54 protein-coding genes, 1 tRNA gene and 1 riboswitch (2 of these 56 only partly in view) are annotated in these 55,777 nt (G+C 65.1%); of the genes, 34 read left to right on the top strand and 21 right to left on the bottom strand.

What is annotated here, in order from left to right:
• A protein-coding gene (locus tag FIU28_RS00475; RefSeq protein WP_143571160.1) for a LysR substrate-binding domain-containing protein crosses the window boundary here: on the bottom strand, positions 1-585 show its 5' portion. The gene continues 306 nt to the left of window position 1, outside the view; the window shows 585 of its 891 coding nt (coding positions 1-585); its start codon is at positions 583-585; its stop codon lies off the left edge, out of view.
• A 106-nt stretch (positions 586-691) separates the two neighbouring features.
• On the opposite strand from FIU28_RS00475, the gene FIU28_RS00470 reads away from it, so the two are divergent.
• Both FIU28_RS00470 and FIU28_RS00465 read left to right on the top strand, forming a co-directional pair.
• Positions 692-982 carry a DUF1127 domain-containing protein gene (locus FIU28_RS00470; RefSeq protein WP_143571159.1) on the top strand — a complete coding sequence of 97 codons (291 nt, stop codon included), beginning with the start codon at positions 692-694 and terminating at the stop codon, positions 980-982.
• Between the two features lie 38 nt (positions 983-1,020).
• Complete coding sequence (locus tag FIU28_RS00465) at positions 1,021-1,308, top strand: DUF1330 domain-containing protein (protein ID WP_143571158.1); 288 nt, start codon at positions 1,021-1,023, stop codon at positions 1,306-1,308.
• Between the two features lie 6 nt (positions 1,309-1,314).
• Here FIU28_RS00465 and FIU28_RS00460 read toward each other — a convergent pair whose 3' ends face one another.
• A complete protein-coding gene (locus tag FIU28_RS00460) occupies positions 1,315-2,679 on the bottom strand; it encodes an MmgE/PrpD family protein (protein ID WP_143571157.1) in 1,365 nt (454 codons plus the stop codon).
• Between the two features lie 111 nt (positions 2,680-2,790).
• On the opposite strand from FIU28_RS00460, the gene FIU28_RS00455 reads away from it, so the two are divergent.
• Complete coding sequence (locus FIU28_RS00455) at positions 2,791-3,912, top strand: FUSC family protein (protein WP_143571156.1); 1,122 nt, start codon at positions 2,791-2,793, stop codon at positions 3,910-3,912.
• A gap of 96 nt (positions 3,913-4,008) precedes the next feature.
• Here the strand turns inward: FIU28_RS00455 and FIU28_RS00450 are convergent, their stop codons facing one another.
• Entirely contained in the window at positions 4,009-4,506 is a 498-nt protein-coding gene (locus tag FIU28_RS00450) for a hypothetical protein (RefSeq protein ID WP_143571155.1), read from the bottom strand.
• A 146-nt stretch (positions 4,507-4,652) separates the two neighbouring features.
• Here FIU28_RS00450 and FIU28_RS00445 point away from each other — a divergent pair, with 146 nt between their 5' ends.
• A complete protein-coding gene (locus FIU28_RS00445; RefSeq protein WP_143571154.1) occupies positions 4,653-5,495 on the top strand; it encodes a universal stress protein in 843 nt (280 codons plus the stop codon).
• Positions 5,496-5,573: 78 nt separating this feature from the next.
• Positions 5,574-5,948, top strand: coding sequence for a nuclear transport factor 2 family protein (locus tag FIU28_RS00440; RefSeq protein WP_143571153.1), 375 nt, complete (start codon positions 5,574-5,576; stop codon positions 5,946-5,948).
• On the opposite strand, the gene FIU28_RS00435 is transcribed toward FIU28_RS00440, so the two are convergent.
• Complete coding sequence (locus FIU28_RS00435) at positions 5,949-7,004, bottom strand: polysaccharide deacetylase family protein (RefSeq protein ID WP_143575964.1); 1,056 nt, start codon at positions 7,002-7,004, stop codon at positions 5,949-5,951. It abuts the gene before it with no gap.
• 165 nt (positions 7,005-7,169) lie between these two features.
• Here FIU28_RS00435 and FIU28_RS00430 point away from each other — a divergent pair, with 165 nt between their 5' ends.
• The 5 genes from FIU28_RS00430 (at position 7,170) to FIU28_RS00410 (ending at position 12,015) form a co-directional block, all read left to right on the top strand.
• Positions 7,170-8,567, top strand: coding sequence for an OmpA family protein (locus tag FIU28_RS00430; protein ID WP_143571152.1), 1,398 nt, complete (start codon positions 7,170-7,172; stop codon positions 8,565-8,567).
• A complete protein-coding gene (locus FIU28_RS00425; RefSeq protein WP_143571151.1) occupies positions 8,567-8,869 on the top strand; it encodes a hypothetical protein in 303 nt (100 codons plus the stop codon). The genes FIU28_RS00430 and FIU28_RS00425 overlap by 1 nt, the downstream gene beginning before the upstream one ends.
• A gap of 2 nt (positions 8,870-8,871) precedes the next feature.
• Positions 8,872-9,387 carry a DinB family protein gene (locus FIU28_RS00420; protein WP_143571150.1) on the top strand — a complete coding sequence of 172 codons (516 nt, stop codon included), beginning with the start codon at positions 8,872-8,874 and terminating at the stop codon, positions 9,385-9,387.
• Between the two features lie 249 nt (positions 9,388-9,636).
• The gene (locus FIU28_RS00415; RefSeq protein ID WP_143571149.1) at positions 9,637-10,686 is read left to right on the top strand and encodes a lysylphosphatidylglycerol synthase domain-containing protein; all 1,050 of its coding nucleotides are present in this window, start codon (positions 9,637-9,639) and stop codon (positions 10,684-10,686) included.
• A gap of 33 nt (positions 10,687-10,719) precedes the next feature.
• Positions 10,720-12,015, top strand: a complete 1,296-nt coding sequence (locus FIU28_RS00410) for an ATP-binding protein (protein ID WP_143571148.1) — start codon at positions 10,720-10,722, stop codon at positions 12,013-12,015.
• Between the two features lie 209 nt (positions 12,016-12,224).
• Here the strand turns inward: FIU28_RS00410 and FIU28_RS00405 are convergent, their stop codons facing one another.
• Positions 12,225-12,737: a GcrA family cell cycle regulator gene (locus FIU28_RS00405; RefSeq protein ID WP_143571147.1), complete on the bottom strand. Its 513-nt coding sequence runs from the start codon at positions 12,735-12,737 to the stop codon at positions 12,225-12,227.
• Between the two features lie 447 nt (positions 12,738-13,184).
• On the opposite strand from FIU28_RS00405, the gene FIU28_RS00400 reads away from it, so the two are divergent.
• The 4 genes from FIU28_RS00400 (at position 13,185) to FIU28_RS00385 (ending at position 18,434) form a co-directional block, all read left to right on the top strand.
• Positions 13,185-14,390 carry an aspartate aminotransferase family protein gene (locus tag FIU28_RS00400; protein WP_143571146.1) on the top strand — a complete coding sequence of 402 codons (1,206 nt, stop codon included), beginning with the start codon at positions 13,185-13,187 and terminating at the stop codon, positions 14,388-14,390.
• The gene (argF, locus tag FIU28_RS00395) at positions 14,390-15,316 is read left to right on the top strand and encodes an ornithine carbamoyltransferase (RefSeq protein ID WP_143571145.1); all 927 of its coding nucleotides are present in this window, start codon (positions 14,390-14,392) and stop codon (positions 15,314-15,316) included. The genes FIU28_RS00400 and argF overlap by 1 nt, the downstream gene beginning before the upstream one ends.
• Positions 15,317-15,607: 291 nt before the next feature.
• On the top strand, positions 15,608-16,609 hold the full coding sequence (locus FIU28_RS00390) for an Hsp33 family molecular chaperone (protein ID WP_143571144.1): 1,002 nt from the start codon (positions 15,608-15,610) through the stop codon (positions 16,607-16,609).
• Between the two features lie 199 nt (positions 16,610-16,808).
• Positions 16,809-18,434, top strand: a complete 1,626-nt coding sequence (locus FIU28_RS00385) for a GMC family oxidoreductase (RefSeq protein ID WP_143571143.1) — start codon at positions 16,809-16,811, stop codon at positions 18,432-18,434.
• A 165-nt stretch (positions 18,435-18,599) separates the two neighbouring features.
• Here the strand turns inward: FIU28_RS00385 and FIU28_RS00380 are convergent, their stop codons facing one another.
• Positions 18,600-20,714: a molybdopterin-dependent oxidoreductase gene (locus FIU28_RS00380; protein ID WP_143571142.1), complete on the bottom strand. Its 2,115-nt coding sequence runs from the start codon at positions 20,712-20,714 to the stop codon at positions 18,600-18,602.
• A gap of 97 nt (positions 20,715-20,811) precedes the next feature.
• A complete protein-coding gene (locus FIU28_RS00375; RefSeq protein ID WP_168202825.1) occupies positions 20,812-21,012 on the bottom strand; it encodes a hypothetical protein in 201 nt (66 codons plus the stop codon).
• Between the two features lie 142 nt (positions 21,013-21,154).
• Between FIU28_RS00375 and FIU28_RS00370 the strand changes: the two genes are divergently transcribed.
• From FIU28_RS00370 to FIU28_RS00355, 4 genes are all read left to right on the top strand, one after another.
• Positions 21,155-22,432: an MFS transporter gene (locus FIU28_RS00370; RefSeq protein ID WP_143571140.1), complete on the top strand. Its 1,278-nt coding sequence runs from the start codon at positions 21,155-21,157 to the stop codon at positions 22,430-22,432.
• Positions 22,433-22,548: 116 nt separating this feature from the next.
• Entirely contained in the window at positions 22,549-22,749 is a 201-nt protein-coding gene (locus FIU28_RS00365) for a hypothetical protein (RefSeq protein WP_143571139.1), read from the top strand.
• A 129-nt stretch (positions 22,750-22,878) separates the two neighbouring features.
• The gene (locus tag FIU28_RS00360) at positions 22,879-23,337 is read left to right on the top strand and encodes a DUF4126 domain-containing protein (RefSeq protein WP_143571138.1); all 459 of its coding nucleotides are present in this window, start codon (positions 22,879-22,881) and stop codon (positions 23,335-23,337) included.
• Positions 23,334-24,713 (top strand): FAD-containing oxidoreductase, encoded by a 1,380-nt coding sequence (locus FIU28_RS00355; protein WP_143571137.1) that lies wholly within the window; start codon positions 23,334-23,336, stop codon positions 24,711-24,713. Before FIU28_RS00360 ends, FIU28_RS00355 begins: the two co-directional genes overlap by 4 nt.
• Here FIU28_RS00355 and FIU28_RS26235 read toward each other — a convergent pair.
• A complete protein-coding gene (locus tag FIU28_RS26235) occupies positions 24,710-24,877 on the bottom strand; it encodes a hypothetical protein (RefSeq protein WP_168202824.1) in 168 nt (55 codons plus the stop codon). The genes FIU28_RS00355 and FIU28_RS26235 overlap by 4 nt on opposite strands.
• A 334-nt stretch (positions 24,878-25,211) precedes the next feature.
• On the opposite strand from FIU28_RS26235, the gene FIU28_RS00350 reads away from it, so the two are divergent.
• The gene (locus FIU28_RS00350; protein ID WP_246660827.1) at positions 25,212-27,263 is read left to right on the top strand and encodes a putative bifunctional diguanylate cyclase/phosphodiesterase; all 2,052 of its coding nucleotides are present in this window, start codon (positions 25,212-25,214) and stop codon (positions 27,261-27,263) included.
• A 62-nt stretch (positions 27,264-27,325) separates the two neighbouring features.
• The gene (locus tag FIU28_RS00345) at positions 27,326-27,631 is read left to right on the top strand and encodes a hypothetical protein (protein ID WP_143571136.1); all 306 of its coding nucleotides are present in this window, start codon (positions 27,326-27,328) and stop codon (positions 27,629-27,631) included.
• A 201-nt stretch (positions 27,632-27,832) separates the two neighbouring features.
• On the opposite strand, the gene apaG is transcribed toward FIU28_RS00345, so the two are convergent.
• Positions 27,833-28,225, bottom strand: a complete 393-nt coding sequence (apaG, locus tag FIU28_RS00340) for a Co2+/Mg2+ efflux protein ApaG (protein ID WP_143571135.1) — start codon at positions 28,223-28,225, stop codon at positions 27,833-27,835.
• A 227-nt stretch (positions 28,226-28,452) separates the two neighbouring features.
• Here apaG and FIU28_RS00335 point away from each other — a divergent pair, with 227 nt between their 5' ends.
• Genes FIU28_RS00335 through FIU28_RS00325 form a run of 3 tightly spaced genes read left to right on the top strand, consistent with a single transcriptional unit; the run spans position 28,453 to position 31,387 of the window.
• Positions 28,453-29,688 (top strand): OpgC domain-containing protein, encoded by a 1,236-nt coding sequence (locus FIU28_RS00335; RefSeq protein ID WP_143571134.1) that lies wholly within the window; start codon positions 28,453-28,455, stop codon positions 29,686-29,688.
• Positions 29,689-29,705: 17 nt separating this feature from the next.
• Complete coding sequence (locus FIU28_RS00330) at positions 29,706-30,449, top strand: SGNH/GDSL hydrolase family protein (RefSeq protein WP_441351260.1); 744 nt, start codon at positions 29,706-29,708, stop codon at positions 30,447-30,449.
• A complete protein-coding gene (locus tag FIU28_RS00325) occupies positions 30,449-31,387 on the top strand; it encodes an SGNH/GDSL hydrolase family protein (RefSeq protein ID WP_143571132.1) in 939 nt (312 codons plus the stop codon). The genes FIU28_RS00330 and FIU28_RS00325 overlap by 1 nt, the downstream gene beginning before the upstream one ends.
• Before the next feature lie 70 nt (positions 31,388-31,457).
• On the opposite strand, the gene FIU28_RS00320 is transcribed toward FIU28_RS00325, so the two are convergent.
• A complete protein-coding gene (locus FIU28_RS00320; RefSeq protein WP_143571131.1) occupies positions 31,458-32,648 on the bottom strand; it encodes an O-succinylhomoserine sulfhydrylase in 1,191 nt (396 codons plus the stop codon).
• Between the two features lie 84 nt (positions 32,649-32,732).
• A riboswitch (SAM riboswitch) is annotated at positions 32,733-32,812 on the bottom strand.
• 105 nt (positions 32,813-32,917) lie between these two features.
• Between FIU28_RS00320 and FIU28_RS00315 the strand changes: the two genes are divergently transcribed.
• Together FIU28_RS00315 and FIU28_RS00310 are read left to right on the top strand one after the other, a co-directional pair.
• Positions 32,918-34,024: a 2'-deoxycytidine 5'-triphosphate deaminase gene (locus FIU28_RS00315; RefSeq protein WP_143575962.1), complete on the top strand. Its 1,107-nt coding sequence runs from the start codon at positions 32,918-32,920 to the stop codon at positions 34,022-34,024.
• 178 nt (positions 34,025-34,202) lie between these two features.
• Positions 34,203-34,445 (top strand): DUF2171 domain-containing protein, encoded by a 243-nt coding sequence (locus FIU28_RS00310; protein ID WP_143571130.1) that lies wholly within the window; start codon positions 34,203-34,205, stop codon positions 34,443-34,445.
• 68 nt (positions 34,446-34,513) lie between these two features.
• Here the strand turns inward: FIU28_RS00310 and FIU28_RS00305 are convergent, their stop codons facing one another.
• Positions 34,514-35,368: an SDR family oxidoreductase gene (locus FIU28_RS00305; protein ID WP_143571129.1), complete on the bottom strand. Its 855-nt coding sequence runs from the start codon at positions 35,366-35,368 to the stop codon at positions 34,514-34,516.
• A gap of 124 nt (positions 35,369-35,492) precedes the next feature.
• On the bottom strand, positions 35,493-36,830 hold the full coding sequence (locus FIU28_RS00300; RefSeq protein ID WP_143571128.1) for a PQQ-dependent sugar dehydrogenase: 1,338 nt from the start codon (positions 36,828-36,830) through the stop codon (positions 35,493-35,495).
• 208 nt (positions 36,831-37,038) lie between these two features.
• On the opposite strand from FIU28_RS00300, the gene FIU28_RS00295 reads away from it, so the two are divergent.
• On the top strand, positions 37,039-38,481 hold the full coding sequence (locus FIU28_RS00295; protein WP_143571127.1) for an MATE family efflux transporter: 1,443 nt from the start codon (positions 37,039-37,041) through the stop codon (positions 38,479-38,481).
• 2 nt (positions 38,482-38,483) lie between these two features.
• Here FIU28_RS00295 and FIU28_RS00290 read toward each other — a convergent pair whose 3' ends face one another.
• Complete coding sequence (locus tag FIU28_RS00290; RefSeq protein ID WP_368039325.1) at positions 38,484-38,981, bottom strand: methylated-DNA--[protein]-cysteine S-methyltransferase; 498 nt, start codon at positions 38,979-38,981, stop codon at positions 38,484-38,486.
• Between the two features lie 294 nt (positions 38,982-39,275).
• On the opposite strand from FIU28_RS00290, the gene FIU28_RS00285 reads away from it, so the two are divergent.
• Positions 39,276-39,349, top strand: a tRNA-Gly gene (locus FIU28_RS00285).
• 14 nt (positions 39,350-39,363) lie between these two features.
• On the opposite strand, the gene FIU28_RS00280 is transcribed toward FIU28_RS00285, so the two are convergent.
• Positions 39,364-40,965 (bottom strand): FAD-binding dehydrogenase, encoded by a 1,602-nt coding sequence (locus FIU28_RS00280; RefSeq protein WP_143571125.1) that lies wholly within the window; start codon positions 40,963-40,965, stop codon positions 39,364-39,366.
• A gap of 250 nt (positions 40,966-41,215) precedes the next feature.
• On the opposite strand from FIU28_RS00280, the gene FIU28_RS00275 reads away from it, so the two are divergent.
• Positions 41,216-41,674, top strand: a complete 459-nt coding sequence (locus tag FIU28_RS00275) for a hypothetical protein (RefSeq protein WP_143571124.1) — start codon at positions 41,216-41,218, stop codon at positions 41,672-41,674.
• A 113-nt stretch (positions 41,675-41,787) separates the two neighbouring features.
• Positions 41,788-42,381, top strand: a complete 594-nt coding sequence (locus FIU28_RS00270) for an SCO family protein (protein ID WP_143571123.1) — start codon at positions 41,788-41,790, stop codon at positions 42,379-42,381.
• Here the strand turns inward: FIU28_RS00270 and FIU28_RS00265 are convergent.
• Positions 42,372-44,180, bottom strand: a complete 1,809-nt coding sequence (locus FIU28_RS00265; protein ID WP_246660826.1) for a glycosyltransferase family 2 protein — start codon at positions 44,178-44,180, stop codon at positions 42,372-42,374. The genes FIU28_RS00270 and FIU28_RS00265 overlap by 10 nt on opposite strands.
• A gap of 250 nt (positions 44,181-44,430) precedes the next feature.
• Between FIU28_RS00265 and FIU28_RS00260 the strand changes: the two genes are divergently transcribed.
• Positions 44,431-45,336: a transporter substrate-binding domain-containing protein gene (locus FIU28_RS00260; RefSeq protein ID WP_143571121.1), complete on the top strand. Its 906-nt coding sequence runs from the start codon at positions 44,431-44,433 to the stop codon at positions 45,334-45,336.
• Between the two features lie 65 nt (positions 45,337-45,401).
• Positions 45,402-47,045: a lysine--tRNA ligase gene (locus tag FIU28_RS00255; protein WP_143571120.1), complete on the top strand. Its 1,644-nt coding sequence runs from the start codon at positions 45,402-45,404 to the stop codon at positions 47,043-47,045.
• Positions 47,046-47,210: 165 nt separating this feature from the next.
• On the opposite strand, the gene FIU28_RS00250 is transcribed toward FIU28_RS00255, so the two are convergent.
• Positions 47,211-47,840 carry a S24 family peptidase gene (locus FIU28_RS00250; protein ID WP_143571119.1) on the bottom strand — a complete coding sequence of 210 codons (630 nt, stop codon included), beginning with the start codon at positions 47,838-47,840 and terminating at the stop codon, positions 47,211-47,213.
• 236 nt (positions 47,841-48,076) lie between these two features.
• On the opposite strand from FIU28_RS00250, the gene FIU28_RS00245 reads away from it, so the two are divergent.
• Both FIU28_RS00245 and FIU28_RS00240 read left to right on the top strand, forming a co-directional pair.
• Complete coding sequence (locus tag FIU28_RS00245; RefSeq protein WP_143571118.1) at positions 48,077-48,421, top strand: DUF952 domain-containing protein; 345 nt, start codon at positions 48,077-48,079, stop codon at positions 48,419-48,421.
• A complete protein-coding gene (locus tag FIU28_RS00240) occupies positions 48,418-49,512 on the top strand; it encodes a quinone-dependent dihydroorotate dehydrogenase (protein ID WP_143571117.1) in 1,095 nt (364 codons plus the stop codon). Before FIU28_RS00245 ends, FIU28_RS00240 begins: the two co-directional genes overlap by 4 nt.
• A gap of 98 nt (positions 49,513-49,610) precedes the next feature.
• Here the strand turns inward: FIU28_RS00240 and FIU28_RS00235 are convergent, their stop codons facing one another.
• From FIU28_RS00235 to FIU28_RS00220, 4 genes are all read right to left on the bottom strand, one after another.
• Positions 49,611-50,924, bottom strand: coding sequence for an MATE family efflux transporter (locus FIU28_RS00235; RefSeq protein WP_143571116.1), 1,314 nt, complete (start codon positions 50,922-50,924; stop codon positions 49,611-49,613).
• Between the two features lie 9 nt (positions 50,925-50,933).
• On the bottom strand, positions 50,934-51,239 hold the full coding sequence (locus tag FIU28_RS00230; protein ID WP_143571115.1) for a DUF6460 domain-containing protein: 306 nt from the start codon (positions 51,237-51,239) through the stop codon (positions 50,934-50,936).
• 87 nt (positions 51,240-51,326) lie between these two features.
• Entirely contained in the window at positions 51,327-53,144 is a 1,818-nt protein-coding gene (locus tag FIU28_RS00225) for an ATP-dependent DNA ligase (RefSeq protein WP_143571114.1), read from the bottom strand.
• Positions 53,141-54,181: a ligase-associated DNA damage response exonuclease gene (locus FIU28_RS00220; protein ID WP_143571113.1), complete on the bottom strand. Its 1,041-nt coding sequence runs from the start codon at positions 54,179-54,181 to the stop codon at positions 53,141-53,143. The genes FIU28_RS00225 and FIU28_RS00220 overlap by 4 nt, the downstream gene beginning before the upstream one ends.
• Positions 54,182-54,276: 95 nt before the next feature.
• Here FIU28_RS00220 and FIU28_RS00215 point away from each other — a divergent pair, with 95 nt between their 5' ends.
• Positions 54,277-55,203 carry a methyltransferase domain-containing protein gene (locus FIU28_RS00215; RefSeq protein ID WP_143571112.1) on the top strand — a complete coding sequence of 309 codons (927 nt, stop codon included), beginning with the start codon at positions 54,277-54,279 and terminating at the stop codon, positions 55,201-55,203.
• Positions 55,204-55,419: 216 nt separating this feature from the next.
• Here FIU28_RS00215 and FIU28_RS00210 read toward each other — a convergent pair whose 3' ends face one another.
• Positions 55,420-55,777, bottom strand: the 3' portion of a protein-coding gene (locus FIU28_RS00210) for an outer membrane protein (RefSeq protein WP_143571111.1). The gene runs 1,001 nt beyond the window's last position; only the last 358 of its 1,359 coding nucleotides appear in the window; its start codon lies off the right edge, out of view; it ends in the stop codon at positions 55,420-55,422.

Below are 55,777 nucleotides of genomic sequence, written 5' to 3'. Positions count from 1 at the left end.
CTTGCGATGCGGGCAGCCGTTCTCGAACACCAGCACCGCGCGCGGCGCGCTGCCCTTGCGACCGATCGGTGGGTGGCTGGCGGACGACACGATCACCGGGACCTCATCGAAAGCATGCACGCGATCGAACGGTGCGGCGGCGATCGGTTCGGCGACGAAGGCCGCGTCGAGGTCGCCGGCGAGAATTCCCTGCGCCAGCGTCTGCGGATTGCCGATGCGCAATTCGAGCTGCACGTCGGGATGGCGTCGGTGAAATTCGTGGAGCGGGCCGGGCAGCCGCACCGCAGCGGTGCTTTCCATGGCGCCGAGGCGCAGCACGCCGCGCGGCCGCGGATCCTGCACCGCGTCGCGCGCCTCGTCGGCCAAAGCCAGCAGTCGGTCGGCATAGCCGAGCAACGTCTGGCCCGCCGGCGTCAAATGCAGCCGCTTGCCTTCGCGGACGAATAGCTGTGTGCCGAGATCGTCCTCGAGCTGGCGCACGCGCGTCGTCACGTTGGACTGCACGCGGTGCAGGCGCTCGGCGGCGCGCGTGATCCCGCCCTCGCGCACCACGGCGCGGAAGATGCGCAGTTCAGCCAGGTCCATGCATCTCTCCGGAAGATCGTAATGATCTCGATTATTCATTTTATAGGATGAATCAGCGCGGGTAAACCACAAGCAGCGGGCATGGGCCGGACAGCAGGGGCGGAAGATGGCGGACGAATTCCTTCCCCGCATTGGTGATGAACGCCGCCTCACGGCGTCGCAATGGACGGCGCTTCGGCAGGCCATCACGCGCAGCGTTCATATCGAGCGCGGCCGGATGATCCGTTCCGCCGTCGCGGCTGGCCTTGCGGCGGTTGGGGCAGGCTGGCGTCGCTTGTGCGAGCGGCAGCAGGCCCGCGCCGCGCTGCAAGCCATGCGCGACGTCGAATTGCGCGATATCGGCGTCACCCGCGCCGGCATCGAGGCCGCGATCCGCTGCCGCGACACCACGGCGTAACCCGCGCCGCATGATCTCATCACAACTGGAGAACTACCATGTCGAAAGCCTACTGGATCGTCCGCGTCTCGGTGCGCGATGAAGCGCGTTATCCCGACTATCTCGCCGCGGCGAAGCCGGCATTCGAAAAATTTGGAGCGAAGTTCATCGTTCGCGGCGGCGCCTTCGAGGCGATAGAAGGCAACGCGCGCGATCGCAACGTCGTGGTCGAATTCGCCGACCGCGCCACCGCGACGGCGTGCTATCGCAGTCCCGAATATGACGCCGCCAAGGCGATCCGGCAGAAATACGCCGAGGCCGACTTCATAATCATCGACGGCGCCTAGCCGCCGTCAGCGCCCCAGCGCCGTGGCTGTACTGACGCGGTCATAACGCTCCAGCGACAGGATGGCGTCGGCAAATCTCTCGGCGCCGCCGTTCAGCACCGGCCGCGCCAACTGCAGGAACTTCTGCGCCATCGCCTGTGCGTCGGGAAACGACGACGGCTCGCCGGACGGGTCCGCATAGATCCGCTCGTGCACGCCGTCCTCGGTGGTGATCGAGACGCGGCCTCCGAACGGATGGCGCTGGCCCTCCAGCCGTTCGTCCTGGACGACATCGAAGCGGTCGGCCAGCGCGTCGATAGCGGCATCGCCGAGCCGCTTGTAGTCGTCCCAGCCGAAACTGCCCTGGTCGAGCGCCAGCGCGCCGGTAAAGAACATCGAGAACTGGCCGCCGACGATCGAGGTCGGGTGACGCTTGGTGGCGGCGTCGCCGGTCAGCGTGATGCCGTTGCGGTGCAGCCCGATCTCGACGCGTGTGACCTGATCCGGCGTCAGATTGTGCTCGCGGCGCATCGCGATAATGGCGTCGATCGCGGCATGGGTATAGCGGCAGCTCGGATACGGCTTCACGCCGATCTTCATGGTCTCATAGACCGTGCCGAGTCCGGCGGTGGCCTTTTCCGGATGGGCGTCGTCGCTGTAGCCGACCAGCAGGCCGTGTTTGCCCTCGACCGATTCGGTGGCGCCAAGAAAATCGTTTTTGGCCAGCGTCGCGGCGATCACGCCGTTCATCGCGGCGGCACCCACCTGGTAACGCTTGTTCCAGGCGCCGTTGACGAGAAACTGCAGCGAGCCGGCGGCCTGGCTGCCGGACACGCCGAACGCCGAGATCAACTGCTCCTTCGACAGGCCGAGCAATTTGCCGGCCGCGGCGGCGGCGCCATAGGTCCCCGCGGTTGCGGTCGGATGGAATCCCCGCGCGTAATGCGAGGTCGGGTCGAGCGCATTGCCGAGCCGGCAGCACACTTCATAGCCGGCGACGATCGCGGTCAGCACCTGTTCGCCGGAGGCGCCGACCATCTCGCCGACAGCGAAGGCGGCGGGCACCACCGGGGCGCTCGGATGCAGCGAGGAATCGGCATGGGTATCGTCGAAATCCAGCGAATGGCCGAGCGCGCCGTTGAGCAGGGCCGCGACCGCTGGTGTCCACTTCTTGCTGTCGCCGAATACGGTGGCTTCGCCGGCGCCGTCGAGCGACAGCGCCTGCAGCATGTTCAGCAGAGCCGGCGTCGATTCAGCTTCCTGACGCGCGCGGATCGTGCTGCCGAGGTAATCTAGCGTCAGAACCTTGGCGCGCTCCCGCACGTCCTGCGGGATGTCGTCAAACTTCAAATCCGCTACATAGGCAGCAAGCGTCGCGGTCTCGTTGGCCATTGTGTTTCCTCACTCTTGTTGAAAACAGCGTAAGCGGGCTGAATCGGCGTTTCAAGCGCGTCCCGCGCACGCAGCCATGCGCCGCGACGCTGCCTGCAACAGATGGATCACATGATTGCATTGCTGAAACGGATCTGGGCCTTCCTTGTCACGCACAAGGTCGAATTGGGGCTCGGCGTCCGCGTCACCGTGGCGGCGATGAGCGCGCTGGCGATTGCGACGGCCTTCGGGCTCAAGCTGCCGCTATGGGCGGTGCTGACCGCGATCATCGTCACCCAGATGAGCGTCGGCCGCTCGCTGAAGGCGACGCGGGATTACCTGGTCGGCACGATCGGCGGCGCCATCTATGGCGGCGCGGTGGCGATCCTGATCCCGCACACGGGCGAGGGCGCGCTGCTCGGCGTGCTGGTGCTGGCGGTGCTTCCCCTGTCCTTCATTGCCGCGATCAATCCCAGCCTGAATGTCGCAACCGTCACCGCCATTATCGTGCTGCTGCTGCCGACCATGAACCACGTCACGCCGCTGGAATCGGCCATCGATCGCGTGCTCGAGGTTGCGGTGGGTGCCATCACCGGACTGCTGGTGTCGTTTCTGGTGTTGCCCTCGCGCGCGCACTCCCACATTCGCGCCGGTGCGGTGAAGGCGCTCGAACTGATCGCCTCGGCGCTCGGCGAACTCTTGGCGGCAGCCACCCGCGGCCGTGACAATGACGAGTTGCACCGGCTGCAGCACGGCATCGGCGCGGCCCTGACCGGGCTCGACGTCACCGGCGCGGAGGCCGAGCGCGAGCGCGCCGCGCATCTGTCCTCGGGGCCGGATACCGGACCGTTGCTGCGCACCATCCTGCGGCTGCGGCACGATCTGGTGATGATCGGCCGCGCCACCGTGGTGCCGCTGCCGGCCGAATTGCAGAAGCGGCTGGCCGGGCCGCTGGCGCGGGTCAGCGCCGCGATCGTCTCTTATCTGCGGGCCATCGCCGAAGCCTTGCGCAGCGGCACCGGCGCGCCGGCGATCTGGCCGGTGCAGGTGGCGCTGCAGGCCTATAGCGCCGAAGTCGCCGCCTTGCGCAGCGAAGGATTGACGCGCGGGATGCCCAGCGATGTCACCGAACGTTTTTTCGCGATCGGCTTTTCGCTCGAGCAGATGCGACAGAATCTGCGGGATCTGGAGCGCTGCGTCGCCGAGTGGGCCGACAAGGTGCCGGAATTGCCGACAAAGGCAGAGCTCCCGTAGCCCGGATGCCAATCCGGGGCCGGTCGATCCCCCATCGCTGCCCCCGGATTGCGTCGCCGCTGGCTACGCCAGCGCCGGCTTCATCCGGGCTACGGGTCAGCGTGTTTTCAACGCCTCCATCGCGTGCAGATGCAGCTTTTCCGGATCGCGTTCGCCGCGCGACGCCGCGTCGAGGATGCTGGTGGACAGCAATTTCAGCGCGTCGGAGGGAATGCGCAGCGGCAGCACGTCGAGGCAGCGCTCCAGCGCCGCCGTCATCGCCGCCACCGTTTCCGGCGTAAAGGCATGACCGCCCTCATCCTGCCAGGGTTGCTGCGCCAGCTCGGGAGTTGGCTCCTTGCCGGGCTGCCGGCTCAGCCGGGCGGCGGCGCTTAGTACCCGGAGATAGATCAGCCCGGCCTCGCCGAGCGCGTCCTCGTCGGTCTGGCCGGATTTCGCCAGGGTCACGATGCGCGACGCCAGCCGGCGCCGGTTCTCGATTGTATCGGCGGCCTCGCCCTCCGCGGCGATGAAAGGCTGCCAGGCATTGTCGAAAGCCCGCGCAAGCGCGGCCTTGGATTCGTCGCTGGTCGGATTGATTTCAGAAAATGTCACGCCGGGTAACCGGCATGGCCAGTCGAAGTTCCCGCCGGCCCGGCAAATTCAGTTTTCAGTCCGGCGGGCACTCTGAGCTAAATCAACTCCATGGCGCAGAAGTTCTGTAGGGTCGCGGCAGAAAAACCACAGCGGGAGATCAGGGAATGGCGATCACGGATGTATTGCTGGTATTGCGGACCTATCCCGAGCCCACGCCGCTGCAGGTCGTCGAGGATGCGGACGCCATCGCCGGCTTGCTGGGCGCGCATCTGGCCGCCGTCGCCTGCGAGACGATCGTCGATGTCCCCGGCAGCATGTTGCCGACGTTGCTCATCAGTATTCCCGGGCTGATCGCCGACGAGGCGCGCAAGAGCCGGAAAAACGCCGAGGATCTGCTGGCAGCCTGCGAGGCCGCTGCCGGCCGGCGACAAGGCGCGTCCGTGGAGATCATCTTGGGGCGTGGCATCGCCGCCGAGGTGCCTGAAATCATGGTGCAGCATGCGCGGCTGCGCGACCTCACCATCGTGTCCGTGCCGGACAGCGATGATCCCTGGTATGCGGAAGCACTCATCTTCGGCTCGGGCCGACCGACTTTGGTGCTGCCGGAGCGACCGCGGACCCGACCCCTCGCGCTGGACACCATCCTGGTGGCGTGGGATTTCAGCCGCGCTGCGGCGCGCGCCGTTGCGGATGCGCTTCCGATCCTCGAAAAGGCCAAGCAGGTCCGCATCGTCACCGTCGGTGACGAGAAGCCGATCGACACCCCTCACTCGGCATCCGAACTGGCCAGAAACCTGGCGCGCCACGGCATCGACGTGGTGCTGGACGAGGTCAGTGCGGCCGATCGGGCCATCGGCGACGTTCTCGCCGCGCACGCGCAGTCGTGCTCGGCGGACATGATGGTGATGGGGGCCTACGGTCATTCGCGGTTCCGCCAGTTTATCCTCGGCGGCGCCACCCTGAGCATGCTCGCAGGCCCGCCGCTGCCGATCCTGTTCTCGCATTGACGCGCCTTTTGCATCATCGCGGGTGTGCCTCGGGCATTTTGTCGGCATAGTAGGGCGGACTCACACGGGAGATCTGCCTTGTCCTATGACCGTTCCACCGTCGAGACGGTGATCCAGCACTATTTCGACGGCCTCTATGAAGGCGACGCCGACAAGCTCGCCGCGATCTTTCATCCCACGGCGGATCTGCGCTGGGTGTCGAAGGGGCAGTTGCAGGTGCTGACGGTGCCGGACTGGATGGCGCTGGTGAAGCAGCGCGCCTCCGCCAAGTCGGAAGGCAAAGCGCGTGAGGATTTCATCGTCACGGTGGATCGCTCCGACGAGAACACCGCCTTCGTCAAGGTGCGCTGTCAGCTCCCGCCGCGCTATTTCACCGATTATCTGGTGGCGATGAAGCTCAGCGACGGCTGGCAGATCGTCTCCAAGGCCTATCGTTGCGATACGAGGGAATAGCTACGCTACGTGGCCTCGGCGAAAGCCGTTATACATCGCGGTGGCGGCGCCTGAGGTCAGCACCGGAAGATAGCGCGTGTCCTGGTAATTGCCGTTCAGCGAGACCCGCGGCAGCGCGGTGATCTGTTCGGCGTTGTCGGCGAAGATCACCCCGGGGCGCGTCGTCACCGCCGTGGCATAGCCAGCCTGCTGCGCCAGCGCGAATTCGCGCGGGCCCGCGGCGCAGCGATCGCCATAGGGATAGGCCAGATGAACCGCGGGGCGCTGCAACTCGGCCTCGATCCGGGTGCGGCTGCCGATCAGCTCATGCAGCGCATCGGGCTGGCTCTGCTTGGCGAGGTTGCCATGGCTGACGCTGTGGCCTCCGATCGTCACCAAGGGGTCGGCGGCAAACGGCTTCAACTCGTCCCACGACATGCACAATTCGCCGCTGATGGCGTCCTCATTGACGCCATGGGCGGCGCATAATGCCGTCATCTGGCGGCGAAGCTCCGGATCGCTCAATCCGCGCAACCAGCCATGCAGCCGGTCGAACGCCATTTCCTTGCCCGGCAGCGTCGAGGTGTCGAGCCGGACCATGTCGCCATCGATCGGCGCCTCGATGGCGGAAGCCCCGGCGATCACCCGTTCCAGGGCGATCCACCACAGCCGGCCGGTGCCCTGCGCGAAGTCGCTGGTGACGTAGACCGCAAGCGGGGCATCGAAATCCTGCATCGCCGGCAGCGCGAAATCGCGGTTGTCGCGGTAGCCGTCATCGCAGGTGAAGCAGGCGAAGCGACGCGAAAAGTCCTGTTCCGCCAGCCGTCGCTGCAATTCGTCGGGCGTGACGATGTCGATGTCGGAAGCCCGGATATAAGCCAGCGTCGCGCGCAGGAAGTCGGGGGTGATCTCGAGATGGCGGTTCGGCTGGAACAGGCCGGCATGCGCCGGGCGGACATGATGCAGCATGAAAATGTTGCCGACGCCGCCGAAGATCGGCTTCAGGACCCGATGGGCGCCACTGAAATACAGCGCGTCCAGACCGGCGCGGATCATCGTATTCCGGATCTGCTTCATCATATGACCGAGCAATTGATGCTATCCAGTGACACAAACAGAAACAATTGAATAAAGCGTTATCCCGGTACCCCTTATCCTACCCTCGACCGCGCGGGAATACAGTTTGACAGTCGCGCAAGGGTTTGTTTTCACTCTGTTTCCAGACCCCCCACAGGACTTCGAATGCACGGACTTTTCAAGTGGAGCAACAAATGGTGGCCTGGCCTGGTTCCGCTTGCCGTTCTGTGGGTTGCGGCAGCCTGGGTTAGCACAGTTCTGCTGGAAGCCGACATCGCCGCGCGCAGCACGGTGGCGCTGAAAAACACCGTCCTCGACAAGACCCGGATCGCGGTGGCCGGCCGCGACGTTTCGCTGGCGGCCGAGGCGTTTTCCGAAGATGGCCGCCGCAGCGCGCTGTCGTCCGTCGAGGCCGCACCGATGGTCAGGCTGGTCAATGACGGAACCCGGCTGGTCCAGCAGGCCAAGCCCTTCGTCTGGGTAGCCGAACGCGACAATGTCCGGGTGACGCTGTGGGGGACCGCCCCGCTGCCCGCCAGCAAGGCGCGCATCGCCGAGGCTGCCCGCGCCGCATTGTCCGGCACCGAAGTGTCCGATCGCATGGGGTTGGCGCGCGGCGCGCCTTCGCGCTTCGATGCCGCGGTGTTGCTGCTGATCGACCAGATCGCCAAGCTGAAGGACGGCAAGATCGTGGTGTCCGACAACAGTGTCAGCCTGTCCGGCATGGCCCGCGATCTCGGCGGCCGCGAGGCGATCGCGGCGGCGCTGAAGAACCTGCCGGAGGGCTTCTCGGTCGCCACCAACGACGTCAAGGCTCCGCCTTACATCTTCCAGGCTAACAAGGACCCGGTCGCGGTAACGCTGACGTTGAGCGGTTATGTGCCGGACAACAATGTGCACGCCGTGCTGGCCGCGACCGCGGGCCGCAAATTCGCCAATGAGAAGATCATCGACAATCTGAAGGCCAGCATCGGCGCGCCCAGCGGCTTTTCGGCCGCGGTCACCTCGGCGCTGGCCGCGCTGTCGCGGCTGTCCACCGGCACGCTGGTGGTGTCCGACCGCGAGGTCCGCCTGTCCGGCGACGCGCTGTTCGAAATTGCGGCCAGCCAGATCCGCTCCGGGCTGGCGCAGGAACTGCCGCAGGGCTGGACGGTCAAGCCGGAAGTCTCGGTCAAGCCGGCGGCGTCGCCGGTGGATTCGACGGTGTGCCAGCAATTGTTCACCCAGAACCTGACCAAGGGCCGGATCCGGTTCGAGGCCTCCAGCGCCAGCATCAACGCCGATTCGGCGGGGCTGCTGGACCGCCTGATTGAAACCGCGATGCGTTGTCCGGCGGCCAATATCGACATCATCGGCCACACCGATGGCGACGGCGACCCCGGCTTCAACCAGACCCTGTCCGAAAAGCGGGCCGCGGCGGTGCGGGACTATCTGGTCCGTGCCGGCCTGCCGGCGGAGCGTTTCACCACCCAGGGCTACGGCGCGAGCCAGCCGATCGCGGTCAACAATACCGAGCAAGGCAAGTCGCAGAACCGCCGTATCGAATTCATGGTGAAACAATAATGATCGATCTGGCATATTTTCTGTGGGGCTGGCTGCTCGGCGCCGCAGCGCTCGGTTTCTGCATGGGCTGGATTGCCGTCATCACCCGCACCCGGCCGGTGCCGCGGCGCTGGGTGCAGGGCCTGGCGGTGCTCGCGGTGGTGATCGTCGGTATCGCGCTGGCCAGGCTGCTGCCGGGCCGGTTCGGCTATTGGCTCGATCTAGGCCTGGCGCTGTTCGCCTGCTATCTGGTCGGCTGCGCGATCGGTTCGTGGCTGCGCGATGGCGTCGTGGCCCGGCAGATGCGGGCATCCTCGGCGTAGCGATGAGCCTCCTTGCCCATTACCGGATGTTCGGGCGGTACAACGCCTGGGCCAATGCCCGGCTCTATCAGGCCGTGGCGTTGCTCGGTGCCGAACAGTTCAGCGCCGACCGGGGCGCCTTCTTCAAATCGGTCAAGGGAACGCTCAACCATCTGCTGGTGACCGACCGGATCTGGCAGCAGCGCTTCACCGGCGAAGGCGACGCGCCGGACCGGCTCGATGCCATCCTGTTCGAGCGTTTCGACGAGCTGCGGGCGGCACGGAGCGCCGAAGACGCCCGCATCGTCCGCTATGTCGATGGTCTCGACGAGGATCGCCTGGCCGGCGTCATCCGTTATCGGCGGGTATCGTCGCCTGAAACGTTCGAACAGCCGCTCGCCCCCGCGCTGGCGCACTGGTTCAACCACCAGACCCACCATCGCGGTCAGGCCCACGCGGTGCTGACGGGGCTGATCGGGGCGGCCCCCGAACTCGATCTGTTGTTTTACCAGCGTCTTGCCGACAAACCGGCGGGATAGAACCACGAAAGCTTCACGGCCGCATGCGTGGTCGTTGTGCTGCGATCGGCCGGTCGTCAATATGCCGCAGCGACTTGCGCAAATTCCGTCTGGGGTTTGGTAATTCGTACCTAATATATTGATGCAGCGGGTTTTTTGTTCAATTCCACTTTGCCGCAAAACACGCTAGGACAGGTTGTCCCGGCAGCGACGGCGGCAACGCCGAGGTTTGCCTGATTTCCCGGACGCGGGATCGCATTCGAGGTTGAGATGCTGGAAGCAATACGCAGGGCGATCTCGTTTCTGCGCCACAAGCAGATCCTGAAGAAGCTCGGTGTCCTGTTAAGCGTCGCGGTGATCGTGTTCGCCTGCTACATGCTCTATCACGAGCTGCGCAACATCAATATGGCCGCCGTCTACGAGGCGATGATCGGCACGGAACCGCGGCTGATCGGCCTCGCCGCGCTGTCGGTGGCGGCCGGCTATTTCACGCTGACATTCTATGACTGGTTCGCCGTGCGGGCGATCGGCCACGGCCATATCCCGTACCGCATCAACGCGCTTGCCGCCTTCTCCAGCTATGCGATCGGTCACAATGTCGGCGCCAGCGTCTTCACGGGCGGAGCGGTGCGCTACCGCATCTATTCGGCCTGGGGGCTGAACGCGGTCGACGTCGCCAAGATCTGCTTTCTCGCCGGGCTTACGTTCTGGCTCGGCAACGCCGCCGTGCTCGGCATGGGCATTGCCTATCATCCGGAGGCCGCCTCGGCGATCGACCAGCTACCGCCCTGGGTCAACCGCGTGATGGCCTTCGTACTGCTCGGCGGTCTTGCCGGGTACGTCGCGTGGGTCTGGGTCAAGCCGCGCAGCGTCGGCCACGGCACCTGGTCGGTACAGTTGCCGGGCGGACCGCTGACGCTGCTGCAGATCGCGATCGGGATCATCGATCTCGGTTTCTGCGCGCTGGCGATGTACATGCTGGTGCCGGACGAGCCCAACCTCGGCTTCGTCGTGGTGGCGGTGATTTTCGTCTCCGCCACCCTGCTTGGTTTTGCCAGCCATTCGCCGGGCGGGCTGGGCGTGTTCGATGCCGCGATGCTGGTCGGGCTGTGGCAGATGGACAAGGAAGAGCTGCTGGCCGGCATGCTGCTGTTTCGCGTGCTGTATTATCTGGCGCCGTTTTTTATCTCTGTCATCCTGCTGACGTGCCGTGAAATTATCATGGGCGCGCGCTCGAAGCGTTTATTGTCTCTTGAGACAGACGCGCCCGCGGTCCCCGTCGGACGACCGCTCAAGGAACATGGCGGCTCCGGCGCCTGAACTTCAATCCGGAGCAGGAAAAGAACCCGCCAGATGGTTGTTGAAGCTTCGCCCCCGAGCGTGTTTTCGCCGTGGCCAGACCGGTTGCGGCATGCCGCGATCATCCTGCTTGTGGCCGGGCTGGCGCTCGTGGCTCTCGTGCTGTTCGGCGAATTGTCGGCGCAGCGCGCGGTGATTGCCTTCGTCTGCATCACCGGCGCGGCGCTGGTGCCGTGGCGGCTGCACGACAAGACCACCTCGCGCGAAGAGGTACTGAGCGTCAATCCGGTGGAAGCGCCGGCGGTGCGCGCCATCGTCGCCGGCATGCCCGATCCGGCCGTGCTGCTCGATCGCGCCGGGCGCGTGTTGCATTTCAATTCCGCGGCCGGGCAATTGGCACCGGCCCTGCGCCGCAATGAGCTCGCACAATTCGCGCTGCGCTCGCCCGAGATCGTCACCGCTTTGCGCGAAGCCATCGCCACCACCGAGCCGCGCCGCGCCACCTATCTCGACCACGTCCCGGTGGACCGCTGGATGGAACTGCTGATCACCCCGGTTCCGGTGCCGACGCATTTCGGCGGCACCGACACCTGCATGCTGATGACGTTTCATGACCAGACGCCGTTGCGCCGGGTCGAGGAAATGCGCGCCGACTTCGTCGCCAATGCCAGCCATGAGCTGCGCACGCCGCTGGCCGCTCTGTCCGGCTTCATCGAAACGCTGCAGGGCCCCGCCAAGGACGACGCCAAAGCGCGCGAGCGTTTCCTCGGCATCATGCATACGCAGGCGAAGCGGATGGCGCGGCTGATCGACGATCTGCTGTCATTGTCGCGTGTCGAACTCACCGCGCATGTGCGGCCCGACATGCTGGTCGATATCCTGCCGATCATCCGCCAGGTCGGCGACGGTCTCGAACCGCTGGCGGCCGAACGCCAGGTCCGGATCGAGATGGAATTGCCGGATGCGCCGGTCATGATCGCCGGCGACCGCGAGGAACTGCTGCGCCTGTTCGAAAACCTGATCGAAAACGCGCTGAAGTACGGCGCCTCCGGCGGGCGCGTGCAGGTGTCGCTTGCGGCGTCGAACAATCTGGAAGGGGCCCCGGAAATCCGCGTCGCGGTACGCGATTTCGGTCCCGGCATTGCGCCGGAACATCTGCCGCGCTTGACCGAACGCTTCTACCGCGTCGATGTCGGCGACAGCCGCGCGCAGGGCGGTACCGGGCTCGGGCTTTCCCTGGTGAAACACATCCTCAACCGCCACCGCGGCCGGCTGCTGATCGAAAGCGTGCCGAAGAACGGCGCGACGTTCACGGCGGCATTCCCGCAACTGAAGGCGCCGCAGGCTTAGAGCCGAACTGTGTTGTGAGTTTGTCGCCATCTCCCCCGTCATCTTGAGGTGCCGTCGCTCTTGCGACGGCCTTGAAGGATGGACGTGGGCTGCGGCGCCTGTGGTCGCATCCTTCGAGGCTCGCCCAATGGGCGAGCGCCTCAGGATGACGGCGGTGGAATGCACGGAGAGATTATCCGGGCGCTGCGGGTCGCCGCAACGCCTTCACGTCAGCGCAGCGGCTTCGGTGCCTGACGGCGGCGGTCGCTGGCCGGCTGGTAGGCGATACGCGAGTGATGCGCGCAATAGGGCAGGCTCTGCAGGGCCTTGCCGCCGCAGAAGTAGAATTCCGAGCTCGACGGATCGCCGATCGGCCAATGGCAGGTCGCCTCGTTCAGCTCGACCAGCGTCAGACGCTGGCTCATCGGCACCACGTTGTCATAGGTGACCGGATCCGGTTCCATCTCGACTTCGTAATTCTGCGCCAGAGCGGTGTTGCCGCGCGCCACCGGGCGCGACATCCGCACCATCTGCTGGGCGACGGGGCGCGTCTTGCGCGGGCGCGGCGCGGCCGAAGACGGGCTCTTGGCACGACCGGACAGGCCGAGGCGATGCACCTTGCCGATCACGGCATTGCGCGTCACATTGCCGAGCTCGGCTGCGATCTGGCTGGCGGACAAGCCGCCTTCCCAGAGTTTTTTCAATTGCTCGACGCGGTCGTCGGTCCATGTCATTACCGTCATCGCAAATTCCCTTCGTGTCGCGCCGGGCCGATTAGGCTCGGCGCTGCGACTCCAGACTCAAAAACCCCTGCTGTCAGAATCCCTTAGCGCTCGCCGGGCGCAGAATTTTGCGACCAGGCGTTTTACGCCGCGTACAAGACTAAAGGATCAACCGCCGCACGAGATGTCGTATCCGACAGCGCAAAAGCTACAATATGCCGTGACTCGCGCGCAAGAGTCCGCCGGGGCGCGTCCACATGCTTCTGCCAGTAAAGCAGCAAAATCGGCTTTTTTGACGACTTCGGGTGGCCTCTGGACACCACTGCCAGGTTGACAGTCATCATGGCACACATAGAATAATGCACACGTGCCGCCTGCGAAAGGCGGCACGTTTCGTTTTGGGGTCCGTTGTCGGTCTCGGCGCCTTGGCCACCGACCACACCTTGAGCTTTTTCGATCGGACTGGTTATGACCAACAGCGCACCGTCTCATCTGCTTCCCGTATTCGCCAGGGCGGACGTCGCCTTCGAGCGCGGAGAAGGTGCATGGCTGATCTCGACCGAAGGCGAGCGCTATCTCGATTTCACCAGCGGCGTTGCGGTCAATGCGCTCGGCCACTGCCACCCGCATCTGGTGACGGCGCTGCAGGAGCAGGCGACGAAGCTCTGGCACATGTCGAACCTGTTCAAGAGCCCGGACGGCGAGCGTCTCGCAGCCAGGCTCTGCGAGCAGAGCTTCGCGGATTACGTGTTCTTCGCCAATTCGGGCGCCGAGGCGATGGAATGCGCGCTCAAAGTGACGCGGCACTATCACTTCTCCAAGGGGCATCCCGAGCGCAGCCGCATCATCACCTTTGAAGGCGCGTTCCATGGCCGCACGCTCGGCACGCTGGCCGCGACCGGCGCCGCCAAATATCTCGAAGGCTATGGCGAGCCGCTCTCCGGTTTCGACCAGGTTCCGCTCGGCGATATCGATGCCGTCAAGAACGCGATCGGCCTGAACACCGCCGGCATCCTGATTGAGCCGCTACAGGGCGAGGGCGGCGTGCGGGCGCCGTCGAACGCATTCTTTGGCCAGTTGCGCGACCTGTGCGACGAGCACGACATCCTCCTGGTTTTCGACGAAGTGCAAACCGGCATGGGCCGCACCGGCGAGTTGTTCGCCTATCAGCGCATCGGCGTCACGCCGGATGTGATGTCGCTGGCCAAGGCGCTCGGCGGCGGCTTCCCTATCGGTGCTTGCCTGGTGTCCGCGGAAGCGGCCAAGGGCATGGCGCCGGGCTCGCACGGCTCGACCTTCGGCGGCAATCCGCTGGCGATCGCGGCCGCGGGCGCGGTGCTCGACGTGATGTTGAAGCCGGGTTTCTTCGACCATGTAAAGAAAATGTCGCTGCTCCTGAAGCAGAAGCTGGCCTCGGCGGTCGATCGCTATCCGTCGGTGCTCAGCGAGGTGCGTGGCGAGGGCCTGTTGATCGGTCTCAAGGCCGTGGTGCCATCGGGCAATCTGGTCGCCGCGCTGCGCGATGCCAAACTGCTCAGCGTCGGCGCCGGCGACAATGTCGTACGCTTCCTGCCGCCCCTGATCGTCACCGAAGCGGAGATCGAGGAATCCGTGCAACGGCTGGAGCAGGCTTGCCTCGCGCTGTCGCCGGAACGCAAGCAGGGAGCCGCGTGATGAGCACCGCCCTGCGCCACTTCCTCGACCTCAATCTGATGCCGGCGGCCGAACTGCGCGGCATTCTCGACGCCAGCGTGGTGATGAAGAAGAAGCTGAAAGCCCATGCGAAGCCGGACCGGCCGCTGGAAAACAAGACGCTGGCGATGATCTTCGAGAAGCCCTCGACGCGCACCCGCGTCTCGTTCGAGGTCGGCATGCGCCAGCTCGGCGGCGAGGTCGTGATGCTGACCGGCGCCGAGATGCAGCTCGGCCGCGGCGAGACCATCGCGGACACCGCGCGCGTGCTGTCGCGCTTCGTCGATGCGATCATGATCCGCATCCTCAACCATGAATCGCTGATGGAGCTGGCAGCGAACGCCACGGTGCCTGTCATCAATGGCCTGACGCGGATCTCGCATCCGTGCCAGGTGATGGCCGACGTGATGACCTTCGAGGAACATCGCGGTCCGATCAAGGGCCGCACGGTGGCCTGGACCGGCGACGACAACAATGTGCTGATGTCATGGGCGCACGCCGCCGAGCGCTTCCAGTTCAAGCTCAACGTCGCGACGCCGCCGGAGCTGGCGCCGAAGAAATCGTTCCGCGACTGGATCAAGGCCAGCAACGCGCCGATCGTGCTTGGCACCGATGCCGATGCTGCGGTGCGCGATGCCGATTGCGTGGTCACCGACACCTGGTTCTCGATGGGCGACAAGGACGGCGAGACCCGGCACAATCTGCTGAAACCGTATCAGGTCAATGCCAGGCTGATGGGCCTGGCGCGACCCGACGCGCTGTTCATGCACTGCCTGCCGGCACATCGCGGCGACGAGGTTACCGACGAGGTGATCGACGGCCCGCAGTCGGTGGTGTTCGACGAGGCCGAAAACCGCCTGCACGCGCAGAAGGGGATTCTCGCCTGGTGCTTCGACGCGGTGGCGTAAAATCGACGCGACGCGCGGAAGCTGATGGATGCCCTCCCCCTTGCGGGGAGGGTAGGCCGAACGAGTGATGATGCGATAGCATCATCGGGCGTGGAGGCCGGGGTGGGGGTAGCCACAAACTCCGACGCTTGTGGTTACCCCCACCCGACCCGGCTTCGCTGCGCTACGCCGGGCCACCCATGGCGGACGAATTCGTCCGCCCGCCCCCGCAAGGGGGAGGGGAAGCAAGAGCCGCACTTTTCCCTCACCCCGGCCTTTCGGTTTCCGCCCGCCGCCCCCAGATAGGTCCGCATGACCACACATTTTCCAGATCCCGACGTTCCGCCCGATCTCCCCATCCGCGCGCCCTCGGCGGTGCCGATCGATGACGCCGTGCTGCCGTTCGAGGTGTCGCCGCTCGACCTGCGCGGACGGCTGACGAGGCTTGGCCCCGCACTCGACGAACTGCTCGACAAGCACGATTACCCCGCGCCGGTCGCCAAGCTGCTCGGCGAAGCGATCGTGCTGACAACGCTGCTCGGTTCCGCGCTGAAATTCGACGGCCGCTTCATCCTGCAGACCCAGACCGATGGTCCGGTGTCGCTGATGATCGTCGATTTCCAGGCGCCCGACCGCATGCGCGCCTATGCGCGCTTCGACGCCGAGAAACTCACGCCCGGCCTCACCACCGCGCAGTTGCTCGGCCGCGGCCACATGGCGATGACCGTGGACCAGGGTCCGGACATGAGCCGCTACCAGGGCCTCGTGGCGCTGGACGGTGGCAATCTGGAAGACGCCGCGCATGAATATTTTGCGCGCTCGGAGCAGATCCCGACCCGCGTGCGGCTCGCCGTCGGCGAGGAATGGCGCACAAGCGAGAACGGCCCGCAGCATCGCTGGCGCGCCGGCGGCATGCTGCTGCAATTCCTGCCCAAGGCGCCGGAGCGCGCGCAGCGCGACATCTCGGGCGGTGACGCGCCGGAGGGCGTCGAGCTCGACGTGCCGCCGGAAGACGACGCCTGGCTGGAAGGCCAGTCGCTGATCGCGACGGTGGAAGACCTAGAGCTGATCGATCCCGACCTGTCCGGCGAGCGATTGTTGTTCCGGCTATTCAACGAACGCGGCGTGCGGGTGTTCTCGTCGCTGCCGTTGCAGGCGAAATGCTCCTGCTCGCGCGAGGCGGTCTCGGCGATGCTAAACAATTTCGCCGCGCAGGACCGCGCCGACATGGTCAAGGACGACAAGGTCGAAGTCACCTGCGAGTTCTGCAGCTCGGTCTACGAGTTCACGCCGCAAGAGGCCGGCGTCGAATAGCGCGGCGCCACACTCTCCGCCGTCATTGCGAGGAGCCCTTTGCGACGAAGCAATCCAGTCTTCAGCTGCGGCCCTTTGGATTGCAGCGTCGCTTCGCTCCTCGCAATGACGGGGATGGGACGCAGCCCAGCCAAGTGCCAGGGTCTGTTTACATTCGCAGCGTTTCCGCTTTTGCTTGCGGAAAAGCTCCGGAGGAAACATGACCACTGTCCCTGCAGGCCCGTCCCACGCCGCGGAATTCGACTACGTCATCGTCGGCGCGGGCTCCGCCGGCTGCGTGCTGGCGAACCGGCTCAGTGCCTCGGGCAAGCATTCCGTGCTGCTGCTGGAGGCAGGTCCCAAGGATCGCAACATCTGGATCCATGTGCCGCTCGGCTACGGCAAATTATTCAAGGCGAAGGCCGTCAACTGGATGTACCAGACCGAGCCGGAGCCCGGGCTCGACGGACGCAGCATCTTCCAGCCGCGCGGCAAGACGCTCGGCGGCTCCTCCTCGATCAACGGCCTGCTCTATGTGCGCGGTCAGCACGAGGATTACGATCGCTGGCGCCAGCTCGGCAATACCGGCTGGGGCTTTGATGACGTGCTGCCCTATTTCAAGAAAGCCGAGGACCAGCAGCGCGGCGGCGACGACTATCACGGCAGCGGCGGCCCGTTGCCGGTGTCCGACACGCGACATCCCGATCCACTTTCCGATGCGTTCATTGCCGCGGCGGTCGAGAGCGGGCTGCCGTTCAATCCGGATTTCAACGGTGCCGCGCAGGAAGGCGTCGGCCTGTTCCAGACCACGACGCGGCACGGCCGCCGCGCCTCCACGGCGGTGGCGTACCTGCGCCCGGCCTTGCGGCGCGGACAGGTGCGCGTCGAGACGGCGGCGCTGGCGCAGCGCGTATTGTTCGAGGGCCGTCGAGCCATCGGCGTCGAATACAAGCAGCATGGCGTCACCCATGTTGCGCGCGCCCGCCGCGAAGTGCTGGTCTGCAGCGGCGCCTTCAACACCCCGCAACTGCTGCAACTGTCCGGCATCGGCCCGGCCGCGCTGCTGCAGCAGCACGGCGTCGATCTGGTTATGGATGCGCCTGGCGTCGGAAACGACCTGCAGGACCACATGCAGGTCCGCATCGTGATGCGCTGCGCCCAGAAAATCACGCTGAACGACATCGTCAACCATCCCGTTCGCAAGGCGATGATGGCGCTGCAATATGCGGCGTTCCGCACCGGCCCGCTGACGATCGCGGCCGGCACCGCGGGGGCGTTCTTCAGGACCGATCCGCGGCTGGCGACGCCGGATATCCAGGTGCACTTCCTGCCGTTCTCAACGGACAAGATGGGGGAAGCGCTACATTCTTATTCCGGGTTCTCGGCCTCTGTGTGCCAGCTGCGCCCGGAGAGCCGCGGCTCGCTGCGCATTCGCAGCGCCGATCCTTCGGTGCCGCCGGAAATCCGCGTCAACTATCTTGCCACGCAGACCGACCGCACAGCGAATATCGAAGGATTGAAAATCCTGCGCAAGATGCTGAATGCGCCGGCGCTAAAGCCGTTCGTGGTGGAGGAGCTTGAGCCAGGCCTGAAGGTGGCAAGCGATGCGGATCTCTTGGCCTACTGCCGGCAGCGCGGCAGCACGATCTATCATCCGACCTCGACCTGCCGGATGGGCAATGATGCGATGGCCGTGGTCGACCAGCGCCTGCGCGTGCGCGGTATCGACGGCCTGCGCGTGGTCGATGGCTCGGTGATGCCGGATCTGGTGTCGGGCAATACCAACGCGCCGATAATCATGATTGCGGAGAAGGCGTCGGAGATGATCCTGCAGGATGCGAGGTAAGAAAAAGTCGGGCTGCGTCCTCACAGCTGTCGTCCCCGCGAACGCGGGACCCATAACCTCCGACATCGTAGTTCAAACGCAGAACGACGTTGCTCGCGCTTCACCTATCTCTCCAGCATGTATGGGTCCCCGTTTTCGCGGGGACGACGTGGAGAAAGTGGCGCGTCACACCACCTTCTTCACCCACACCTTGTTGTCGTGAAACGCCGCGCCGCCGTAGGGTGCTACGGCTTCTCCGCCGGTGAGCATGTTGATGCCCTGGCTGCCGATGTGGGACTTGTTGGGGTGCACTGATTCCGCGATTAGTACGCCGCGGCGCAGCCCCGGGAAGATCCGCGCGGTCAGCGTGGTCTCGCCGCGCGGATTGCCCAGCGTGACGGCGTCGCCATCGACAATTGAGAGGCCGGCCGCGTCGTCCGGATGCATCATCACGCAGGGCGCGCCCTCGCGGGCCTGCGACGACGGCGTCTCGTTGAAGCTGGTGTTGAGGAAGCTGCGCGACGGGCTGGTGGCGAGGCGAAACGGATGCGCATCGTCGGCCGCTTCCGTCACCGCCCAGTGGTCCGGAAAAGACGGCATCGCATCCCAGGCGCCCATCAGCCCGGCATTGGGCATCGGCACCGCGCTCCAGTCGGCCTTGAAGTGGAATTTGCCATCGGCGTGCGCGAAGCCGTCGAGATAATGCGAGGCGCGGAAGTCCGGCTGGATGTCGCGCCACAGCTCGGCCTGCAAGGCATCGATGCTGCCGCGGCCGCTGACCACAAGCGTCTCGTCGATGATCTCGCGCGGCGTCATGTCGAACGCGCGGTGGCTGGCGCCTAGCCGTGACGCCAGCCCTTGCAGCACCGCGTGGTTGGAGCGGCATTCGCCGGGCGCGTCGATCAGCTTCGCGCCGACCGAGATGTGCTGGTGACCACCGCCGTAATAGAGGTCGTCATGCTCCATGAACATCGTCGCGGGCAGCACGATGTCGGCCATCAGCGCCGTCTCGGTCATGAACTGCTCGTGCACCGCGACGAACAGGTCTTCGCGGGCAAAGCCTTCGCGCACCTTGGCCTGCTCAGGCGCTACCGTCATCGGATTGGTGTTCTGGATCAGCATCGCCTTCACCGGCGGGCCGTTCTTCAGCGCTTCTGCGTCGCCCGTCAGGATGCGGCCGATCTTCGACTGGTCGAGCCGGCGCGTCGCGGGGTCGAGCACGTCGAGACCCTCGATCAGCGTCTTGTCGAACTTCCAGATCGCGGCATTGTTGAAGAACGCGCCGCCGCCCTCATATTGCCAGGCGCCGGTGATGGTCGGGATACACAACGCCGCGTGCATCTGCGCGGCGCCATTGCGGCTGCGGGTGAAGCCGTAGCCGAGCCGGAAATACGAGCGCGGGGTTTCGCCCACCAGTCTGGCAAAGGCCTCGATCTCCGCGACGGGCACGCCACAGATGTCGGAAGCCCATTGCGGCGTGCGCGACGAAAGATGCGCTTCCAGTTCCGGCGAGGCATCGGTGTACTTCGCCAGATAGGCGCGGTCGGCCAACCCGTCGCGGAACAGCACATGCATCACGCCGGCCGCAAAGGCGCCGTCGGTGCCGGGCCGAAGCAGGATCTTGATGTCGGCCTGCTTCATGGTGTCGTTGTCGTAGATATCGACAACGGCGAGTTTGGCGCCGTGGTCCTTGCGGGCGCGGGCGACGTGGGTCATCACGTTGACCTGGGTGTTGACCGGGTTGGTGCCCCACACCACGATCAGATCGGACTTCGCCATCTCGCGCGGATCGACGCCGGCAACGCGGCCGGTGCCGGCCGAGAAGCCCGCCCAGGCGATGGTCGCGCAGATCGTGCTGTAGAAACGCGAGTATTTCTTTACATTGGCAAGGCGGTTGATGCCGTCGCGCATCACCAGCCCCATCGTGCCGGCGTAGAAATAGGGCCAAACCGATTCCGCGCCGAACGCGCGTTCGGCCTCACTGAACTTCGCGGCGATCTCGTCGAGCGCCTCGTCCCAGGAGATTTGCGCGAACTGCCCGGAGCCTTTCGGACCCGTGCGGCGCATCGGATGCATCAGCCGTTCGGGATGATGGATGCGCTCGGCATAGCGCGCGACCTTGGCGCAGATCACGCCGGCGGTGTAGCTCTGCTGTTTGGAGCCGCGCACCCGGCCGATCGTGGTGCCTCCGACCACCTCGATGTCGAGGGCGCAGGCGGAGGGACAGTCATGCGGGCAGGTCGAGTGCCGGATGTCGATTCTTGTATCGTCGGTGGCGTCGATCGCGGTCTGGATGTTCATGCCGCGAGATTATCATGGCGCAGCGCCATGGGAAGTCGTGGTTTGGCGTATTCGCGCGGCACGATACCGCCTGCATGGGCATGCAGGCGGCCCGATGCTATTTTTTCAAGGCGTCGCGCTGCGCGGTCAGCTTGTCAAGTTCCTCGTTCTGCTGGGTCAGACGATCGGCAATGCGTGACTCGGTCTGTTCGCCGGAAGCCGCCGCGGCCTGCTCGATCAATTGCCGGATGTTGTCACGCAGCACGGCAATACGATCGTCGAGTTCGGCGGCGGAAAAGGTAGGGTCCATGGTCGTCATGCTCCTGGCCCGAGGCGGGCGTTGCCACAGGACTCTACCGCGGGCGACGGCACCTTCCTACCGAATAATCGCGGGTCCCCCGGCGTCATCCGGCAGACGCGGCCTGTTGCCCTGTCGCAGGTTTCGTCGTACGCGAACCCGCATGAATGGTGAGATCAAGCCCACCCCGTCCGCCGAAAATAGCCCGCCGCGCGTCGGCATCGCTTTGATCGCCGCTATGGTGATCCTTACCTGCGGGCATGTGCTGTCGAACCTGCTGCGTACCACGCCGGCGGTGGCGATCGACGTGATGGCGGCCGACCTGCATTCCACCGCGCAGCGGCTGGCGGCGCTGACCGCGGCCTATCATTTCTCCTTCGCGTTGTTCCAGATTCCGATCGGCGTGGCGCTCGATCGTTACAGCATCCGCAACGTGTCGCTGGTGCTGTTCGGCGCCACGCTGCTCGGTGCGTGCATCGCGGCATTATCGCAGGGGCCGGCGAGCTTCCTGCTGGCGCAGATCATCATGGGGATGGCGACGTCGGGCATGCTGCTATGCCCGATGGCGCTGGCGGCCAAGCGGCTGTCGCCGGTGCAGTTCGGCCTGTGGTCCGGGCTGATCCTGTCGCTCGGCAATGGCGGCATGCTGCTGTCATCGGCGCCGCTGGCGTGGGTGGTCGAGCATTGGGGCTGGCGCAGCGGCTTCTGGCTGAGCGCTGCCGCCGCCTGCGTGGTGGCGCTGCTGGTGCTGCTGTTCGTGCCTAACGACAAGCCGTCGGCATCGACGCGCCGCGCGCTGCTGACCGAGATGATCACGGTGCTGCGGCTCGGCCTGTCACCGGCGTTGCGCGGCATCGTGATCCTGGCCTTCGTGTCGCTGGCAGTACAGCTCGTGTTGCGCGGGCTGTGGGCCGGGCCGTGGCTGATGGATATCAAGGGCCTGTCGCGGATCGCGGCCGGCAATGTGCTGCTGCTGTTCACGCTGGCATTGGTGCTGGCACCGACGCTGAGCGGCGTGGTCGATCGCCGGCTCGGCCATCGCCGCGGTCTGCTGCTCGGCTCGCAATTGCTCGCCGCCGCCCTGTTCGTGCTGATGGCGTGGGGCGGACCCGGCCAGCCGCTGTCCTCGCTGTTCGGCGTCGCGGTGATGCCGGTGTCGTTCGATATCGGCGCGCTGGTGCTGATCGGCCTCTTGGTCTGCGTGCAGCCGCTGATCTATGCGATGACGCGGCAGATGGTGCCGTCGGAGCATGTCGGCAAGGCGCTGTCGGCGGTTAACCTGTCATTCTTCCTCGGCACCGCCGTGATGCAGTCGGCGACCAGCCCGATCGCCGCGGCCTTTGGCCTGCCGGTAGTGCTGATGGCGATGGCTGGCATGCTAACGTGCGGTACGATGCTGTTCTTCGTCCTGACCCGCCCTGTTGCCCGCGCAAGCGCATGATAGTACCCGCGAGATCACGTCGGCAAGTTGCTGGAATTCGGCGCACGCCTGTGATCTGATGTGCATAACGACGCAATGCAAAATATCGCGCGCCGTTCTTGCAAGGAGACCATCGAATGCCTTTTCTCGTCAAAGGGACCGATACGTCGGGAATGATATCGCTCCGCCGCGACAGCGCCGAAGCGGCCTTGAAGAAAGCCCGCGAACTCACCGAAGATGGCTGCTGGGACGTCGAGATCACCGGGCCGGATGGTCAGACGCAAGACGCCGCGGCGTTCGAAGCGAATTACAGCGTGACGGCGGATCGCACGGGTTGAGCTTTGCTGCATTAGCTTCTGCATCCACATCCGGCTGATCTGCACCATCATCGGCGCGCTTGGCGTGTCGCCATGTCACCGCTACTCTCCTACCGCGTCGGCAGTACGGCCGGGCGGCAAGGAGGCGTCATGGTCTATCTGCTCGGATTGCCAATGGGCATTGTCGCCGGCCTGCGCGCGATGATGCCGGCGGCCGCTCTGAGCTGGGCTGCTTATCTAGGGCTGCTGAAACTCGACGGCACCTGGCTTTGGTTTCTCGGCTCCATCTGGACCGTCATCCTCTTCACCATCCTCGCCATCGGCGAATTGATCACCGACCAGTTGCTGTCGACGCCGAGCCGCAAGGTTCCGCCGCAATTTGGCGGTCGCGTCGTAATCGGCGCCCTGGCCGGCGTCGCCATCGCCGGGCCGGCGAACTGGATGCCAGGTGCACTGGCCGGCATCGTCGGCGCGGTGATCGGCACGCTCGGCGGCGCTGAACTGCGCGGCCGGCTCGCGGCGCATTTCGGCCGTGATCAGCCCGCTGCCTTCATCGAAGACGCCATCGCCATCGTCGGCGCGGCGCTGATCGTGCTGGCGCTGAAATGACCCGCGCATTCGATGCCATCATCGTCGGCGCCGGGCAGGCCGGCCCCGCGCTTGCCGGCCGGCTGACCGCCGCCGGCATGAAGGTGGCCATCGTCGAGCGCCATCTGTTCGGCGGCACCTGCGTCAATACCGGCTGCAAGCCGACCAAGACGCTGGTCGCCAGCGCCTATGCCGCGCATCTGGCGCGCCGCGGCGCCGAGTACGGCGTGATGATCGACGCGGTGCGTATCGACATGGCCCGTGTCAAGGCGCGCGCCGACAAGGTGACGCTGGATTCACGGGAAGGTGTCGAGCACTGGCTGCGCGGCATGAAGAACTGCACGGTGATCGACGGCCACGCGCGCTTCGAATCGCCCACCACGCTGCGCGTCGGCGCCGAGCTGCTGAGTGCACCGAAGATCTTCCTAAATGTGGGTGGTCGCGCCGCGCTGCCGGATATGCCGGGCATCCACGACATCACCTATCTCACTAACACCGGCATGCTGCAGCTCGATCGCGTGCCGAAGCATCTGGTGGTGATCGGCGGCAGCTATATCGGGCTGGAATTCGCGCAGATGTTCCGCCGCTTCGGCGCCGAGGTGACGGTGGTGGAGAAAAGCGCGCATCTGGTGGCGCGTGAGGATGTGGAAATCTCGGAAGCCATTCGCGAGATCCTGCTCGCGGAGGGGATCAACGTCCGCACCGGCGCGGAATGTATCAGTTTTCATCGGCATGCCGATGGTGTGGGAGTCGGCGTCGAATGCCGTGAGGGCGAACCGCAGATCGTCGGCTCCGACGTGCTGCTGGCTGTCGGCCGCCGTCCCAACACCGACGATCTCTGCCTCGACACAGCGGGCGTCGAACTGGATGCGCGCGGCTACATCAAGGTTGATGACGGCCTCGAGACCAACGTGTCCGGCATCTTCGCGATGGGCGACTGCAATGGCCGTGGTGCCTTTACGCACACCGCCTATAATGATTTCGAGATTATCGCCGCCAACCTGCTCGATGGCGCCAGCCGCAAGGTCAGCGACCGCATTGCCGGCTACGCGCTTTATATCGATCCGCCGCTCGGCCGCGTCGGCCTGACGCTGACGCAGGCGCGCGCCACCGGAAAGAAGCTGCTGGTCGGCTCCAGGCCGATGACCCATGTCGGGCGTGCCGTGGAGAAGGGCGAGACCGCGGGCCTGATGCAGGTGGTGGTGGATGCCGAAACGAAAAAGATCCTGGGCGCTGCAATCCTCGGCACGTCCGGTGACGAGGCCATCCACGGCCTGCTCGACGCCATGAATCTCGGCGCGGAATATACCAGGCTGCAATGGGTGGTGCCGATCCATCCCACGGTGTCGGAACTGATCCCGACACTGCTGGCTGGCATGAAGCCGGATAAAAGCTAGAAGCGCTTCACGATCATCAGCGTCAGCAAAATCGTGCCGCAGGTCGCCATCACCACCGCCATGTTGAGCAGGTTGCGCGCGGCGACCGCGACGGCGGAGGTCGGATAGACCGCCTGCGCAGCCTTGGCCCGCTTGCGCGGGGCGGATTGTTTCTTGCTGGTCATGTGGTCTCCAAAGAGGAGGGCCAGACCGCTGTACGGCCCGGCCCTGACGCCTTCCCTGCCGGGGTTCGCCCCCGATCGATGAACCACCATCGCATGAACCGCGGCTGGATTGCTTAAGCGGAATAGTGAATCGAATCCGACCGGTATCGATGGTTTACGAAACGATGCCGCCTGATACGGGCCGGCCGCGGAGTCGACCGCGACATCCCGGCCGCTGTGCGGGCTGTTCTGGTTCGCCGGACCGTTGATTGCCGTTAGTGCGGCGTTAACCGCACCCTATAATACCGCAAGCCTATTCACATACCTTAACCGGTTCCCGCCTAGAATTTGTTCCATGTTCGCCCTGCATCCCATGAAGATCTCCGAAGATGTTGCTGTGGCCGCGACCGGGGACACGTCTCTGCAGTCGCGGATACGGGGCGACCAGTTGCTCGCGGTGCGTCGCACCGTGCTGATGTCGATCCCGGTGAATGTCATGCTCGGGATTGCGTCGGTGCTGGTGGCCTGGCATGCCGGCCTCGGCGCGGAAGGCCTGGCCTGGTTCGCCGCCTCCAGTTCCGTCAACCTGCTGCGCGCGGTCCTGGCGCGGATGCCATTGCCATCAGAGCTCGACGGGCGAGGCTGGTCGGTCGATCAGCACCTGCTGGCGCACTGGGTGATGGCGCTGTCGGGCGGATCGGTCTGGGCGCTGATTGCGATCCTGTGCGACGGCTACACCTCGCCGCAGACCCTGTTCTATATCGCGATCCAGTGCGGCATCACCGCCGGCTCCGTGACCCATGGCTTTGCCTATTCGCCGATTCCGATCTCCTTCATCACGCCACCCTTGCTGGGCGCCATCGGCGGCCTGCTTTATGCCGGCGGCTTCGATCGCAACTGTCTCGCCGCCACGATACTCTTGTATCTGTTCGCGCTGATCCGCTCGTCGCGCGACAGCGAGACGGCCTTTATCGAAAACAGCCGGCTGAAGAATCAGGCGACGGCGATTTCACGTTCGCTGGAGATCGCCAATGACCAGGCGACCGGCGTCGCCGAAGAGATGCGCCACCGCGCCTCGCACGATGCGTTGACCGGCTTGCTCAATCGCAGCGGTTTTCTCGACGAGGCGCGCGGCTGCACCCACGACAATGCGCTAGGCTTCTGTTTGATGCTGCTCGATCTCGATGGCTTCAAGTCGATCAACGATGCCTTCGGCCATCGCGCCGGCGACAATTTGCTGATCGAGGTCGCAGCCAGGCTGCGCCAGGATCTGTCGGCCCGCTTCCTGGTGGCGCGACTCGGCGGCGATGAATTTGCGATGTTGTTTCCGATCGCGGTTGCCGATGAGGCGGAGGCGCTGGCGGCCCGGCTGATCGGCATCATTGCCGGCCCGTTCTCGGCGCTCGACAAGGGGCGCGTTGGAATCAGCATCGGGCTCTGTGCGCAGCCGCGCGTCGATATCGACGAGATGCTGGTATGCGCCGACGCGGCGCTCTATGCCGCCAAGAGCGGTGGACGCAACCGCTACCATGTGTTCGACGACGGGCTGCGTGCCCGTCTGGACATGCGCCGCGACGTCGAACGGGATCTCGGCAAGGCGTTGGCGGACGACGCGCTCGAGGTCTGGTATCAGCCGATTCTCGGCGATGGGGGCCGCAGTCTGAACAGTTTCGAGGCGCTGGTGCGCTGGAAACATCCCAAGCTGGGCTGGATTCCGCCGCAGGAAATCGTCGCGGTCGCCTCGCTGGCGGGGCTGTCCGAGCCGCTGATTCGCTTCATCCTGAAAGAGGTCTGCGGCATGATGCGAGCCTTGCAGGCGATGGGATTGCCCCATGTCCGGCTGGCGATGAACGTCTCGCCCCGCGAAATGCTGCAGGTGGATATCGACGAACTGGTGCTGGCGAAACTCAGCAAGGACGAGCTGCCGCCGGCGATGCTGGAGATCGAGATTACCGAAGAGACCGCCATGAACGTCCAGGCCGTACAAGGCAAGCTCGGTGCACTGTCCGCCGCCGGCGTGCAGATTACGATCGACGATTTCGGCGTCGGCTATTCCTCGCTCGGTGCCCTCAGGCAGTTGCACGTCAATCGCGTCAAGATCGACCGCGGCTTCGTGACCGGCATTTCCGGCTCTGCGGAAAACCAGGCGCTGGTGCAGGCGGTGCTCAATCTCGCGCAGTCGTTCAAGTTCGAGGTGGTGGCGGAAGGCATCGAGAGCGCGGAAGACCTGCGCAAGCTGCAGGACCTTGGCTGCCCGTTGATGCAGGGCTACTTCCTCAGCCGTCCGATGGCCGCGCACGACGCCATCGAATGGATCGGCCTGACGCAGCCGGCGGCCGTCACCGCGCGCACGGCTGGCTTCGCGGGTCGGCCATTGATCGAGGAAGCCCGGTTGACGCTGCAATAGGATGCCGCGCCGGAACCATCCGCGATCCCGGCGATTCATCCGCTCCCGGAGGAGCCGATCAGATGCCGAGCCCTGCAAAAAACACCGCGAAGTCGTCCGTCAAACCCGTCGGCCGCAAGCCTGCTCCCAGGAAGGCGGGACAGCCCGAATCACCGGATGTCTGGGCAACCCGCATCCTGCTGCACAGCCACGCCATTTCGCCGTGCGCCGAGCACGGCTTCATGCGATTGCGATTTCACCATGCCGCGATCGACTATGCCCACGCGCTGGCCGCCGCCGATCCGCTGCTCGGCAAGAGCAAGGCAAAATCCGTCGAAGCGCTGGATGAATTTCTCGATGGCCTCAACGACGACTGCCCGGCGTGTTGATGGCGGGATTTGTTGCGCAGCATCGTCGGATCGACAGGAAGTTTTAACCTCTCGACCTCACGAAAATACCGTCCCCTGTTCGTTCCGGAAGAACAAAGCAGCATTCTTCGGCACGGCGTCGAGCTTTGCCGTCATGCGGGATTGGGGCTGCCCCGTAGCCCTGGGCAGCAATGCAAGGTTGGCTCTCGGGCGACCGGCCGCCTAGTTCAGCGTGCGCCTGCTGTCCGGGCCGTCCAGTGAAAACGCGGGGACGTCAATATTGAAGGGTTCGCCGCTATCGGTGACCATCTGGTAGGTGCCCTCCATGAAGCCGGAGGCGGTCGGCAGCGGCACGCCGGAGGTGTATTCGAAGCGTTCGCCGGGGGCCAGCACGGGCTGTTCGCCCACCACGCCTTCGCCGCGGATCTCCTGCATCCGGCCGGCGGCATCGGTGATCAGCCAGTGCCGGGTCTTGAGCTGCACAGTCTCGGCGCCGGAATTGGTGATGACCACCGTGTAGGACCAGAAAAACTGACGCTTCTCCAGCGACGAACGTTCCGGCAGGAAGTTCGGCTCGACGGTGACTTCGATGTGGCGGGTTATGGCGCGGTACATGGCAATGTCTTCGTCCAGATGATTGGCGGATCATAGCGAAAACCAAGGGCCGCGCCAAATCGACCGCATCCGGCATCGCCGTTTTAACATAGTTCGACAATACCGTGTCTTGCTGCGCGAAAGAGCGGAGGCAGCCTTACCGCGCGAGTAATTGACTTGCATACTGCGGTCCTGCCTTCCAGTGATGACCAACGCCAAAGCGAGTCGAACCCGTTGAGCCCTGCCTGATGACCTCTATTGCCGAGCCTATCGCCGCGGAACCGGCGCGGACTTCCGAAACGGTCAAACATCGTGCAGACGCGGTGTCTTTCCCGGTCGCCGGCGAACGCGAGCTTCGGCTCGATTTGTTCCGCGGGCTGGCGCTGTGGCTGATTTTCATCGACCATCTGCCGCCGAACATCCTGACCTGGTTCACGATCCGCAATTACGGCTTCTCGGACGCCACCGAGATCTTCATCTTCATCTCCGGCTACACCGCGGCCTTCGTCTATGGCCGCGCGATGCTGGAGCAGGGCACGGTGGTGGCCTCGGCGCGGATCCTGAAGCGGGTCTGGCAGATCTATGTCGCGCACGTCTTTCTGTTCACGATCTTCCTGGCCGAGATCTCCTACGTCGCGACCCACTTCGAGAACCCGCTTTATTCCGAGGAAATGGGCATTCTCGACTTCCTCAAGCAGCCGGATGTGACCATCGTTCAGGCGCTGCTGCTGAAATTTCGTCCGGTGAACATGGACGTATTGCCGCTATATATCGTGTTGATGCTGTTCCTGCCGCCCATTTTATGGCTGATGCAGCGCCGGGCGGACCTCACGCTGGCGCTCTCGGTGGTGCTGTATGCCTTGACCTGGGAGTTCGACCTCTATCTGTCGGCCTATCCGAACGGGGTGTGGGCGTTCAACCCGTTCGCCTGGCAGCTTTTGTTCGTGTTCGGCGCCTGGTGCGCGCTCGGCGGCGCCAGGCGGATGTCCAGAATTCTGTCCTCGCAGGTCACGCTGTGGATATGCGTCGCCTATCTGCTGGCGGCATTCTGGGTGACGTTGACCTGGTACATCCCGCAGATCCATCATCTGCTGCCCCGTTTCATCGAGCGGTGGATGTACCCGATCAACAAGACCGACCTCGACGTGCTCCGCTTCGCACACTTCCTGGCGCTCGCAGCCATTACCGTTCGCTTCCTGAAGAAGGACTGGCCGGGGCTGAAATCGCGCTGGCTGCGGCCGATGGTATTGTGCGGGCAGCATTCGCTGGAGATTTTTTGCATCGGCGTGTTCCTAGCCTTTGCGGGCCACTTCGTGCTCGCCGAGGTTGCGGGAGGTCCCTGGATGCATCTGATGGTCAGTATTCTCGGCATTGTCATCATGTCGGGCGCTGCCTGGGTGTTTTCGTGGTACAAGCACGTTGCAGGCAAGGGCGGAAAGCGCGCGAAAAGCGCCGACGCGGATTTTGCGGGAGGCGGCGCATGAGGCCGATCTGGCTTACGATGCTGGCCGGCCTATTGGCCGCAGCCCCCCTGCGCGCCGAAGATGCGGCCCCGGCGGCGCCTTCCTGCGACGTGCCCGCCTATCTTCTGACCTCGGAAAGCGGTCTGCCGAAAGTCGCCAGCGCGATCAAGCCCGGCGGCCGGCTGAATATTCTGGTGGTCGGTAGCCGCTCCTCGGTGGTGGGTGCGACGGATGCCGCCGCAGGCTATCCGGGCCGGCTGCAGGTGGCTCTGCGCGAAAGGCTGCCGAGCGTCGAAACCAATGTCACGCTGGAACTGCAAGTCAAGAAAACCGCCGAGGAACTGGCGCCGACGCTGGGTCCCCTCGTTGCAAAGCGCAAGCCGGATCTGGTGGTCTGGCAGACCGGTACCTATGACGCGATGCGCTCGGTCGACGCCGAAGACTTCCGCAACGCCCTCGACGAAGGGGTGGCGGCGATCAGGGCTGCCGGAGCCGACGTTGTTTTAATGAATTTGCAGTACAGTCCACGGACCGAGACGATGATTTCCGGCTCGGCGTACCTAGATAATATGAGGGTGGTGGCGCAGCAGCACGACACTCCGCTGTTCGATCGCTTCGCCATCATGCGGCAATGGAACGAGTCGGGTGATTTTGATCTGTTCAGCGCGTCGCCCGGCCTCGCAATGGCCAAACGTGTCCATGAATGCCTGGCGCGCGCGCTATCGACCTTTGTGATCGAGGCTGCCCAGATCAAGCCAGCGGAGTTGAGGATTCAGCGTTAATGTTTGAGTTAGGCCATTTTCCCCGTCACGCGATTGCCCCTCTCGTCGTGTTCTCGCTTTTGCTGTCGACCCCGCTGTCGCCCGTGCTGGCCGAAGGCGCGTCCGCGGCGACGATCGCGTCCAATGAGCCCGACGCAGTAAAAAAAGGCATCGCGGCCAAAGCGGTCGACAAGGTCAAGGAAGTCGCAAAGTCGGCGACCGACATATTCAGCCGTGTGCCCTGCCGCGCGCCGAAGGGCGGGGCGCAGGCCATAGGCGCGCTGCCGCATGTCGCCGGCAAGCTGGCGTTTGGCGAGCCGGTGGTGATCGTGGCCTTCGGCTCGTCCTCCACCGAGGGCTATGGCTCGACGGCGCCGGAATTTACCTATCCGAACCGGCTGGCGGCGCAGTTGAAGCGCGCCTATCCCGACGCCGACATCACGGTGCTGAATCGCGGCAAGGGCGGCGAAGACGCACCCGAGATGATGGCGCGGCTGCAGGCCGAGGTCATCAATGCCAAGCCGGACCTGGTGATCTGGCAGGTCGGGACCAATGCGGTGCTGCGCAATCTCGATCCCGGCGAGACCGCCAAGATGATCGAGGACGGCATCGGCCGCATCCAGGCCAGCGGCGCCGATCTGGTGCTGGTTGACCCGCAATACTCACCGGCGGTGAATGCCAAGCCGGAAAGCGCCAGCAAGATGATCGCGCTGCTCAACAAGGTGGCCGCGCTTCGCCATGTCGGCGTCTTCCCGCGGTTCGAGGTGATGCGCGAATGGCATGAAGGCCAGTCGATGGCGTTCGACAGCTTCGTCATCGCCGACGGGCTGCACATGAACGACTGGGGCTATGCCTGCTTTGCGCAGTTGCTCGGCGACAACATCATCAAGTCCGTCGGCCAGATCAAGTACGGCGTCAATGTACCCGCCAACACCCAGCAGGCGCAGAAGCCGCTGTAGTTATCCTCGTTGTCGTCCCGGCTCGGCGTTCGCGTTGCTCGCTTGGCCGGGATGACAGAGTGTTGCCGCCTCACGCCTTCTTGAGCGCAGCTTCCATGTCTTCGAGCAGATCGTCCTTGTGCTCGAGCCCCGTCGAGAATCGCACGAACCCTTCGCTGATCCCCAGTTCGGCGCGCGCCTCGATCGGCAGCCGCTGATGCGTGGTGGTGGCGGGGTGCGTGATCAGGCTCTTGGCATCGCCGAGATTGTTGGAAATCCGCGTCAGCTTCAGCTCGTTGAGAAAGCGGAACGCCGCCGCCTTGCCGCCGTCGATTTCGAAACCTATCAGCGTCGAGCCGGCGCGCATCTGCTTCTTCACCGAAGCGGCCTGCGGATGATCGGCGCGGCCGGGATAGATCAGCCGGGTGATTTTCGGATGCGCAACCAGCGCATCGGCGAGGGCGCCTGCGGTCTCGGTCTGCTGCCTGACGCGGATCGACAGCGTCTCCAGCCCCTTCACCAGTACCCAGGCGTTGAACGGCGACATCGAGGGGCCGGTCTGGCGCAGGTAGTTGTGGATGTGCTCGGCGATGAAGTCCTTCGAGCCGAGGATGATGCCGCCGAGGCATCTTCCCTGGCCGTCGATGTGCTTGGTCGCGGAATACACCACGACATCGGCGCCGAGCGACAGCGGGCTCTGCCAGATCGGCGTCGCGAACACGTTGTCGACGATCAGCCGCGCGCCACCGGCATGCGCTATCGCGGCAATGGCGGGAATGTCGAGCACGTCGAGCGTCGGATTGGTCGGGCTCTCAAGAAAACAGGTCTTGGTATTCGGGCGCATCGCCTTTTGCCAGGCGTCGAGGTCGAGCCCGTCGACCAGCGTGAACTCGATGCCGTAGCGCGGCAGCAGGTCCTCGATGACGTAGCGGCACGAGCCGAACAGCTGCTTCGAGGCGACGACGTGATCGCCGATGCGCAGTGGCGCGAGAACGGCCGCCGTGACCGCGGCCATGCCGGTGGCGGTGGCGCGGGCGGCCTCGGCGCCCTCCAGGTCGATCATGCGACTCTCGAACATCGAGATGTTCGGGTTGGAAAACCGCGCATAGATGAAGCCGGGCTCCTCGCCCTTGAAGCGCGCCTCGCATTGTTCGGCGGTGTCGTAGACGAAGCCCTGGGTCAGGAACAGCGCTTCTGAGGTCTCGCCGAATTGCGAACGCAGCATGCCGGCATGGACCAGCCGGGTCTCTGGGCGATAAGCGGGCGATTTCGTCTCAGACATGTGACCTCCAGTTATGGCCGTGAAAACAGCCACAAAAAAACCGGCCTGGACAAAGGTCCAACGGCCGGGATCACATGTTAACAAGGACATGGGTCCCCGGCCTGTTTAGCGACTTGTTTAACGTGGCTGCAAGCCGGCCGGCTCAAATCACCACGGGATAATCTTGCTGATATTCCGGTCGGCCCTTTCCGTCAAGCCGGGGGTGGGATAACCGATGAAATTGCGTTTTTCTCTGCGTTCCCCATCGCGATGCGACAAGGATGAGTTCTGTGCCCTTCACGCTGCCTGTTGATGCCGACGGTATTCTGCCCGACCGCATGATCGCGGCGATGGCCGATGCCGGCCTGATCCTGCCGGCGTATCCGTTCGTGGAAAGCCAGATCCAGCCGGCCTCGCTCGACCTGCGGCTCGGCGACATTGCCTACCGCGTCCGTGCCAGCTTTCTGCCGGGGCCGAATACCACCGTTGCGCAGCGCATCGACGAATTGAAGCTGCACGAGATCGACCTGTCCGACGGCGCGGTACTGGAAACCAACTGCGTCTACATCGTGCCGCTGATCGAGAGCCTGGCGCTGCCGCCTTCGATCTTCGCCTCGGCCAATCCGAAGAGCTCGACCGGCCGCCTCGATGTCTTCACCCGCGTGATTGCGGATGGCACCCGCCGCTTCGACGTGATCGGCGCCGGCTATCACGGTCCGCTATACGCCGAGATCAGCCCGAAGACTTTCCCGGTGCTGCTGCGCGAGGGTTCGCGGCTGTCGCAGGTCCGCTTTCGCGTCGGCGACGCGCTGCTCGACAACGAGGCGCTGGAAGACCTCCATGCGATGGAGCCGCTGGTGGACAGCGAGGACGCCGACCTCAACAACGGTGTGGCGCTCTCGGTCGATCTGTCCGGCGACAACGAGACCGGCTTCGTGGGCTACCGCGCCAAGCGCCACACCGGCGTGGTCGATATCGACCGTCGTGCCGGCTATGCGGCGAACGAGTTCTGGGAGCCGATCGCGGCGCGGCCCGACGGCACGCTGATCCTCGATCCCGGCGAGTTCTACATCCTCGCCTCCAAGGAAGCCGTCCAGGTGCCGCCGGACTATGCCGCTGAGATGGTGCCGTTCGATCCCTTGGTCGGCGAGTTCCGCGTGCATTACGCAGGCTTCTTCGATCCCGGCTTCGGCCATGACGGCGCCGGGGGCAAGGGCTCGCGCGCCGTGCTGGAAGTGCGTTCGCGCGAGGTGCCGTTCATCCTGGAGCACGGCCAGATCGTCGGCCGTCTGGTCTATGAGCGGATGCTGTCGCGCCCCGACGCGCTCTATGGCCAGCGCATCGGCTCGAACTATCAGGGCCAGAGCCTGAAACTGTCGAAGCATTTCAAGGTCTAGCCGCCGGGTGCTTGCCGACTGCTTTGCCACCGTCAGGCCCGATGTCATCGAAACATGAGGGCAAACCGCGCTCCAATTTTGCTTCGTCCTTGAGAGTGTGTGGACCGGTTCCATTTTAATTTGAACCGCGACCGGTCTCGCGCGTTACACCCGCACAACCTCATTCAAGGAATTCGATATGACCGGCACCGCAGGCATCAAAGAGCACATGGAAGTAATCGGCGCCGACGGCGTTCACGTCGGCACCGTGGATCATTTCGAGGGCGGCCGCATCAAGCTGACCAGGAAGGACAGCGGCGAAGGCCACCACAAGGGTCATCATCACTTCATCGACGGCAGCCTGGTGGCCGAGGTCGAGGGCGACAAGGTCCGCCTGTCCGCCAATGCCGATGTGGCCGTGACCATGGAACAAGAGAAGTAAGCTTCGCTTATTGTGCGATCTGAAACGCGGCGGACCGAAAGGTTCGCCGCGTTTGCGTTATGAGGCGCTTATCGGCCTTCTCCGTCGTGCCATAGCGCTGCCAGTCCATCGCGATAGCTCGGAAAGGCGAGTTCCACGCCCAGCTCCTGCTTCATCCTGATATTCGAGACCCGGTTATTGGTGGCGTAGAAGCTGCGCGCCATCGGGCTCATCTCCGCGTCGTCGAACGCCAGTCCCGGCGGCGGAACAATCCCCATCAGCTCGGCAGCATAGGCAATGACATCCTGCGGCGGGCCCGGCTGGTCGTCGCAGACGTTCCAGATCCCGGCCTGATCCTTCGCGAACGCCGCATCGATGGCGCGCGCAATATCCTCGACATGAATGCGGTTGAACACCTGGCCGGGCTTGACGATGCGCCGCGCGGTGCCGGCCTTGAGGTTGAGCAGCGCATTGCGGCCGGGACCGTAGATGCCGGCGAGCCGCAGCGACGTGGTTGGTGCGCCCGGCTGAGCCAGCCACGCCGCCTCGGCGTCGATCCGCTGCCGCCGCCGCCCGTCGCCGGACATCGCCGCGCTCTCGTCGATCCAGTCGCCGCCATGGTCGGCATAGACGCCGATAGTCGAGAGATAGACGACCCGTTGCAAGCTGCTTGCTGCAATCTGCGGGCCGTAGGCGGCAAGCACCGGGTCGCCGGATGCGCCGGGCGGCACGGAAACCAGTAGAGCATCGGCAGCGGCGAGGTGTTCGGCAATGGCCGGATCGGCATGGTCGCCGCTGAACAGCAGCGGCGTGCAGCGTGAGCCGCGCAGCGCATCCCGCTTTTCCGCCGTCCGAACCGTGCCCGAAATCGTCGTGAAACGCTGTGCGTGACGATCGATGAAATGCTGCACGCTGTAGCCAAGTCCGAACACGAAAAGACGCACGTCAACTCCTGATATTCGCCTTGCGATGGCACGATGTCGTCCCCGGCAGCATACAGCGAGCTGCCGGGTGCAAAAAGGCCCTCCAGAACGTGAAGGGCCTCGATGGATGTCGAGCCTTGATGCTTTACTCCGCCGACGCCGCTTTGGCGGCTGTCGGCGTCACCCGCCACACCACATTGCCGACGTCGTCAGCGACCAGCAGCGCGCCCTTGCCGTCGAGCCTGAGGCCGACCGGGCGGCCCTGCGCCTCGCCCTCTTTATTGACGAAGCCGGTCAGCACGTCCTGCGGCTTGCCGGCAGGCTTGCCGTTTTCGAACGGCACGAAGATCACCTTGTAGCCGCTGCGCGGCTTGCGATTCCATGAGCCGTGCTGGCCGATGAAGGCGCCGTTCTTCATGCTGGCGGGAAAGATGTCGCTGGTGTTGAACGCCAGGCCCAGAGACGCGGTATGCGCGCCCAGCGCATAGTCCGGCACGATCGCCTTGGCGACCAGATCGGGTCGCTGCTCCTTGACGCGGACATCGACGTGCTGGCCATACCAGCTATAGGGCCAGCCGTAGAATCCGCCATCCTTCACCGAAGTCATGTAGTCCGGCACCATGTCGCTGCCGATCTCGTCACGCTCGTTGACGACGACCCATAATTCGCCGGTCTGCGGCTGCCAGGCGGGACCGTTCGGATTGCGCAAGCCGGAGGCGAACACGCGCGATTGGCCGGTAACGCGGTCGATCTCCAGAATGCCGGCGCGGTCCTTCTCCGCCTCCATGCCGTTTTCCGCAACATTGCTGTTGGAGCCGACGGTGGCATAGAGCTTGCGGCCGTCCGGGCTGGCGATGAGGTCCTTGGTCCAGTGGTGGTTGAGCGGGCCGCCCGGCAGGTCGGCGACCTTTACGGCTGGCGCGGGGATCCTGGTGTCGCCCGTCTTGTATGGGAATTTCACGACCGCGTCGGCGTTGGCGACGAAGAACTCATCGCCAACCAGCGCCATGCCGAACGGCGAATTCAAACCTTCGAGAAATGCCGTTTTGGTTTCTGCCACGCCGTCGCCATCGGTGTCGCGCAACAGCGAGATGCGGTTGGCGCTGGGCACGCCGGCGCCGGCGCGCTTCATGATCATCCCTGCCACCCAGCCTTTGATGCTCATGCTGCCCGCCGGCTTCGGCGGCGCGTTGGTCTCCGTGACCAGCACGTCGCCATTCGGTAGCGTGTAGAGCGTGCGGGGATGATCGAGCCCGGTGGCGAAGGCGTTGACGGTCATCCCGCTGGCGGCGGCAGGCTTGGCGCCCTGCGGCCAGCCGGTTGCGGTGGCGATACTGACCGTCGGGACCAGCGACTTGACCGGTTCGACGAGTTTTGGCGCAGCGCCAAAATCCTCGCCAGCCGTCTGGGTGGCTTGCTCGCAGGCCGCCAACGGCAGCGCCAGAGCGACCAGACAGGCGGATAGAACGTATTTGTTGCGCATCGGGTTCCCTCTGATCGCGCTGAGAAAATGCGGCACCTGCGAGATCGTTCAGATCGCATCATGAACTTGGCGTGAGCCAGAATTCTGTCGGCGCGCGGAATGCGCTGGTCGCGGCCGGCCCATGCGCGGCGCAGGCATGGCATCGCTCCCGATCGATGCTAGGAACAGGTGCGCTCGGCCGTCAAGCGCGGGTCGCACGGGGAAACGCATGTCCGAGATCGCCGTTGCCGGTTTGGCCGTGCCGGGCGCTGAAGCGCCGTTGTCAGACCTCGCGGCGCCTGCCAGAAATCCGCTGCTCGATCACGCGATCCTGCCGACCTTGCTGCGTCTGTCATGGCCTAATGTCGTGGCGCTGTCGGCCGGCACGCTCGTGGTGATCGCCGAGACCTCCTATATCGGCCGTCTCGGCACCGAGGCGCTGGCCGCGATGGCGCTGGTATTTCCGTTCGTGATCCTGACCATGACGATGTCCGGCGGCGCGATGGGCGGCGGCGTATCGTCGGCGATTGCGCGCGCGCTGGGCGCTGGCGACCGTGACCGGGCCTCGACGCTGGCGGCGCATGCGCTGCTGATCGGAATCAGCCTTGGCCTGGTCTTCACCGTCGGCATGCTCACCTTTGGCACGACGTTGCTGGAGCTGCTCGGCGGTCGCGGGCAGGTGCTGTCGCAGGCCGCGGGCTATATCGCGATCTTCTTTGCCGGCGGCGTGATCCCGTGGCTGATGAATACCTTTGCCGCCATCCTGCGCGGCACCGGCAACATGAAGCTGCCCTCGGCCATCACGCTGAACTCCGCAGTGCTGCAGATCATCCTCGGCGGCGTGCTGGGTCTCGGCCTCGGACCGGTGCCGTCGTTCGGCATGCCGGGCGTCGCCGCGGGCTCGCTGATCGCCTACAGCATCGGCGCCGTCATCATGGGCTGGTACGTGTTCTCCGGCCGCGCGCGGGTGCGGCCGCAGCTCGCGGGCTTCCGCATCCAGCGCGGCATGTTCTTCGACATCCTGAAAGTCGGCGCCATCGCCTGCTTCTCGCCGCTGCAGTCGGTGCTGACGATCACGATCTTCACCCACATGCTGGCGCGCTACGGCACCGAGGTGCTGGCCGGCTACGGCGTCGGCGCGCGACTGGAATTTCTGCTGGTGACGCTGGCCTTCGCGGTCGGTGTCGCGTCGGTGCCGATGATCGGCATGGCGATCGGCGCCGGTCGCGTGGCCCGCGCGCGCCGCGTCGCCTGGACCGCGGCGGCGATCTCGTTCGCCGCCGTCGGCGGCCTCGGCACGCTGATCGCGATCTTTCCGGACCTCTGGGTCAATTTGTTCACGCGCGACGCCGCCGTCCGCGCCGCCAGCCAGCAATATCTCGCCATTGCCGCGCCGATGTACGCCTTCATCGGCCTGGCGACCGCAACCTACTTCTCCTCGCAGGGCGCCGCAAAAGTGCTCGGCCCGGTGCTGGCGCAGACCGCGCGGCTGGTCTTCATCGCTGTCGGCGGCTGGTACCTGCTGTTGATCGACGCCGGCAGTCTCGGCCTGTTCTGGCTGGCGGCGGCCTCGATGGTGCTGCTCGGCGTGCTGTCCGCGCTCAGCGTGCTGCTGACGCCGTGGGGGCCGAAGCCGGGTCCGCTGCCCGAGGTGCGCCCGGTTGTGTCGTAAAGTTAGCCCGGCGCGCGCGGCGGCGCGGCGCTCAGCAGTGCGTCGAACAGGTTCGGACGGCGATCGTCCAGCGCACCCTCGATGCCGAGCAGCCGCGACCGCGTGACGATGCCGGCATTGCCGGCGAAGCCCGAGGTATGGCCGGCGGTGACCAGCGTGCGGTGGCACGGCACCAGGATGGCGAACGGGTTGCGGTTGATCGCCTGGCCGACCGCATGCACGGCACTGCCGGCGCCGAGCCGTGCCGCCAGTTCGGCAAAGGTACGGGTCTGGCCGAACGGGATCAGCCGGACGGTGTCGTAGACCCGGCGATGGAATGGCGACACGCCGGCCATGTCGAGCGGTGCGTCGGAGAGGTCGCAGGGCGTGCCGGCGAGCAGCGTGGCGATGCCCTCGATGGCCTGCTCTATATCCTCCGGTGGCCGGGTCTCGCGGACCTCGGGAAACTGCAGCAGCAGCAGCCGCCGTGTCTCGATCTCGCGGACTTCGGGCAGGCGCACGCCGACAATCCCGATCCGGCCCCATGCGATCCCGCAGCGGCCCACCGACGTGTCAAAGATACTGTATGCGCGCGCTGCCATTCCAAGATCGATGCTAGAGCATCGGTAAGGCTGTCGTCATCTGGAATCTGGCGGTCCGGTTAACCGGTGTTGCCGCTGTCCACCCCTCTCTCGGCCGTCATGGCGAGGAGCCCTTACGACGAAGCAATCCAGCTCTTTTCGCGCGTGCGGCCGTCCCACCATCAAGTGACTTGGCGGATCGTCCGGTCTCGGCTAGATCATGGGACGCGAGATGCGGGCGTAGTTCAATGGTAGAACGGCAGCTTCCCAAGCTGCATACGAGGGTTCGATTCCCTCCGTCCGCTCCAGTTTTTGCGCGCGGTTATCCCACCGCCTTCGCCGCCGCACGTCCCGCATTGCGGCCCGAGAACAAACATCCTCCCAGAAACGTGCCTTCCAGCGAACGGTAGCCGTGCATGCCGCCGCCGCCGAAGCCTGAGGCTTCGCCGGCCGCGTACAGCCCCGGCATGATCTCGCCTTGCTGGCCGAACACGCGGCCGTCGAGATCGGTCTCGAAACCGCCCAGCGTCTTGCGGGTGAGGATGTTGAGGCGCACCGCGATCAGCGGGCCGTGCGCGGGGTCGAGGATGCGGTGCGGCCTGGCGGTGCGGATCAGGCGGTCGCCGATATATTTTCGCGCGTTGTGGATGTTCATCACCTGCGTGTCCTTGACGTAAGGGTTCGCCATGCTGCGGTCGCGCGCCTCGATCTGCGTGCGGATCTCGCGGACGTCGAGCAGGTGATCGCCGGTCAGGCCGTTCATCGCCGCGACGAGGTCGTCGAGATTGTCGCGCACGATGAAGTCGACGCCGTTGTCCTTGAACGCCTCGACCGGCGCCGGGGCGCCCTTGTTGATGGCGCGGCGCGCCGTCATCAGCCAGTCCTTGCCGGTGAGGTCGGGGTTCTGCTCGGAGCCCGACAGCGCGAACTCCTTCTTGATGATCGCCTGCGTCAGGATGAACCAGGAATAGTCATGGCCGGTAGACTGGATGTACTGCAGCTGGCCGAGCGTGTCGGAGCCCGGGAACAGCGGCGACGGCAGCCGCCGGCCGGTGGCGTCGAACCACATCGACGACGGCCCCGGCAGGATGCGGATGCCATGCATCGGCCAGATCGGATTCCAGTTCTCGATGCCCTCGACATAATGCCACATCCGGTCGCGGTTGATCAGCCGCGCGCCGGCCGCCTCGGTGATGCCGATCATGCGGCCGTCGACATGTTCGGGCACGCCGGAGATCATCCGCTTCGGCGGGGGGCCGAGCCGCTCCGGCCAGTTCTGCCGCACCAACGCGTGGTTTCCGCCGATGCCGCCGGACGCGATCAGGATCGCGCCCGCCTGCAGCGCGAACTCGCCAACGCCATGGCGCGAACTGCTGACGCCGCGAGCCACCTCCGTTGGCTCCAGGATCGCACCGCTGACGCCATGCACCGTGCCGCCGGTGACGCAGAGGGCATCGACGCGGTGGCGGAATTTAAAGGTCAGCAATCTCCGCGCTTCGGCCTCGCGGGCGCGGCGTACGAACGGCTCCAGCAGGCCGGGCCCGGTGCCCCAGGTGACATGGAAGCGCGGCACCGAATTGCCGTGGCCAATCGCGCGCAGCCAGTCGCGCTTTTCGCCGGCGGCGAAGCCGACATAGGCTTCGGCCCAGCGCCGCGGCCAGTGATCGTCGGCGCGGTCGAAGCCGGCGGCGCCGCTCCAGTCCTGCATCGCGAGGTCATAGGAGTCCCTGATGCCGAGCCGGCGCTGCTCCGGCGAATCGACCAGGAACAATCCGCCGAACGACCAGAACGCCTGGCCGCCGAGGTTCTGTTCACCCTCTTGGTCGAGCACGATGACGCGCTTTCCCGCGTCGGCGATTTCGGTGGCGGCGACCAGCCCGGCCAGCCCGCCGCCGACCACGATGACATCGGCATCGTCAGCCATTCGCTTCCCCCAATTTATTAATGGAGATTGAAGCCCGCGGCGGTTCCGATCGTCAAATGGTATTGCGCGCGACAATGTGATGTTCCCGTTCGGGACCTCGCGATGCGAAGTGCATCTTGCGTGCAACACTCGATCTGAATTGAGTGGCGGGCGCCCCGCCCATCTGGACAAAAAACCGATCTGGCAACACGCTGACGATGGTCTGCTTCGCTTGGCAGGACAGGATCAGATTGTCGAACTGGGGCTGGTCATGAAGTTCGTTACGGGGGTGCTCGCGGCCGTCCTGTTGCTCGCCGGCGTGGGGGCCAGCCACGCCGTGGTCCGGATCTCGGACGACCGCGGCGGCCGCATCGGAACCTATGTCGACAAGTATCAGGGGCTGCGCAGCTCCGGCGAGACCGTGGTGATCGACGGGCTGTGCGCTTCGGCCTGCACCATCGTGCTCGGCGCCGTGCCGCATGACCGGATCTGCGTCACCTCCAACGCCAATCTCGGGTTCCATGCGGCCTGGGATGTCGGCCGCAACGGCCGCGCCGTCACCAATCGCGAGGCGACGCAGATGCTCTACGCGATGTATCCGACCGCGATCAAACGCTGGATCTCGAACCGCGGCGGCCTGACGCCGAACATGATCTTCCTGCGCGGTCGCCAGCTGATGGGCATGTACAAGCCCTGCTATATGAACGCCGAGGCGTCCGCCACGCGCTGAGCGCGTCCCCCGATCATGCCGAAATGATCGCGGCCCCGGCTGTGGCGCTTGCTCGTCTCTGCATATAGCCCTATCTGACGGGCAGGGCACGGGGCTCTGGCCGGGAACATTTGATGTCGGATCGTTTGACAAGACCGCTGGTCGTGATCGCGGCGTTCGCCGGGAGTCTCGCGGCAGGCTTGCTGGTGGTGCTGTGGCTCACGGGCGGCTTTCGTGGCGCCACCGTTGCGGCCTCGATCGGCGGCGCGTTCCAGCTCACCGACCAGTCCGGCCAGACCGTCACCGAGAAGGATCTCAAGGGCAAGCCGACGCTGATCTTCTTCGGCTTCACGCATTGCCCGGACATCTGCCCGACATCGCTGTTCGAGATTTCCGAAGTGCTGCGCGCAATGGGCAAGGACGCCGACCGCGTCAATGCCTGGTTCGTCTCCGTCGATCCCGAACGCGACACTGCTGCCGCGATGAAGGACTATCTGTCGAGCTTCGATCCGCATCTGAAGGGCCTCACCGGTGACCAGGCTTCGGTGGCCAAGGTGATTTCCAGCTTCCGGGTCTACGCCAAGAAGGTCTCGCTCAAGGACGGCGACTATACGATGGACCATACCGCGCTGATCTATCTGATGGACCGCGACGGCAATTTCATCGCGCCGTTCAACCTGAAGCGCAAGCCGGAACAGGCGGCCGAGGACCTCAAGCGCTATCTGTGAGGCTGGCGCTGCGATCGCCGAGCGGACAGGCGCGGCGCCGGGTCGGTTGTGCGTCGCGTTGCGAGACCGTGTTCGGTCTTTTCCCAGTGATACGGCTTCCAGATAAACTGCCACACCGCACGCCACGCGGCGGTGGACAGGCAAATCCAGTACAGCGGTGTCAGCCCCAGGATCCATCCGTCCCGCAGCCTTCGCCTTCGCATCATGCCGAGCCCGCCCAGCGCGACGGTCGAGATACATCCGGCGGCGAAGGCCGCGACATGTAATGCGGTTGCCCAGTCGATCGACCGCTCCGACCGGCTGAACACCATGTGATCGATTACCGCATACAGCATGATCGGGTAGGCCAGCGCAGTGACCACATTGCCCCCGGCGACGATGTTCAGCGTGAAGAAAGCGCGACCGCCGGCCTCGCGCCATAGCCGCACGGGGTGGCACATATGGACGCACCAGGTTTGCAGCCAGCCCTTCATCCAGCGCGAGCGCTGCCGCAGCCAGGCGTCGAGATGGAGCGGCGCTTCCTCGAAGGTCGTCGACGGGAACGCAACCGAGCGATAGCCGAAGCGGGCGAGGCGAAACCCGAGGTCGGCGTCTTCCGTCACGTTGTAGGCATCCCAGGCCCCAACCGTGCGCAGCATCGCCGTTCGAAAATGGTTCGACGAGCCGCCGAGCGGCAGCGGCAGACCCATCGCCGTCATGCCGGGTAACATGACGTCGAAATGCCCGGCATATTCGACGGTAAACATGCGCGACAGCAGGCTGTGCGTTTCGTTGTCGATGCACAGGCTGGCCTGGGCGCAGGCGACCTCGCGGCCATGCGCGCGAAACGCTTTCAGCGCGGCACGAAGCTGGCCCGGTTCGGGGCGGTCCTCCGCGTCATAGACCGCGGTGAAGCTGCCGCGCGCGAAGGGTAGCGCCCAGTTCAGCGCTTTCGGCTTGGTCTGCGGCGCCACGGCAGGCGCGACCAGCATCCTCAGATGCGGTTTCGTGCCGAGCCGGGCGATCGCGGCGCGGGTCTGCAGATCGTCCGGCTCAACCACTAGAATGATGTCGAGCTTTTCGCGGGGATAGTCGAGGGCTTCCAGCGCCAGAACGAGCGGCGCAACCGAACTCGCTTCGCGGTATAGCGCCACGATGACGCTGTAGTTCGGCAACTGATCATCCAGCACTGGTGCGGCGGCGTGACGTTGCCGCAGAAAGGCGCAGGTCGCCAGCCTCAGCGCGGTAAAAGCCAGGAACCAGACGGCCAGCATCGCGCCCCATATTGCAGGGAATAGAAATGGCGGCAGCGTTGCTATCGCGAAGACCGCGGCGCCTCGCTTGAACCGTCCGCGCCACGGGCGCGCGGCAGCAAAAGCAGGCGCGGCCGACATCGCGGGATCGTGGAGGCCGAGCCCGCGCGTGGACTCCTCGATCAACGGTGCGGCGGCTTCCTGCAGCAGAAACCGCCGCAGCGCGTAGTCGGAGGTCAGGCGGAAGTCGATATTGATGCTGCGCTTCGCCCGGCAGATGGCACGGGCGCTGTAGTTGCGCGGCGCAATCACCATAATGCGTTCGCCGTCCCTGTGGAGCGGCACCAGGCCGGACGCCGCGGCGTAGGTGATCTGGTCGTCGCGCAACATTACGTCGCTGCGGTCGCACTCCGAGAGGTCATCGATGGCCATGCCGGTGTGGCGCGAAAGCAGCCGCAGATAGGCGGCCTCGTCGATCATGCCCAGCCGGATCAGGACCTGATCGGCGCCGATGCCGAGCTCCCGTGCCCGGATCTCGGCCTGTTGCAGCAGCCTCGGCGCAAGCACGCCGCGAAGGCAATCCAGCTCGTCCGCCGCGCCCTCGTCGAACCCGTGATGACAATTGTCGTTGTCTGGAGCGCGGGGTGCCGCAGCCATTGAACTGGGCAGAGGTCTTTCGCCGCGCGGGCGCTGCGAAATCTGTGCCGGCCTGCTTTCAACATGGTCCCCCGGATCCATGCAACGCCCCACGCCACAAACGCCGCTCGCCTCCCGTGCCGGATCGTCTATAAGTCCGGCCAGTCGGAACCGCTGGCCCATGCAACCACAAAACAAATTGACCATCAACCGAAGATTGCCGGCATGGCTCGGTGTCGCCGTATGCGTGCTGGGTTTGGTGTGCCTCGTCCCGGCGCGGTCAGCCCATGCCCAGACCGCCGCCCCCGTGGTTCAGCCCGGGCCGCAGGCGGTGCCGGGGTTCTGGGATCCGCGGCGCCGGCCCGACCGGCCGGACCTGACGCGCCTTACCGTAATCCGCTTCCTGACCGAGACCGATTATCCTCCGTTCAACTTCACCGGGCCGGACGGCAATCCCGCCGGCTTCAATGTCGATCTGGCGAGACTCCTGTGCGAGGAGATCAAGGTCACCTGCACGGTGCAGATGCGCCGTTTCGAGACGCTGCTCGATGCGATTTCCAGTAACCGCGGCGACGCCATCATCGCCTCGATCGCGGTCACGCCGCAGATCCGAACCCGGGTCGATTTCACCGATCCGTATTACCGCGCGCCGGCGCGCTTCGTGTCGCGCAAGAACGTGGGGCTGGCGGAGATCCGGCCGGAATATCTCGAAGGCAAGAAGGTCGGTGCCATCGCGGGCTCGTCGCACGAGGCGTATCTCAAGGCAATGTTCACCGACGCCGTGCTGCTGCCGTACCCGAACGACGAGGCGTTGCGCCAGGCGCTGCGCAAGAGCGAGGTGGATTACATCTTCGGCGACGCGATCTCGCTGGCGTTCTGGATCAATGGCACCGACTCCGCCGATTGCTGCGCCTTCAGCGGCGGCCCCTTCGTGGAAAGTCGCTATTTCGGCGAGGGCATCGGAATCGCGGTCCGCAAAGGCAACGACACGCTGCGCCAGGCGCTGAACTGGGCGCTGTTCCGGGTCTGGGAAAAAGGCAAATACACCGACTTGTGGCTGCGGTATTTTTCCGTCAACCCGTTCTGAAATCATCGACCTGCGGTTTGGCATTTGGATGCGGAGCCGCTAGGTTCCGCGGCCCGGAGGCCCACATGTCCACGATAGATTTACCCAGCCAAAGCGACCTGCGTTCGCTTGCCGAAAATTCCAACGCCTGGCCGTTCGAGCAGGCCAAGGCGCTGGTGGCGCGGCTGAAGAAGAAGCCGAAAGAGGAAGTGCTGTTCGAGACCGGTTACGGTCCAAGCGGCCTGCCGCATATCGGCACCTTCGGAGAAGTGGCGCGCACCACCATGGTGCGCCACGCCTTCCGCGTGCTCACCGACGACAAGATCAAGACCCGGCTGATCGCATTTTCCGACGACATGGACGGCCTGCGAAAGGTGCCGGACAACGTGCCGAACAAGGAGATGCTGACCGCGCATCTGGGCAAGCCGCTGTCGCGAATCCCGGATCCGTTCTCCAACGAATATCCGTCGTTCGGCGCCGCCAACAATGCACGGCTGCGCGCCTTCCTCGATCATTTCGGCTTCGACTACGAATTCGCCTCGTCGACCGACTACTACACGTCCGGCCGGTTCGACGCGACGCTGCTGAAGATGCTGGCTGTCTACGACAAGGTCATGGACGTCATCCTGCCGACGCTCGGCCCGGACCGCCGCGCGACCTATTCGCCGTTCCTGCCGATCAGCAAGACCACGGGCGTGGTGCTGCAGGTGCCGATGATCCGCCGCGACATTGATGCTGGCACCATCACCTATGTCGATCCCGACACGCATGAGGAAGTCGAGACGCCGGTGACCGGCGGCGCCGTCAAGTGCCAGTGGAAGGCCGACTGGGCGATGCGCTGGGCCGCGCTCGGTATCGACTATGAAATGGCCGGCAAGGACCTGATCGATTCCGTCAAGCTGTCGAGCAAGATCTGTTCGGCGCTGGGTGGCACGCCGCCGGAGAGCTTCATCTACGAGCTGTTCCTCGACGACAAGGGCGGCAAGATTTCGAAGTCGAAGGGCAACGGCCTGACGATCGACGAATGGCTGCGCTACGCCTCGCCGGAATCGCTGTCGCTCTTCATGTACCGCGAGCCGAAGGCGGCGAAGCGATTGTTCTTCGACGTCATTCCGCGCAATGTCGACGAGTACCAGCAATTCGTCGAAGGCTATGCGAAGCAGGATGGCAAGCAGCGGCTGACCAATCCGGCCTGGCACATCCATGCCGGTGATCCGCCGGTGGCCGAGATGCCGGTGACTTTCCAGCTTCTGCTGACGCTGGTGTCGTCGTCGAACGCCGAGAATGCCGAGACGTTGTGGGGCTTCATTCGCCGCTACCGGCCGGGCGTGACCGCGCAGACCCATCCCCGACTGGACGCGATGGTCGGCTACGCCATCAACTACTATCGGGATTTTGTGGCGCCGACCAAGACGTTCCGCCAGCCGAGCGAGGTCGAGCGCGTGGCGTTGCAGGATCTGCGCGACGCGCTGTCGCAACTGCCGGCAGAGGCGACGCCGGAAGATATCCAGAACGCGGTCTACGAAATCGGCCGCCGCGAGCCGTTCCTCGATCACAAGAAACTGGCGAAGGACGGCCGCCCCGGCGTGTCGCTCGACTGGTTCAACATGCTGTACCAGGTGCTGCTCGGCCAGGAAAAGGGCCCGCGCTTCGGCTCGTTCGTCGCGGTCTACGGCGTCAGCAATGCGATCGCGATGATCGACGGGGCATTGGCGAGAAGCGCTTCATAGCGCTGCGCTCTCTTCCTTCCCTCTCCCCTTGTGGGAGAGGGTGGATCGAACGCGAAGCGTTCGAGACGGGTGAGGGGGTGCCAAAAGCTCCGAGCCCAGCCCCCCCCATCCGTCACGGCCTTCGGCCGCGACACCTTCTCCCACAAGGGGAGAAGGAAGAAAGAGTTACTGGCTCGCCCATACGATCCGGGCGATCCACTCGATGTCGCCCGCTGCAAAGTTGCGATCGACGTGATTGGGGTTCAGCGATTGCAGCTCCAGCAGCTTGGCGGTGCGGCGCTTCAACTCCTTGACCATCACCTCGCCGTCTTTGGTGCGGACCACGACGCGGTCGCCCTTGCGGATCTGGGCGCCGGGCGAAACCACGATGGTGTCGCCGTCGCGATAGGCGGGCTTCATCGAATCGCCGGAAATCTTCAGCGCGTAAGCGTGCTCGTCATTGACCGAGGGCAGGCCGATCTCTTCCCAGCCGCTGCTGCCGACCGGAAAGCCGGCATCGTCGAAATAGCCGCCGCGCCCGGCCTGCGCGAAGCCGAGCAGCGGCACCGATTGCGTGGTGCGGCTGGTGCCCTCGATCAGCGCCACGAAACGGTCGATGGTGACATTGGTCGCCGCCAGCGCCTTCGACACCGATTCGGTCGAGGGCCAGCGCTGGCGGCCGTCATTGGTAATGCGCTTGGACTTGTTGAAGGTGGTGGAGTCGAGCCCGGCCTTCTTAGCCAGGCCGGAGGCCGACATGCCGTTGCGTTCGGCAAGCTTGTCCAGGGCACCCCAGATCTGGGCATGTGAAAGCATGGCGTTGGTCCCTCGGTGAAACGCTCGATGGCCCCTTGGCGAGCCTCGTGGCGGAGCGGCCGGGCGATAAATAAGGCGAATTCTAGGAATTATTGCCCGAAGGACGTGAATTTCGCAATAGGATTCTTGAAAATCCGAGCGGCCTTGAAGTGCGGGGGGGCGGTCGATACGGTCAGCCGCAGACGGCCAAGCTGGCGGATGCGCGGCGCCGTCGACAACAGCAGAAAGTCCAGGCGGTGCGTACCATCTATAAAATCTGTCCCGCCTCGCCATGGCGCGAGGCCGAGCGGCAGGGCTCGTACCGCGGCAGCGCCGATGACGCGCGCGACGGCTTCATCCATTTCTCCAGCGCCGAACAACTCGCCGGCACGTTGCAGAAGCACTACGCCCGCCAGAGCGGGCTGTTGCTGATCGCGATCGACGGCGATCGGCTCGGCGATGCCCTGCGCTGGGAGCCGTCGCGCGATGGCGCCCTGTTTCCACACCTCTATGGCGAACTCGACATGGGCGCCGTAACCGCCGTGACGGAACTGCGGTTGCGTCCCGATGGCGGCCATGACCTTGCGGAGCTGCCCCTGTGATTCGTGCCTTTGATGCCATTTCGCTTCCGATGCTGCGCTGGCTCGATGCCGAGGATGCACACAGCCTGGCGATCCGCGGCCTGAAGATGCTGCCGCCGGGAAAGCCGCAAGCCGACGATCCGAAACTCGCGGTGCGCGCCTTCGGGTTGAACTTTCCCAATCCGATCGGCATGGCCGCCGGCTTCGACAAGAATGCCGAGGTCTCGGATGCGCTGCTGCGGCTCGGCTTCGGCTTTACCGAAGTCGGCACCGTGACGCCCAAGCCGCAGGCCGGCAACGCCCGGCCGCGCATCATCCGACTGGAGCGAGACGAGGCGATCATCAACCGGCTCGGTTTCAACAATGACGGCGCCGATGCCGTGCTGCGCCGGCTGGCGGCGCGCGCCCAGCGCGGCGGCATCGTCGGCGTCAATGTCGGGGCCAACAAGGATTCCGCCGATCGCACCGAGGACTATGTCCGGCTGATCGAAACCTTCGCGCCGGTGGCGAGCTACTTTACCGTCAACGTATCGTCGCCGAATACGCCGGGACTGCGCAACCTGCAGCAGGCCGCCGCGCTCGACGATCTCCTGGCGCGGGTGATCGACGCCCGCGAGCGCGTCCGGCAGAACGCCGGCGATTCGCCGGTGCTGCTGAAGATCGCGCCCGACCTCAGCCTCACCGATCTCGACGACGCCGTGCACATTGCGCGCTCGCGCGGCGTCGATGGCATGATCGTCGCCAACACCACGCTGGCGCGCTTTCCGACCTTGCGCGATCAGGCCAAGGTGCATGAGCAGGGCGGCCTGTCCGGCCGGCCGCTGTTCCGGCTGTCGACGCGGATGGTGGCGGAGACCTTCGTCCGGGTCGAAGGCGCGTTCCCGCTGATCGGCTGCGGCGGCATCGATTCCGGCGGCGCCGCGCTGACCAAGATCCGCGCCGGCGCCAGCCTGATCCAGCTTTATACGTCGCTGGTCTACAAGGGCCTCGGCCTGGTCGAGCGGATCAAGGCCGATCTGGTCTCGACCCTGCTGCGCACCGGCCGCGATTCATTGTCGGAAATCGTCGGCGCCGATGCGGCAACGATCACCGCGGAAGACTGGCCGGTGTAGCCGTCATTGCGAGGAGCCCTTGCGACGAAGCAATCCAGTTCTTGCAGAGTTCGTGGCTCTGGATTGCCGCGTCGCTTCGCTCCTCGCAATGACGAGCCTTACGGAAACGATTTGCCTATCAGCGCCGTATAGCGAACCGCCTGCAATACGCCGCGCGCGAGCAGGAAGATCAGGAACGCGCTCCACAGCCCGGCATTGCCGAACGGCGTCAGCATATAGAACGAGGCAAAGTAGGTCGCCAGCGCCACCAGCATCAGATTGCGCATGTCGCGCGCCCAGGACGCGCCGATATAGATGCCGTCATAGACATAGGCCAGCACGCCGCACGCCGGCGCCAGCGCCGCCAGCCACATGAATTCGCGGGCCGCGAGCCGCACTTCCGGGCTGGTGGTGATGAGGTCGATCAGCGTGTCGCCGGCGACCATGAACAGCAGCGTCACCGCGACGCCGAACGCCGTGCTCCAGCCCAGCACCAGTTTCACGGCGCGGTTGAATTCGGCGCGGTTGCGGGCGCCAAAGCTCTGGCCGCAGAGCTGCTCGGCGGCATTCGCCAGCCCGTCGAGAAAGAACGAGCCGATCATCAGAAAGTTGTTGAGCACGGCGTTGGCCGCCAGCGTCAGGTCGCCGGCGCGGGCGCCCTGCGCGGTGAAGAACAGGAAGGCGGCGATCAGCGCGGCGGTGCGGATCATGATGTCGCGGTTGACGGCGAACATCCGCAGCAGGCGTTCGCGATCGAAAAGGATGTGGCTGGGTACGCTGAAGTTGCCCGACAACAGCACGGATATCGCGATCATTCCGCCGATGAAGCCGAGGCCTTCCGCGGTCACCGTCGCCAGCGCGGCGCCCTTGACGCCGAAGCCGGCGGACAGCACGAGAAACGCCGTCAGCGCCATGTTGATCAGGTTGATGCCGACCTGCAGCGCCAGCGCGATGCCGGTGCGGGCCTGGCCGACCAGCCAGCCGAGGATGACGTAATTGCCGAGCATGAGCGGCGCCGACCACAGCCGGATGAAGAAATAGTCGCGCGCCGCGGACGTCACCGCGTCAGAGCCGCTCATGATGCCGAACACCGCCGCCGCCAGCGGCGTGCGCAGCGCGATCAGCGTCAGGCCGATCAACGCGCCGAGCATCAGCGCGCGGAGCAGGATGGCGCGTAACTCGAGGCGGTCGCCTGCGCCGAGCGCCTGCGCGGTGAACGACACCGTCGCCATCCGCAGAAAGCCGAAAAGCCAGAAGATGCAGTCGAACGCCACCGAGGCCAAAGCCACGCCGCCGAGCAGATGCGGATCGCCAAGCCGGCCGATCGCGGCGGTGGCGACGATGCCGAGCAGCGGCGTGGTGAGATTGGCCAGCATGGCCGGCCCGGCGATGGCGAAGACGCGCGCGTGGGTGACGCGAAGTACGGCAGACATTCCGGGAGTCTAGCGGCCGCGCGGCGCGCTGAACATCCGCGAGATCAGCCAGATCGGCACCACGATGACGGCGCCGAGCAGGAAGTAACGCCACAGTCCGTTGATGGCATCGAAGCCGAGGTCATAGACCCACTGGAACAGGCGGCGGATGCTGGTGACGATGTTCCAGGGATCGAAGCCGATCGCCGCCAGCACGATGCCGACCAGGATCGACAGCAGCACGAGCCGACCCAGCACCGCCAGCGGCGAACCGCCGAGAAAGCGCGACAGGCCGTCCTGCTGGCGCACCGGGTCGTCCCGGACATCGTTCTGCATCATCGTCTCCTGGGCGTAAATCGCGTGTCGATCATAGGCCGTTCAGGCGCGATGGGAAACCAGTATGCGGGTCAGGCACTTCGTACATCACGCCGGCTCCGCCTTCAGCATCCGCTCCAGCGTTTCCAGCCGGTCGGCTTCGGCGGGCGGTTTGTCCCAGCGCAGCCGGCTGATCCGCGGAAATCGCATCGCCACGCCGGATTTGTGTCGCGGCGAGCGTGCCAGCCCCTCGAAGGCGACTTCCAGCACCAGTCCCTTGTCCGGCTCGTGCGTGACGTGGCGCACCGGGCCGAATTTCTCGGTGGTATTGCGGCGAACGAATTTGTCGATCTGCAGCAACTCCTCGTCGGTAAAGCCGAAATAGGCCTTGCCGACCGGCACCAGCCGGTCGACGCCGTCGGTCGCGGTCCAGACGCCGAAGGTGTAGTCGGAATAATAGGACGAGCGCTTGCCGTGGCCGCGCTGCGCATACATCAGCACGGCGTCGATGATGTGCGGGTCGCGCTTCCATTTCCACCACTGGCCCTTAGGCCGTCCCGGCAGGTAGGCCGAATCGCGCCGCTTCAGCACCACGCCCTCGACGGCGTCGGCATCTTCGCCGGCGCCCGCACTGACCGGATCGGCGCGCGCGGCGGCGAGCGTCTGCCAGTCGGCGAACGGGACCTGCTCGGACAGGTCGATGCGCGGATCGTCGAGCTGTTTGACGTGGGCTTCGAGTTTCGCGCGGCGCTGTTCGAACGGTAACTCACGCAGATCGTCGGTGCCATCATGCAGCAGATCATAGGCGCGCAGATGGATCGGATAGTCCTTCATCAGCTTCGTCGACACGACTTTCCGATTGAGCCGCTGCTGCAGCACGTTGAAGGACTGCACGCGCTGTTCGCGCAACACCAGGAGTTCGCCGTCGATCGCGCCGGGCAGCCGCAGGCTTGGCACCAGGTCGGGAAATGCGCCGGTGATGTCCTCGCCGCTGCGCGAATACAGTCGCGTGACGATGCCGCCGTCGTCGCCCAGGCCGCTGTTCGCCTGGATGCGGATGCCGTCCCATTTCCATTCGGCGACGAAATCATCGGCGTTCAGATTGGCGAAGTCGCTATCCTCGATGGCATGCGCCAGCATCACCGGCCGGAACGGCGCCGGGTCGAGATTGACCGGCTTGTCGGCGCGGCCCTCCAGCCAGTCGAACATCTCGAGATAAGGTGGCGCGAGGCCCGGCCACATCAGCTCGACGTCGTGCGGGTCCTTGTCGCCCAGCGCCGCGGCGGCGGTCTTGGCGAGCCGCGCCGAGACGCCGATCCGCATGCTGCCTGTGACCAGTTTCAGCAGCGCCCAGCGCCCGGTCTCGTCGAGCTCATCGAGCCATCGCGTGAGCTGCGCCGGCAGCTCGGCCTTGCCAAGCGTTCGCAGCGTGTCGACGACTTCGGTCAGCGTTGGTGGCGGCGGGTTGTTGTGGCGTGTGGTAATGCCGCGCGCACTTTCTCCACCTCTCCCCGTTGGGGAGAGATCGGCGCGCGTCAGCGCGGCGGGTGAGGGGGCCTCATCAGAAAGTTCCGAGCCCGCCCCCTCACCCGCCGAATGCCTGACGGCATTCGACGACCTCTCCCCAACGGGGAGAGGTGAAGGGGAGAGCGGCGTTGTCGGCCACATCAGCGCGACGGTCTCCGAGAGATCGCCGACGTAGTCGTATGACAGCTCGAACAGCACCGGATCGGTGCGCGAGGCGATCAGCTCACGGATCATGCCGGCCTTGGCGTGCTTGAACGACAGCGCGCCGGTCAGCGCCGCCAGCGCATAGCCGCGGTCGGGATCGCTTGTCTCGCGAAAATAATTCGTCACCAGCCGGAGCTTGTTGTTGCGGCCGGGCTCGTAAGCGAGGCGATCGAGCAGTTCGGCGAAGCGGTTCATGCGTCCGCGCTCTCGCCGGGAGGCAGCGCCTCCTCCTCTTCCTCGTCGCCATAGCCGACCAAAGCCAGCGGTCGCGCGGTCAGGCCTTTGGTCTGGCACCAGTGCACCAGCGCATCCTCCTGGCCGTGCGTAACCCAGATCTCGCCGGCGCCGGTGGCGCCGATGGTGGCGCAGAGGCCGTCCCAGTCGGCGTGATCGGAGACGATCAGCGGCAGCTCGACGCCGCGCTGCCGGGCGCGGGCACGGACCGTCATCCAGCCGGAGGCAAACGCCGTGACCGGATCGGGAAATCGCCGCGTCCACACGTCGGTGGTGGCCGAGGGCGGCGCCAGCGTGATGGTGCCGGCGAGGTCGGCCTTCCTGACGCCCTTGGCCATGCGGAGGTCGCCGAGATCGATACCGCGGCTTTCGTAATAGCGCGTGATCTTCTCCATCGCGCCGTGCAAATAGATCGGCGCGTCATAGCCGGCCATGCGGATCAGCTTGATGACGCGCTGCGCCTTCCCGAGCGAATAGGCCCCGACCAGATGCGCGCGCTCAGGGAACAGCGCTACGGAGGCCAGGAGCTTCTTCACCTCGAGCGCCGCGTCGCCATGGCGGAACACCGGCAGGCCGAAGGTCGCCTCGGTGATGAACACGTCGCACGGCACCACCTCGAGCGGCGTGCAGGTCGGGTCATAGGCGTCCTTGTAATCGCCGGACGCCACGATGCAGATATCTTCGCAGGTCACCGCCATCTGCGCCGAGCCCAGCACATGGCCGGCCGGATGACATTTGACGGTGACGTCGCCGATCTTGAGCGTCTCGCCATAGGCGATCGTCTGCGTCGAGCCGGCAAAATTCTCGCCGTAGCGAAGCCGCATCATGTCGAGCGTTTCCTGCGTCGCCAGCACGTGGCCGTGGCCGGGGCGGGCGTGGTCGGAATGGCCGTGGGTGATTACGGCGCGATCGACCGGGCGGACCGGGTCGATATGAAAGCCGCCGGGCTTGCAGCACAGGCCGGAGGGAACCGGGATTAGAATATCTTGTGGACGCATCTCAGCTATATAGGTCCCCTTGGGGTTCATTCGAGCCTTGGCAAGTTCGTGATCGCGACTCTTGCGAATGCCCCTCGGGGCGATCGGTTCCCGCCATGCCCGCGCGCTTGTTCATGTCATCCGGCGATATGAACGCCGACCGCCGCTTCGATTATGCCCGCGACCTGCAGGTGCAGGGCAATTTGGTCGCCGCGGAGGACCTGTTCGTGCAGGCCACCGATCTGGCGCCGGGCTTTGCCACCGCCTGGTTCACGCTCGGCGAGGTGCGCGAGGCGCTGGGCGATCTGCCCGGCGCGATCGTGGCGTTCGGCCATGCCAGGGATACTGACGCCGGCGACCGCAACGGCGCCGGCCTGCGCCTGATGCGGCTCGGTGCCGGGCCGTTGGCGAGCATGCCGCCGACCTATGTCACGGCGCTGTTCGACCAATATGCGCCGAAATTCGAAAGCGCTTTGGTGGAGAAGCTGGGCTATCGCGGGCCGGCTGTGCTGTTCAAGGCGGTGCTCGCCGTCTGCGCCGCCACCGAGCGCGCGATGCGTTTCCGCCGTGGCATCGATCTCGGCTGCGGTACCGGCCTTGCCGGCGCAGCCTTTGCCGCCACCACCGGCGCGATGACCGGCATCGACCTGTCGCCGCGGATGGTCGAACGCGCCCGCGCCACGGGCCACTATGCCGAGCTGGAAGTCGCCGAGATCATTGACGGCCTGGGCCGCCAGAGTGCGGCCAGCGCCGATCTGGTGGTCGCTGCCGACGTGCTGATCTATCTGCACGACCTCGCCCCGGTGCTGGCGCAGGTGATGCGCGTGCTGGCGCCCGGCGGCCTCCTGGCTTTCACCGCCGAGAGCCATGGCGGGGTTGGCGTCATCCTTGGCGCCGGCCTGCGCTACGCCTATAGCGAAAGCTACGTGCGGGCATCGATCGCCGCGTCCGGCCTGTCGCTGTGCCGGCTCGACCACATCTCGACGCGCAACGAGGGCAACGTCCCCGTGCCGGGGATGGTGGTGGTGGCGATCAAGACGTAGCGGGCCGTAGCCCGGATGGAGGCAACGTGGCGCGTAGCGCCGCGATGCCGCAATCCGGGGAAAGCGTCTCTATGGACGGGCCGGCCCCGGATTACGCCTGTGCCTTTCGCTCTGCGAGCTCAAGGCAAAGGCTTCATCCGGGCTACGCCAAACACGCTCCAAACAAAAACCCCGGCCGCGAGGCCGGGGTTTTCGTTATCAGCGATGTTGCGAGGCTTAGTACTTGGCAACGATCGGGGAGTTGAAGTGGTAGTTCACGCCGGTGCGGAAGATGTGTTCCGTGACCTTGGTGGTCGAGGTGTAGCCCGTGGTGCCGACCAGGTCGGTGCTGGAGCCGAGATCGACGTAAAGATATTCGGTCTTGGTGGTCCACTGCGGCCCGAACAGGCCGAGCAGTTTGAACGGGGTCTCGATGCCGCCGCCGACGGCGTAGCCGTCCTGGGTCTTGGACAGGCTGTTCGAGGTGCCGGCCACGTTGATCTTGGTCTTCACGCTGCCGTAGGCGTAACCGCCGGTGGCGTAGAACAGGGTCTGACCGACCGAGTAGCCGAGACGGCCGCGAACGGTGCCGAAC

The organism is Tardiphaga sp. vice154, from assembly GCF_007018645.1.
Classification (GTDB): Bacteria; Pseudomonadota; Alphaproteobacteria; order Rhizobiales; family Xanthobacteraceae; genus Tardiphaga.
Note: the sequence above shows the minus strand (reverse complement) of the source record. Positions and strands in the feature narration are given on the sequence as shown.

Coding starts and splice junctions, on each gene's coding strand:
- FIU28_RS00300 (WP_143571128.1), bottom strand. CDS start 36,830: ATGCGCAACAAATACGTTCTATCCGCCTGTCTGGTCGCTCTGGCGCTG.
- FIU28_RS00375 (WP_168202825.1), bottom strand. CDS start 21,012: ATGACGACCATGGACCCTACCTTTTCCGCCGCCGAACTCGACGATCGT.
- FIU28_RS00385 (WP_143571143.1), top strand. CDS start 16,809: ATGACCACTGTCCCTGCAGGCCCGTCCCACGCCGCGGAATTCGACTAC.
- FIU28_RS00435 (WP_143575964.1), bottom strand. CDS start 7,004: ATGAAGCAGATCCGGAATACGATGATCCGCGCCGGTCTGGACGCGCTG.
- FIU28_RS00225 (WP_143571114.1), bottom strand. CDS start 53,144: ATGAACCGCTTCGCCGAACTGCTCGATCGCCTCGCTTACGAGCCCGGC.
- FIU28_RS00425 (WP_143571151.1), top strand. CDS start 8,567: ATGATCGATCTGGCATATTTTCTGTGGGGCTGGCTGCTCGGCGCCGCA.
- FIU28_RS00350 (WP_246660827.1), top strand. CDS start 25,212: ATGTTCGCCCTGCATCCCATGAAGATCTCCGAAGATGTTGCTGTGGCC.
- FIU28_RS26235 (WP_168202824.1), bottom strand. CDS start 24,877: ATGACCAGCAAGAAACAATCCGCCCCGCGCAAGCGGGCCAAGGCTGCG.
- FIU28_RS00455 (WP_143571156.1), top strand. CDS start 2,791: ATGATTGCATTGCTGAAACGGATCTGGGCCTTCCTTGTCACGCACAAG.
- FIU28_RS00255 (WP_143571120.1), top strand. CDS start 45,402: ATGTCCACGATAGATTTACCCAGCCAAAGCGACCTGCGTTCGCTTGCC.
- FIU28_RS00260 (WP_143571121.1), top strand. CDS start 44,431: ATGCAACCACAAAACAAATTGACCATCAACCGAAGATTGCCGGCATGG.
- FIU28_RS00345 (WP_143571136.1), top strand. CDS start 27,326: ATGCCGAGCCCTGCAAAAAACACCGCGAAGTCGTCCGTCAAACCCGTC.
- FIU28_RS00250 (WP_143571119.1), bottom strand. CDS start 47,840: ATGCTTTCACATGCCCAGATCTGGGGTGCCCTGGACAAGCTTGCCGAA.
- FIU28_RS00380 (WP_143571142.1), bottom strand. CDS start 20,714: ATGAACATCCAGACCGCGATCGACGCCACCGACGATACAAGAATCGAC.
- FIU28_RS00275 (WP_143571124.1), top strand. CDS start 41,216: ATGAAGTTCGTTACGGGGGTGCTCGCGGCCGTCCTGTTGCTCGCCGGC.
- FIU28_RS00330 (WP_441351260.1), top strand. CDS start 29,706: ATGCTGGCCGGCCTATTGGCCGCAGCCCCCCTGCGCGCCGAAGATGCG.
- FIU28_RS00270 (WP_143571123.1), top strand. CDS start 41,788: ATGTCGGATCGTTTGACAAGACCGCTGGTCGTGATCGCGGCGTTCGCC.
- FIU28_RS00230 (WP_143571115.1), bottom strand. CDS start 51,239: ATGCAGAACGATGTCCGGGACGACCCGGTGCGCCAGCAGGACGGCCTG.
- FIU28_RS00405 (WP_143571147.1), bottom strand. CDS start 12,737: ATGACGGTAATGACATGGACCGACGACCGCGTCGAGCAATTGAAAAAA.
- FIU28_RS00360 (WP_143571138.1), top strand. CDS start 22,879: ATGGTCTATCTGCTCGGATTGCCAATGGGCATTGTCGCCGGCCTGCGC.
- FIU28_RS00420 (WP_143571150.1), top strand. CDS start 8,872: ATGAGCCTCCTTGCCCATTACCGGATGTTCGGGCGGTACAACGCCTGG.
- FIU28_RS00470 (WP_143571159.1), top strand. CDS start 692: ATGGCGGACGAATTCCTTCCCCGCATTGGTGATGAACGCCGCCTCACG.
- FIU28_RS00465 (WP_143571158.1), top strand. CDS start 1,021: ATGTCGAAAGCCTACTGGATCGTCCGCGTCTCGGTGCGCGATGAAGCG.
- FIU28_RS00430 (WP_143571152.1), top strand. CDS start 7,170: ATGCACGGACTTTTCAAGTGGAGCAACAAATGGTGGCCTGGCCTGGTT.
- apaG (WP_143571135.1), bottom strand. CDS start 28,225: ATGTACCGCGCCATAACCCGCCACATCGAAGTCACCGTCGAGCCGAAC.
- FIU28_RS00295 (WP_143571127.1), top strand. CDS start 37,039: ATGTCCGAGATCGCCGTTGCCGGTTTGGCCGTGCCGGGCGCTGAAGCG.
- FIU28_RS00310 (WP_143571130.1), top strand. CDS start 34,203: ATGACCGGCACCGCAGGCATCAAAGAGCACATGGAAGTAATCGGCGCC.
- FIU28_RS00215 (WP_143571112.1), top strand. CDS start 54,277: ATGCCCGCGCGCTTGTTCATGTCATCCGGCGATATGAACGCCGACCGC.
- FIU28_RS00280 (WP_143571125.1), bottom strand. CDS start 40,965: ATGGCTGACGATGCCGATGTCATCGTGGTCGGCGGCGGGCTGGCCGGG.
- FIU28_RS00355 (WP_143571137.1), top strand. CDS start 23,334: ATGACCCGCGCATTCGATGCCATCATCGTCGGCGCCGGGCAGGCCGGC.
- FIU28_RS00460 (WP_143571157.1), bottom strand. CDS start 2,679: ATGGCCAACGAGACCGCGACGCTTGCTGCCTATGTAGCGGATTTGAAG.
- FIU28_RS00235 (WP_143571116.1), bottom strand. CDS start 50,924: ATGTCTGCCGTACTTCGCGTCACCCACGCGCGCGTCTTCGCCATCGCC.
- FIU28_RS00415 (WP_143571149.1), top strand. CDS start 9,637: ATGCTGGAAGCAATACGCAGGGCGATCTCGTTTCTGCGCCACAAGCAG.
- FIU28_RS00400 (WP_143571146.1), top strand. CDS start 13,185: ATGACCAACAGCGCACCGTCTCATCTGCTTCCCGTATTCGCCAGGGCG.
- FIU28_RS00410 (WP_143571148.1), top strand. CDS start 10,720: ATGGTTGTTGAAGCTTCGCCCCCGAGCGTGTTTTCGCCGTGGCCAGAC.
- FIU28_RS00370 (WP_143571140.1), top strand. CDS start 21,155: ATGAATGGTGAGATCAAGCCCACCCCGTCCGCCGAAAATAGCCCGCCG.
- FIU28_RS00445 (WP_143571154.1), top strand. CDS start 4,653: ATGGCGATCACGGATGTATTGCTGGTATTGCGGACCTATCCCGAGCCC.
- FIU28_RS00390 (WP_143571144.1), top strand. CDS start 15,608: ATGACCACACATTTTCCAGATCCCGACGTTCCGCCCGATCTCCCCATC.
- FIU28_RS00320 (WP_143571131.1), bottom strand. CDS start 32,648: ATGTCTGAGACGAAATCGCCCGCTTATCGCCCAGAGACCCGGCTGGTC.
- FIU28_RS00335 (WP_143571134.1), top strand. CDS start 28,453: ATGACCTCTATTGCCGAGCCTATCGCCGCGGAACCGGCGCGGACTTCC.
- FIU28_RS00220 (WP_143571113.1), bottom strand. CDS start 54,181: ATGCGTCCACAAGATATTCTAATCCCGGTTCCCTCCGGCCTGTGCTGC.
- FIU28_RS00365 (WP_143571139.1), top strand. CDS start 22,549: ATGCCTTTTCTCGTCAAAGGGACCGATACGTCGGGAATGATATCGCTC.
- argF (WP_143571145.1), top strand. CDS start 14,390: ATGAGCACCGCCCTGCGCCACTTCCTCGACCTCAATCTGATGCCGGCG.
- FIU28_RS00325 (WP_143571132.1), top strand. CDS start 30,449: ATGTTTGAGTTAGGCCATTTTCCCCGTCACGCGATTGCCCCTCTCGTC.